Annotated in this window: 45 protein-coding genes and 2 pseudogenes; 22 read left to right on the top strand and 25 right to left on the bottom strand. The window is 55.2% G+C overall.

Annotated features, from left to right (window positions below):
- Positions 1-829, bottom strand: an 829-nt coding sequence (ytfQ, locus tag LDK53_RS14520; protein WP_225287453.1) for a galactofuranose ABC transporter, galactofuranose-binding protein YtfQ, incomplete at its 3' end; no start/stop codon positions are given.
- A 309-nt stretch (positions 830-1138) separates the two neighbouring features.
- Between ytfQ and ppa the strand changes: the two genes are divergently transcribed.
- Entirely contained in the window at positions 1139-1669 is a 531-nt protein-coding gene (gene ppa / locus LDK53_RS14515) for an inorganic diphosphatase (RefSeq protein WP_008501423.1), read from the top strand.
- Positions 1670-2135: 466 nt separating this feature from the next.
- Here the strand turns inward: ppa and LDK53_RS14510 are convergent, their stop codons facing one another.
- The 3 genes from LDK53_RS14510 to tamA are packed head-to-tail and all read right to left on the bottom strand — an operon-like array spanning position 2136 to position 7989.
- Complete coding sequence (locus LDK53_RS14510; protein ID WP_025759063.1) at positions 2136-2480, bottom strand: gamma-glutamylcyclotransferase; 345 nt, start codon at positions 2478-2480, stop codon at positions 2136-2138.
- A gap of 2 nt (positions 2481-2482) precedes the next feature.
- Positions 2483-6259 (bottom strand): autotransporter assembly complex protein TamB, encoded by a 3777-nt coding sequence (gene tamB / locus LDK53_RS14505; protein WP_225287452.1) that lies wholly within the window; start codon positions 6257-6259, stop codon positions 2483-2485.
- On the bottom strand, positions 6256-7989 hold the full coding sequence (gene tamA / locus LDK53_RS14500; RefSeq protein ID WP_025759061.1) for an autotransporter assembly complex protein TamA: 1734 nt from the start codon (positions 7987-7989) through the stop codon (positions 6256-6258). The genes tamB and tamA overlap by 4 nt, the downstream gene beginning before the upstream one ends.
- A gap of 224 nt (positions 7990-8213) precedes the next feature.
- On the opposite strand from tamA, the gene msrA reads away from it, so the two are divergent.
- Complete coding sequence (msrA, locus tag LDK53_RS14495; RefSeq protein ID WP_025759060.1) at positions 8214-8855, top strand: peptide-methionine (S)-S-oxide reductase MsrA; 642 nt, start codon at positions 8214-8216, stop codon at positions 8853-8855.
- Here the strand turns inward: msrA and LDK53_RS14490 are convergent, their stop codons facing one another.
- Positions 8856-9914, bottom strand: a complete 1059-nt coding sequence (locus LDK53_RS14490; RefSeq protein ID WP_025759059.1) for a LacI family DNA-binding transcriptional regulator — start codon at positions 9912-9914, stop codon at positions 8856-8858.
- 192 nt (positions 9915-10106) lie between these two features.
- Between LDK53_RS14490 and LDK53_RS14485 the strand changes: the two genes are divergently transcribed.
- The 5 genes and pseudogenes from LDK53_RS14485 (at position 10107) to LDK53_RS14465 (ending at position 16184) form a co-directional block, all read left to right on the top strand.
- Positions 10107-11258, top strand: a complete 1152-nt coding sequence (locus tag LDK53_RS14485; protein ID WP_025759058.1) for a Gfo/Idh/MocA family protein — start codon at positions 10107-10109, stop codon at positions 11256-11258.
- Between the two features lie 16 nt (positions 11259-11274).
- Positions 11275-12453 carry a Gfo/Idh/MocA family protein gene (locus tag LDK53_RS14480; protein ID WP_225287451.1) on the top strand — a complete coding sequence of 393 codons (1179 nt, stop codon included), beginning with the start codon at positions 11275-11277 and terminating at the stop codon, positions 12451-12453.
- A gap of 2 nt (positions 12454-12455) precedes the next feature.
- The gene (locus tag LDK53_RS14475) at positions 12456-13523 is read left to right on the top strand and encodes a Gfo/Idh/MocA family protein (RefSeq protein ID WP_104556461.1); all 1068 of its coding nucleotides are present in this window, start codon (positions 12456-12458) and stop codon (positions 13521-13523) included.
- 12 nt (positions 13524-13535) lie between these two features.
- Positions 13536-14559 (top strand): annotated as a pseudogene (locus LDK53_RS14470) (Gfo/Idh/MocA family protein).
- Positions 14560-14636: 77 nt separating this feature from the next.
- Positions 14637-16184, top strand: a complete 1548-nt coding sequence (locus LDK53_RS14465) for an MFS transporter (protein ID WP_059385665.1) — start codon at positions 14637-14639, stop codon at positions 16182-16184.
- 178 nt (positions 16185-16362) lie between these two features.
- Here the strand turns inward: LDK53_RS14465 and LDK53_RS14460 are convergent, their stop codons facing one another.
- Positions 16363-16857, bottom strand: coding sequence for a YrhA family protein (locus LDK53_RS14460; protein ID WP_045284434.1), 495 nt, complete (start codon positions 16855-16857; stop codon positions 16363-16365).
- A gap of 18 nt (positions 16858-16875) precedes the next feature.
- A pseudogene (locus tag LDK53_RS14455) lies at positions 16876-17520 on the bottom strand (HNH endonuclease signature motif containing protein); the annotation flags it as partial.
- A gap of 528 nt (positions 17521-18048) precedes the next feature.
- Between LDK53_RS14455 and LDK53_RS14450 the strand changes: the two are divergent.
- Complete coding sequence (locus LDK53_RS14450; RefSeq protein WP_025758299.1) at positions 18049-19386, top strand: hemolysin family protein; 1338 nt, start codon at positions 18049-18051, stop codon at positions 19384-19386.
- Between the two features lie 71 nt (positions 19387-19457).
- Here LDK53_RS14450 and LDK53_RS14445 read toward each other — a convergent pair whose 3' ends face one another.
- Positions 19458-19664 carry a DUF1107 domain-containing protein gene (locus tag LDK53_RS14445; protein ID WP_008501430.1) on the bottom strand — a complete coding sequence of 69 codons (207 nt, stop codon included), beginning with the start codon at positions 19662-19664 and terminating at the stop codon, positions 19458-19460.
- Positions 19665-19988: 324 nt separating this feature from the next.
- Here LDK53_RS14445 and LDK53_RS14440 point away from each other — a divergent pair, with 324 nt between their 5' ends.
- Positions 19989-20546: a YtfJ family protein gene (locus LDK53_RS14440; RefSeq protein WP_025758297.1), complete on the top strand. Its 558-nt coding sequence runs from the start codon at positions 19989-19991 to the stop codon at positions 20544-20546.
- Here the strand turns inward: LDK53_RS14440 and cysQ are convergent.
- Positions 20540-21280, bottom strand: a complete 741-nt coding sequence (gene cysQ, locus LDK53_RS14435) for a 3'(2'),5'-bisphosphate nucleotidase CysQ (RefSeq protein WP_025758296.1) — start codon at positions 21278-21280, stop codon at positions 20540-20542. The genes LDK53_RS14440 and cysQ overlap by 7 nt on opposite strands.
- A gap of 190 nt (positions 21281-21470) precedes the next feature.
- Between cysQ and LDK53_RS14430 the strand changes: the two genes are divergently transcribed.
- Complete coding sequence (locus LDK53_RS14430) at positions 21471-23414, top strand: bifunctional 2',3'-cyclic-nucleotide 2'-phosphodiesterase/3'-nucleotidase (protein WP_225287450.1); 1944 nt, start codon at positions 21471-21473, stop codon at positions 23412-23414.
- Positions 23415-23482: 68 nt separating this feature from the next.
- On the opposite strand, the gene LDK53_RS14425 is transcribed toward LDK53_RS14430, so the two are convergent.
- Entirely contained in the window at positions 23483-23869 is a 387-nt protein-coding gene (locus LDK53_RS14425) for a winged helix-turn-helix transcriptional regulator (RefSeq protein WP_025758293.1), read from the bottom strand.
- 84 nt (positions 23870-23953) lie between these two features.
- On the opposite strand from LDK53_RS14425, the gene LDK53_RS14420 reads away from it, so the two are divergent.
- The 3 genes from LDK53_RS14420 to LDK53_RS14410 all read left to right on the top strand — a co-directional run bounded on the left by LDK53_RS14420 (position 23954) and on the right by LDK53_RS14410 (position 26749).
- Complete coding sequence (locus LDK53_RS14420; protein WP_225287449.1) at positions 23954-24802, top strand: SDR family oxidoreductase; 849 nt, start codon at positions 23954-23956, stop codon at positions 24800-24802.
- Between the two features lie 81 nt (positions 24803-24883).
- The gene (locus tag LDK53_RS14415) at positions 24884-25708 is read left to right on the top strand and encodes an AraC family transcriptional regulator (RefSeq protein WP_025758291.1); all 825 of its coding nucleotides are present in this window, start codon (positions 24884-24886) and stop codon (positions 25706-25708) included.
- A gap of 75 nt (positions 25709-25783) precedes the next feature.
- On the top strand, positions 25784-26749 hold the full coding sequence (locus LDK53_RS14410) for a DMT family transporter (protein WP_225287448.1): 966 nt from the start codon (positions 25784-25786) through the stop codon (positions 26747-26749).
- Between the two features lie 39 nt (positions 26750-26788).
- Here the strand turns inward: LDK53_RS14410 and LDK53_RS14405 are convergent, their stop codons facing one another.
- Entirely contained in the window at positions 26789-28438 is a 1650-nt protein-coding gene (locus LDK53_RS14405) for a methyl-accepting chemotaxis protein (protein ID WP_047957605.1), read from the bottom strand.
- A 244-nt stretch (positions 28439-28682) separates the two neighbouring features.
- Between LDK53_RS14405 and ytfE the strand changes: the two genes are divergently transcribed.
- Positions 28683-29345 (top strand): iron-sulfur cluster repair protein YtfE, encoded by a 663-nt coding sequence (gene ytfE / locus LDK53_RS14400; RefSeq protein WP_225287447.1) that lies wholly within the window; start codon positions 28683-28685, stop codon positions 29343-29345.
- 86 nt (positions 29346-29431) lie between these two features.
- Here the strand turns inward: ytfE and cycA are convergent, their stop codons facing one another.
- Positions 29432-30841 (bottom strand): D-serine/D-alanine/glycine transporter, encoded by a 1410-nt coding sequence (gene cycA / locus LDK53_RS14395; protein ID WP_008502891.1) that lies wholly within the window; start codon positions 30839-30841, stop codon positions 29432-29434.
- Positions 30842-31153: 312 nt separating this feature from the next.
- Complete coding sequence (gene fklB, locus LDK53_RS14390) at positions 31154-31774, bottom strand: FKBP-type peptidyl-prolyl cis-trans isomerase (protein WP_225287446.1); 621 nt, start codon at positions 31772-31774, stop codon at positions 31154-31156.
- Positions 31775-32007: 233 nt separating this feature from the next.
- On the opposite strand from fklB, the gene LDK53_RS14385 reads away from it, so the two are divergent.
- Positions 32008-32652, top strand: coding sequence for an OapA family protein (locus tag LDK53_RS14385; protein ID WP_045284427.1), 645 nt, complete (start codon positions 32008-32010; stop codon positions 32650-32652).
- Positions 32653-32720: 68 nt separating this feature from the next.
- On the opposite strand, the gene rplI is transcribed toward LDK53_RS14385, so the two are convergent.
- From rplI to rpsF, 4 genes are read right to left on the bottom strand one after another with little or no spacing between them, the layout of a single operon-like run.
- Positions 32721-33170, bottom strand: a complete 450-nt coding sequence (gene rplI, locus LDK53_RS14380) for a 50S ribosomal protein L9 (protein ID WP_003856039.1) — start codon at positions 33168-33170, stop codon at positions 32721-32723.
- Between the two features lie 41 nt (positions 33171-33211).
- Positions 33212-33439 carry a 30S ribosomal protein S18 gene (rpsR, locus tag LDK53_RS14375; RefSeq protein ID WP_000135199.1) on the bottom strand — a complete coding sequence of 76 codons (228 nt, stop codon included), beginning with the start codon at positions 33437-33439 and terminating at the stop codon, positions 33212-33214.
- A gap of 4 nt (positions 33440-33443) precedes the next feature.
- The gene (gene priB / locus LDK53_RS14370) at positions 33444-33758 is read right to left on the bottom strand and encodes a primosomal replication protein N (protein ID WP_025758284.1); all 315 of its coding nucleotides are present in this window, start codon (positions 33756-33758) and stop codon (positions 33444-33446) included.
- Between the two features lie 6 nt (positions 33759-33764).
- On the bottom strand, positions 33765-34160 hold the full coding sequence (gene rpsF, locus LDK53_RS14365; protein ID WP_025758283.1) for a 30S ribosomal protein S6: 396 nt from the start codon (positions 34158-34160) through the stop codon (positions 33765-33767).
- 340 nt (positions 34161-34500) lie between these two features.
- Here rpsF and yjfY point away from each other — a divergent pair, with 340 nt between their 5' ends.
- The gene (gene yjfY, locus LDK53_RS14360) at positions 34501-34776 is read left to right on the top strand and encodes a DUF1471 family protein YjfY (protein ID WP_025758282.1); all 276 of its coding nucleotides are present in this window, start codon (positions 34501-34503) and stop codon (positions 34774-34776) included.
- Positions 34777-34916: 140 nt separating this feature from the next.
- Here yjfY and LDK53_RS14355 read toward each other — a convergent pair whose 3' ends face one another.
- From LDK53_RS14355 to ulaA, 6 genes are read right to left on the bottom strand one after another with little or no spacing between them, the layout of a single operon-like run.
- Positions 34917-35603, bottom strand: coding sequence for an L-ribulose-5-phosphate 4-epimerase (locus tag LDK53_RS14355; RefSeq protein WP_059385657.1), 687 nt, complete (start codon positions 35601-35603; stop codon positions 34917-34919).
- Positions 35596-36456: an L-ribulose-5-phosphate 3-epimerase gene (locus LDK53_RS14350; RefSeq protein ID WP_225287445.1), complete on the bottom strand. Its 861-nt coding sequence runs from the start codon at positions 36454-36456 to the stop codon at positions 35596-35598. Before LDK53_RS14350 ends, LDK53_RS14355 begins: the two co-directional genes overlap by 8 nt.
- Positions 36457-36465: 9 nt before the next feature.
- Positions 36466-37116 (bottom strand): 3-keto-L-gulonate-6-phosphate decarboxylase UlaD, encoded by a 651-nt coding sequence (ulaD, locus tag LDK53_RS14345; protein WP_025758278.1) that lies wholly within the window; start codon positions 37114-37116, stop codon positions 36466-36468.
- 12 nt (positions 37117-37128) lie between these two features.
- Positions 37129-37596, bottom strand: coding sequence for a PTS ascorbate transporter subunit IIA (gene ulaC / locus LDK53_RS14340; RefSeq protein ID WP_225287444.1), 468 nt, complete (start codon positions 37594-37596; stop codon positions 37129-37131).
- Between the two features lie 9 nt (positions 37597-37605).
- Entirely contained in the window at positions 37606-37911 is a 306-nt protein-coding gene (gene ulaB / locus LDK53_RS14335; RefSeq protein ID WP_025758276.1) for a PTS ascorbate transporter subunit IIB, read from the bottom strand.
- 12 nt (positions 37912-37923) lie between these two features.
- Complete coding sequence (ulaA, locus tag LDK53_RS14330; protein WP_095441960.1) at positions 37924-39324, bottom strand: PTS ascorbate transporter subunit IIC; 1401 nt, start codon at positions 39322-39324, stop codon at positions 37924-37926.
- Between the two features lie 358 nt (positions 39325-39682).
- Between ulaA and ulaG the strand changes: the two genes are divergently transcribed.
- Both ulaG and ulaR read left to right on the top strand, forming a co-directional pair.
- Entirely contained in the window at positions 39683-40747 is a 1065-nt protein-coding gene (ulaG, locus tag LDK53_RS14325; protein ID WP_047957597.1) for an L-ascorbate 6-phosphate lactonase, read from the top strand.
- A 109-nt stretch (positions 40748-40856) separates the two neighbouring features.
- The gene (gene ulaR, locus LDK53_RS14320; RefSeq protein WP_225287443.1) at positions 40857-41612 is read left to right on the top strand and encodes an HTH-type transcriptional regulator UlaR; all 756 of its coding nucleotides are present in this window, start codon (positions 40857-40859) and stop codon (positions 41610-41612) included.
- On the opposite strand, the gene yjfP is transcribed toward ulaR, so the two are convergent.
- Entirely contained in the window at positions 41609-42331 is a 723-nt protein-coding gene (gene yjfP, locus LDK53_RS14315; RefSeq protein ID WP_059385654.1) for an esterase, read from the bottom strand. The two genes, ulaR and yjfP, sit on opposite strands and share 4 nt — an antisense overlap.
- 138 nt (positions 42332-42469) lie before the next feature.
- Between yjfP and bsmA the strand changes: the two genes are divergently transcribed.
- The 3 genes from bsmA to LDK53_RS14300 all read left to right on the top strand — a co-directional run bounded on the left by bsmA (position 42470) and on the right by LDK53_RS14300 (position 45326).
- The gene (bsmA, locus tag LDK53_RS14310) at positions 42470-42799 is read left to right on the top strand and encodes a biofilm peroxide resistance protein BsmA (protein WP_025758271.1); all 330 of its coding nucleotides are present in this window, start codon (positions 42470-42472) and stop codon (positions 42797-42799) included.
- A gap of 136 nt (positions 42800-42935) precedes the next feature.
- On the top strand, positions 42936-43223 hold the full coding sequence (gene yjfN / locus LDK53_RS14305) for a DUF1471 family protease activator YjfN (protein ID WP_021240708.1): 288 nt from the start codon (positions 42936-42938) through the stop codon (positions 43221-43223).
- Positions 43224-43394: 171 nt separating this feature from the next.
- On the top strand, positions 43395-45326 hold the full coding sequence (locus LDK53_RS14300) for a methyl-accepting chemotaxis protein (protein WP_225287442.1): 1932 nt from the start codon (positions 43395-43397) through the stop codon (positions 45324-45326).
- Here the strand turns inward: LDK53_RS14300 and LDK53_RS14295 are convergent.
- Complete coding sequence (locus tag LDK53_RS14295; RefSeq protein ID WP_225287441.1) at positions 45323-46945, bottom strand: isovaleryl-CoA dehydrogenase; 1623 nt, start codon at positions 46943-46945, stop codon at positions 45323-45325. The genes LDK53_RS14300 and LDK53_RS14295 overlap by 4 nt on opposite strands.
- A gap of 191 nt (positions 46946-47136) precedes the next feature.
- On the opposite strand from LDK53_RS14295, the gene LDK53_RS14290 reads away from it, so the two are divergent.
- The gene (locus LDK53_RS14290; protein ID WP_225287440.1) at positions 47137-48411 is read left to right on the top strand and encodes an MFS transporter; all 1275 of its coding nucleotides are present in this window, start codon (positions 47137-47139) and stop codon (positions 48409-48411) included.
- Positions 48412-48432 lie beyond the last annotated feature (21 nt).

Raw genomic sequence — 48432 nt, 5'->3', positions numbered from 1 at the left:
ATGCCGGGCCGGCCATGTTTGGCGTGAGTTCCACGCTGGCGTTGGCTTCGCCGTCGATCATCGCTTTATAGATGTCCGGCACGCCGTCGATCGAACCGGTGAGGATATCTTTGCCCGGCTTCAGGCCCGCTTCTTTAATGGCCTGAATCGCCCCGATCACCATGTCATCGTTATGGGCATAAACCATGCAGATGTTCTTGCCGTTGTTTTCGGCCTTAATGAAGCTCTCCATGACCTCTTTCCCTTTACTGCGGGTAAAGTCGCCGGACTGGGAGCGGATAATCTTGATGTTTGGCGCTTTGGCAATCGCCTCAGCAAAGCCTTTCTTACGGTCAATGGCCACGCTCGCGCCGACCGTGCCCTGCAGCTCCACGACGTTACACGGCTTGCCATCCACCTGCTTCACCAGCCAGTCGCCAATTAATTGCCCTTCAAGCACGTTGTTGGCGGTCACGGTGGTCATATAGAGAGATTTGTCTTTTACATCGATGGAACGATCGAGCAGGAAGACCGGAATTTCAGCATCTTTCGCTTCTTTCAGGACGGGTTCCCAGCCGGTTGCCACCACAGGCGCAATGAAGATGGCATCCACGCCCTGAGCGATGAATGAACGCACGGCTTTAATCTGGTTCTCCTGCTTTTGCTGACCATCGGCGATTTTCAGCGTAATGCCGCGTTTCTGGGCCTCGCTTTTCGCCACGTTGGTTTCTGCTGCACGCCAGCCCGATTCAGAGCCGACCTGCGAAAATCCTACGGTTAAGGGTGCGGCCATCGCCATAGACGACATGGCTGCCGAAACTGCTGTGACAAGAAGTAAGCGCTTCCACATATGAGCGTCCTCGTAGGGTGGGTTATTGTTGGTTAAAAGATGTTCTGCGAAATGACTATAGCCAATGAAATATGTAACGAATTGCGTTACATCACACTTCAGAAAAGTGAATAAAACGTTAATCACAAGTTTGTAATCGCTTTCATTTCTCCATGAAAAATGCGGCTGAGTTTATGGATTTTTCTGTCATGGAATCGGTCTGAAAAGTGGGAAGGAGAGGGAGAGAAGGCGAAAACAGGCAGAGACATTCAGTGCGAGTTGGCTATAATACCTGCCACTTGTTTACCATCCATTTTAAAGGACACCGACATGAGCTTACTCAACGTCCCTGCGGGTAAAGAACTGCCAGAAGACATCTACGTAGTTATCGAAATCCCGGCTAACGCAGATCCTATCAAATACGAAGTGGACAAAGAGAGCGGCGCCCTGTTCGTAGACCGTTTCATGTCTACCGCGATGTTCTATCCGTGCAACTACGGTTACATCAACCACACCCTGTCTCTGGACGGTGACCCGGTTGACGTGCTGGTCCCAACGCCATATCCGCTGCAGCCAGGCGCCGTCATTCGCTGCCGTCCAGTGGGCGTGCTGAAAATGACCGACGAATCCGGTGAAGATGCGAAGCTGGTTGCGGTACCACACACCAAACTGAGCAAAGAGTACGATCACATTAAAGATGTGAACGACCTGCCAGAGCTGCTGAAAGCGCAGATCACTCACTTCTTCGAGCACTACAAAGACCTCGAAAAAGGCAAGTGGGTTAAAGTTGACGGCTGGGACAATGCAGAAGCGGCGAAAGCAGAAATCATCGCCTCTTTCGAACGCGCGGCTAAGAAGTAATTCTTACAGCCTGCCGATAAAGCCCCGCTGGTCGGGGCTTTTTTTTGCCATTGAATAACAAGAACACTCCTGACCGTCGCGATCGTGAGCGCTATACATGCTAAGTTTCTTTCTTCAAAGCATAAAAATGGGCTACATAAAGGCGTTTGACTGTTACGGCAAAGACAGCAAATGGCAGTATCTCTGCATCATGGCATTCCAGCTTGCCTGGTTTTTGTTTTACTTATGGATCCCTTATCGAAGCGATTATGCGATTCTGCTGTTTTTACTGTTTTTCCTGCCCGTCATTTCAAGTAATACACGGTGCATAAACTACTATGGCCGTTCACGCGCTTTGTGTTTGTTATGGCTCATTGCCCCCTACATCATGCTGTTCGTTCCTCTGTTTTTAACCCGGCGCCGGGATACAGAAGAGAATTGAAAGAGTAAAAAAAACAACGCCACCTCACGGTGGCGTTGTCGTTTTTCAGTACTGGTCTCTGTCTAACCAGTTACCGCTTACAATCCGCGTTAACCCTTCGACCGGACGCTGGTAGACGTACATCCACGCGCTTCCGTACGGCGTCTGGATCAACTGGCGCGCGTATTCACCGCCCCTGGTGCGCAAGGCATCAAGTTCGGCAAGTGTCGCGTTATCAATACGATAAACCTCACCCTGTACCGTTCCCTCCCCGGGAACCGCGCCTGGATAGTGGCCCAGGCTGTACAACTGGTAGTTCTCGATATTGTAATTCCCCAGTAGCTGGGCATTGGTCATCCAGTGACTGTTGCCTTGCCTGGTTCTTAAACTGCCGTAGACAAATATTCGCATTGCTAAAACTCAAACTGATAGAGCAGATCAAGTGCCTGGTCTACGCCGGACACTGCTTCCAGATATAGCTTAGGCATCAGGCGATAGCGTAGCGTGAGTGTTGCCAGTGAGTCAAAGATCCCCACACCATATTTTACCTGCAGACCCGGCAGTACATAGCCGCTGACCACCACCTGCGAGGAGTCACCCACGCCCTGGGTGTCCAGCGCCAGATTGCTTACGCCGAACGTCTCACCGATTTTACCCACAACCTGCCCACTTTGTGCAACCCCCAGGCCCACTAACATCGAGGTCATCGCCGCACTGTCGCTCTGACCGCTGTCCAGACCTTGTCCACGCAGCAGGTATGAGAGAGCTTCCTGCTGCGACATCGCCGGGTCAGAGAAGATCTCCGCCTTCGGTTCGTCAGCGGAACCCGTAACGCGTACGCCTGCAATAACGTCGTTTTCCGTTGCTTCCGGGTTACGAATCGCTTCGATGTTAAGCAGAGGCTGATCCGGTGGACCGGAGAACAGCAGCTCACCTTTGCGGACAATCAGATCCTGGCCATAGGCATGGAAACGTCCTTCAGGAATATTGATTTGTCCGTTCAGGCCAAGCCCTTGTTTATCCTGCGCCACTTTCAGGTCGCCCGTCAGTCGCGCCTTCAGCCCAAACGCATCCAGCCGCACGTTATTCCCCACGTGCACGATAAGGTTACTGTTGATGGGTATGCCCGCGCTCTTCTGTTCGACAGGTTTCAGATTGTCATCGAGCATCACTTCATCACTTGAGACGCCGACCGCGCTTTCCGGCACGTCGTGGACCACGATGCGTGCCCAAGGCACGTCGACGCGTCCGTCAAGCGTGAAGAGGCTTGGCGTGGCTTCAAAGACCACATCAGGCGAGACGTCCAGTCGCACCATAGGCGGTACGGTGATGCGCACCTTGCTGCCTTTCGCCGCAATACGGGCCCGCCAGTTATCGAGCTGGCTCCAGTCCGCGTCGCCGCTGAGGTTGATTTGCCCCTGCTGGGTTAACACCGAGCCGCTCAGCGTCGAGCTCATGCCGTTGAAGTTCATCGCGAGCTGGCTGGGCTGCATGTCAAACGGCATAAAGTTACCGTCGATATCCACCCCGCTGAGCCGCATCTGCCCGAACAGCTGCGGGCTTTGCGCGTTGCCGGCCAGACGCAGGTTGGCATTGAGCATCCCTTCTGCTTTTTCCCCGCGGGCGAAAATCGGGTTCACCATCGCCAGGTTGAAGTTGCGGATAGTGACGTTGCCGCCCAGATTGCGCCGTCCCTGTGGGTCGGTGATTTCAACTTTCCCGTCAAACTGGCCGTTGTTGGTAAGACGAATCAGCCACCCCAGCTCCGCACGGTTGTTATGCAGGTCCGCGCTCAGGTTCAGGGTGTCGAAAGCCACCGGCAGCGGCGCATCGTTGACCTCCTGCGTCACCTTCACGTTACGTCCGGAAAGCGTGACGCTGCCCTGCGGCAGCCCCTCTTTGGTGGTGTCCCAGGCGACATCGGCTTTCCCGCTGAAGACGCCGCTCGCCTGGGTGGTATCCGGCATAAACGGTTTCAGCATCGCCAGATCGAAGCGATTGAGGTTGATCTGTGCGCGACCTTCCGCCCCCGCATCGATGGTCTGCGGTACGCACAGTTCCGCATTCGGGTTGGTCCAGCAGTGTGGCCCAATGCTGATCTTCTGCTCGGCGTTGCGGTAGTCCAGCGCGATGGCGCGCGACAGCGCCAGCGGCCCTACCGGGGTGTTGAAGCGGGTGTTGTCCAGCGTCCCTTTCCAGCGCTCTTCCTTGCGGTCGAAGCTGCCGGTCAGGTGAAGCTGACCGGAGACCGGCTCGCCCTGCACCCGCAGCTGGAGGTCGTGCTGCTTCTCGTTCCCTTTGGCGTCCAGGGTGACAAGGTTAATGTTGACGTCCGGCTGAGAAATGCGCTCCACGCGCAGGTTCAGGTTACCGCCGATCTGATCGGTGGATTTCACATCCCCTTCCACGCGGACGCGGGCGACGCTCAGTTCCTGCCAGCGCAGGTTACTGGCGGTGATATCCGCCAGCAGCTGCGGCGCGTCGACCGTGCCGCGCACTTTCACTAGCCCTTTCGCCGTACCGCCGAGACCCGGCAGCGCGTTATCCAGATTCGGCGCGTCGATGGTGGCATCCAGATTGAGATCTTTCACCCCCAGCTCGCCTTTGATATCCGCCGTGTTGCGACCCAGCGCCACGTGCAGACCCGGGATAATCCACTGCAGATAGCTGTTGCCTTTGACCGAGCCCTCAACGTTAACCTTGTTCTGCTTCACGTTACCGGTGAGCTTAATCTCCGGCACGTCCATCTGCCACGTTCCACCGTACAGGCTGCCGCGGGTTTTAATCAGACCATCCAGTTTCGACGGCCAGTCCGGCACCTCTTTGGCGGTGTTAATGCCCGTCAGCTTCAGCTCGCCGCGCCAGCTGATCGCCTGCTGCCAGTCAAGCAGCGCGGTCAGCTCGGTTTTACCTTCCAGCGCCGCGACGATCAGCTTATCGAGGTTGACCTGCTGTTCGTTGCCCTTCGCATCCAGCGTGATGTTTGCAGGCGGTACACCCTGCCCCTTCACCGCGGTACGGAACGACAACGTATAATCGGTCATCTTGCCGCTCAGCTTCAGCTTCAGGTCATCGGCCTGGAACTGCTTTTCGCCGGTGAACGGCCAGGAAAGCTGCTTGCTGACGACCTCAAGATTCAGCGGCAGCCCGGCTTCCGCCAGCTGGGTTTGCGCACGCAGAACCATGTCCACCGGGCCGGAGAGATTCACGCCGACGTCCAGCTTGTCGCGCAGCGCCCCGCCCACTTTGACCTTCACCTTTTCGCCTTTCAGCGGATCGATATTGAGCGAGCTGTTCAGCGTGATATCCACCGGCCAGTTGTCGCGCAGCAGGGCATTCCCTGACGCGTTCACCGAGCCCTGGTTGGTGTCGATATCCAGCGCGTCGAGTTTCATGTTGCCGTCAATGCTGCTGACCTTCAGCAGCATGTTAAAGACCGTCAGGTCGGTATCGCCGGTCAGACGCAGCTGCTCGCCTTTGAACTCTTCAATGTTGAGGTTCAGCGGCAGATGAACGTCGGTCATCTCCGGCAGGACTGGCTTAGAGAAAAGATCTTTCAGCGTTTCGCCCAGCGGCTTCTCTTCCGGTTGCGGGTTCTGGATCTTCGGCTCGACGATCTCTTCCTGCGCCACGTCTGCCACTTTCGGCAGCGCGATCAGTAAACCCTGCAGGGAGGTGGGCGTCAGGGTCAGGTTTTTCTCCTGCCAGCGCAGGCCGGAGGTGAAATCCATCACCGACACGGTGGTGTCGTCGATTTTGATATTGACGTTATCCAGCGCCACCCGATAGAGCGCAATCGGGTACGGCGTGGAGAGATTCAGCGGACCGCTCTCCTCTTCTTCCACCGGCGCAGACTTCGGCATTTTTTTCGAATCTATCGCCACGTTGACATCTTTTAGCGACAGATCGTTGACGCAGAGCTTGCTGTCGCGCAGACAGCCCAGCTTCACTGCGAGGTGGAATTCACCGGCGTTCACCGCCACGCCCGGCTGTTCATAGCGGATGTTTTTCAGACGCAGGTCGCGCCAGCCGCCCGTCACCTGGCCGATTTCCAGCCCGGGCACCCAGCGGTTCGCGGCGTTAAACAGCAGATGCAGCCCGCTCGTCGTGCCCACCAGAAATACCACCGTACCGAGCAGCAGCACGATAAAAATCAGTACCCCGAGGCTTATCTTCTTCCATAAACTCATAATTCAGGCCCCAGACCGATGTAAAACTGTAATCCGTGTTCTTCTTTGTCGCCCACCGGAACGGCGAAATCGAGCTTGATGGGCCCGACGGGTGACTGCCAGCGCACACCTACGCCCGCGCCGGTTTTAAAATCGCTGCGGCGGATATCGCTCACCGCTTCGCCGCCGTCGACGAACATCGCCCCCCACCATTTTCCGCTGACGTTGTATTGATACTCCAGCGAGCCGGTGGCCAGCTTGGAAGCACCAATCAGCTTGCCGTCATCATCTTTTGGCGCGATAGACTTGTATTTGTAGCCGCGGATACTGCGGTCCCCCCCGGCGAAGAAGCGCAGGTCCGGCGGGACTTTCTCGAAGTCGCCGGTTTCGATCCAGCCGAGGTTGCCGCGCATCACAAAGCGGTGTTTATCATACAGCGTGCGGATCCAGACGTTTTGCGCCTGAATTACCGAGAAATCCACATCGGAACCCCACATGGTGTTGGAGTAATCGATAGAGTAGCGCTGGGAATCGCCCCAGGTGGGCATCAGGCCGCCGCGCGAGCGGGTACGGCTGATCATCACCCCAGGATAAAGCAGCATGGTGGTGTTGGTGACGTTGGCCTGAGTAAAGTGGTCCAGACTCCAGCGCAGGTTAATGGCGCGCTGCCAGCCGCTGGAGAGATCCCAGTAACGTGACACGGCAAGTGTGGTGGAATCTGACTCGGTATCGTTCAGGTCGGTTCGCTTAAAGCCCCCCTGAACCAGGTAGTACTGCTCGAGCGGGTTTTTCAGCAAGGGCATTTTGTAGCTGAAATCGAGCTGCTGTTCCGGGGCAGAGATACTGGCGCTGGTGGTCAGGCTGTGGCCCCAGGAGTTCATCCACGGCTTTTTCCAGGTGGCCTTCACGCGTGGGCCGACGTCCGTCGAATAGCCCACACCGGTTTCAATGGTGTTCTCGGTGCGCGGCGAGACAACGCCATGCAGCGGCAACACCTTGGTTTTGCGAGACTTATCAAATTCCGGCGCGACAATCACGGAGTTAAACCAGCCAGTGGCAGAGAGGCGTCGGTTCAGCTCTCCCAGATCGCTCGACTGGTAGTAATCCCCTTTTTTGAAAGGCACGAGGTTTTGCAGGTACTCTTCACGAATTTGCGAACCTTCGAACGTCACATCGCCAAAGCGATAACGTTCCCCGCTGTCGTAGTCGATATCCCAGAAGGCCTGACGTCGCGCCAGCGCAATACCGAGCTGGCTTTTGTTGAACTGGCTGTCAAAGTAGCCCTTACGCAAGGACACGCTCGTCAGCTCTTTTTTGAAATGGTCGTAGTCACCGTGGTTGAGCACGGTGCCGATTTTCGGCCGCGTGCTGAGCAGATCCAGATAGTCCCGGTCAGTACGCGCCCCGCCGCGCAGGATAACGTTGGTGCCGCCAATCAATACGGGCTCACCCGGCGAAACGCGGGCAATAAGCACCTGACGCCCCTTCTTTGGCGGCGGACGGAGGTCAAAATCAATGGTGGGCTCGTAATACCCCAGCGCTTTCAGCCCTTCACGGATGGCATCATCCACGCGCGCGCGAAAACGCCGGTCCGGCGTCACCTCATCACTCTGGATGGTCGATAACTGCGCACGCACGTTTTTTTGTAGCGCCCCGGATAACCCCTCAACCTGCAAACGGACATTCGCCGCGCTGGCAATCCCGCTTGTCAGCAACATACTGACCAAACATAACTGGCGGATTTTTGTCACGTTCTCTCCTGAATATCCCTGTTTCCACCCTGGAAGCAAATGAAGTGCCGCTCCGCGGCAAAATACGGCCTGTTGGCCAAAAACCCACATCGCGGGTTGAAAATGGGTATAACACCCAAATATTTCTTATGATTAAATCTAGACTCATTCAGCGCATTTATTGTGTTCAATTAAACGCTTCGTGACAACCTTAACCGAAACATCGCACCCCGGGAGGCCCCATCGTGAGTTTATTCGACAAAAAGCATCTGGTTTCACAAGCTGATGCATTACCGGGACGCAACACCCCTATGCCTGTGGCGACCTTACACGCCGTCAATGGCCATTCCATGACCAATGTTCCTGAAGGTATGGAAATCGCCCTGTTTGCCATGGGCTGCTTCTGGGGCGTTGAACGCCTCTTCTGGCAACTGCCTGGCGTTTACAGTACGGCTGCCGGCTATACGGGCGGTTACACGCCAAACCCAACCTACCGCGAAGTCTGCTCCGGCGAAACCGGCCATGCGGAAGCGGTGCGCGTGGTGTATGACCCCGCGGTGATTAGCTACGAGCAGCTCCTGCAGGTCTTCTGGGAAAACCACGACCCGGCGCAGGGCATGCGTCAGGGCAATGATCACGGTACCCAGTACCGCTCGGCCATTTATCCGCTCACCCCGGAGCAGGACGCCGCGGCGCGCGCCAGCCTTGAACGCTTCCAGCAGGCCATGCGTGAAGCGGGGGATACGCGCGAGGTGACCACGGAAATCGCGACGGCAAAACCGTTCTACTATGCCGAGGACGATCACCAGCAGTATCTGCATAAAAACCCCTATGGCTACTGCGGTATCGGGGGCATCGGCGTCTGCCTGCCGCCACAGCTGGCCTGATTATTGATCCAGCGCCACGCGAGCCGCGTGGCGCGTAGCATTGCTGACCGAACCGTAATCCATCACTTTGCCCTGCAGCAGCAGGTTAAAGACCGGCGCCTGCGGTCGGTTCAGCCGCGTCTGCAGCAGGTGCACAGCCTCAATCCCCAATTCCCGGCAGGGCACCGTGACGCCCGTGACCGGCCTTTCCAGACGGTGCGCCAGATTCCAGGCAAAATCGGTGGTAATGAGCGAAATATCTTCCGGGATACGCAGCCCGTGGCGCGTTAACGCCCTGACCACCCCTTCGGTCATGCTGGTACTGTTGGGGAAAATGACCTCCGGCCACTGGGATCGGTCATGGCTTAACAGCCACGCATCGAGCGCCTGCTCGGCCTCGTCTGCCGTAAACCACTCCGTGACTAACAAATCGCGCTGGGGATCAAAGGCAACGTGAAAATGGCGGTATGCCTCTTTAATGCCGTCCAGACGCGCATACAGCGTATCCCGTCGCAGGCAGGTGAGCGTAAGCACGCGGCGGTGCCCCTGCTCAAAGAGATATTGCATGGCGGTAAAGCCGATCGCCCGATGGTCGGGTGACACGGAATCCAGGACCCGATCCCGGTCAACAGAGTTGATTAAAACGCAGGGTTTATTGAGCGTGCTGGCCAGTTTAAATATGGTGGCATCATCCGTGCCGATGATAATTATCGCATTGATATTTTTATGGCTGGCCTTTTCCATAAATAATTTCACATCCGCGTGTTGCTCTTCTAATGCACAACAGCTGACCCACACATTGTGTCGCGAGCAGGCTTCGGCAATGCCTTTGGTCACTTCCAGATAAAAAATATCACCGCGTCCCTGAAACGTTCTTTCCGGTGCAAAAACCGCGATGCCGTTAATTAACAGCCGGCCGCTCGCCATTGACTCCAGAACACCTAATTCTCGCGCGGTGCGAACGATCGCGTCCCTGGCTTTATCGCTGGTATAAGACTTGCCGCTTAATACCCGCGAAACCGTGCTAACGGAATAGCCCGTCAGGGACGCGATCTCCTCCATTTTTAACCTGCCCGGCATAGTGTGACCTCGCTCTCAATCAGTTTTTGCAAATATTTGCAGAAACAGCACGTTGATTTTAAAACCAAATTTCAGAGAGCCTGGAGATTACTTAATCACCTTGCGAGTATTCTCACAAAAACACATTGTCGCTGTGGCTCCCCTTTCCTATTTTCCGGTCATCACTCATTTCAACTGAAATTAAGGTGTGACATGGAGAAGGTACGTTTTGGCATTATTGGAATAGGTAATATCGGTACGGTCCACGCGCGTTATTTACTGGCGGGTACGGTCAGTGACGCCTGCCTGACGGCGGTTTGCGATAATGCGCCGGAAAAGCACCCGGCCATTCGTCAGCTGGTCGGCTCCATCCCTCTCTTCAGCGACGCGCAGGAGATGCTCCAGAGCGGGCTTATCGACGCGGTGATTGTCGCGACGCCCCATTATGACCATCCTCGCCTGTCGATGCTGGCGATGCGCCACGGCATCCATACCTTGTGTGAAAAACCGGCGGGCGTGTATACCGCCCAAGTTCAGGAGATGAACGCCTGCGCTCGGGAGTGCGATGTGGTGTTTGGCATCATGTACAACCAGCGCCCGAACCCGCTCTACCAGAAGGTGAAGGATCTGATCGACAGCGGCGAGCTGGGTGAGATCCGCCGGTCGAACTGGATCATCACCAACTGGTATCGCTCGCAGAGCTACTACAACTCCGGCGGCTGGCGCGCCACCTGGAAAGGCGAAGGCGGCGGCGTACTGCTCAATCAGGACCCGCATCAGCTCGATCTCTGGCAGTGGCTGGTCGGCATGCCTGTTCGTCTGCGCGCGTTTTGCCAGTTCGGCAAACATCGCGATATTGAAGTGGAAGATGAGGTCACCGCTTATGCCGAGTACGCCAACGGCGCGACCGGCGTGTTTATTACTACCGTCGCGGAAACGCCGGGGACCAACCGGCTGGAAATCACAGGCGATCGCGGCAAGGTAGTCGTCGAAGAAGGCAAGCTGCGCTACTGGCGACTGCGAGAATCCGAAACCGCCTTCAACGCCCGCTGGCAAAACGGCTTTGGCGAACCCGAATGCTGGGAGGTCACCCTTCCCGTCGCCCCGGAGTGCAGCGAACACCACGTCATTACCGCCAATTTCTGTGCCGCCATCCTGCGCGGCGAGCCGCTTATTGCACCGGGTCTGGAAGGGATCCGTGGGCTGACGCTCTCCAACGCCATGCACCTCTCCACCTGGACCGACGACTGGGTCGACCTGCCGCTCAACGAGAAACAGTATCTGCGCCTGCTGCAGCAACGTATCAGCACCTCAGTGGCTAAAGAGACAGCCAGCGTCACGCTGGATGCTTCCGGCACCTGGTAACTCCGGAGAAGAAACGATGTTAAATGTCGCTATCGTGGGAACAGGGAATATCTCGCATAACCATATTCAGGGCTATTTGCAGTTTGGCCAGCGCTGTCGGATCGTCGCGCTGGTGGATATCTACCCGGAAAAAGCCCACGAGAAAAAAACGCGCTACGGCCTGACGGACGCCCGCGTGTATGAAAACCACCAGCAGATGCTGGCGTCAGAGCCGGAGATCGACATCGTGGATGTCTGCACCCCGCCCTACGTCCATGCAGAGATCAGCATTGATGCCCTCAATGCCGGTTGCCATGTACTGTGCGAAAAACCGATGGCCGCCTCGCTGGAGGAGTGCGACGCGATGATCGCCGCACAAAAGGCCAGCGGCAAAATCCTCTCCATCATTGCCCAGAACCGCTTTACCGACGCCTTCTGGCGTTTAAAAGCGGCGCTGGATTCCGGTCTTGCCGGCAAGATCTGTCATGCCCAGGTGGATTCGTTCTGGTGGCGCGGACACTGCTACTACGACCTTTGGTGGCGCGGTACCTGGGAAAAAGAGGGGGGCGGCTGCACCCTTAACCACGCGGTTCACCACATCGACGCCATTCAGTGGATGCTGGGCTTCCCGTCCGAGGTGGTGGCGATGATGACCAACGTGGCGCACGACAATGCCGAAGTGGAGGACCTCAGCGCCGCGATATTTAAATACCCCAGCGGCGCGCTCACCCAGCTGATCGCCTCCGTCGTGCACCACGGGGAAGATCAGAAAATCATTATCCAGGGTGAAAAGGCGCGCATCTCCGCGCCATGGCAGGCCTTTGCCAGCGTCAGTGCGGACAACGGTTTCCCGCAGGAAACCCACGACCAGCAGCGAGAAGCGCAGCTCGACGCCGTGTTTCAGGAGACGCCGAAGCTCGACTGGACGCTGCACACCGGGCAGATTAACGATCTGCTTGACGCCATCGGGCACGGCACGGCGCCGTTAGTCGATGGTCTGCAGGGCAAACGCTCCCTGGAGCTGATTACCGCGATTTATAAATCCGCCATTACCCGCACTGTGGTCTCGTTGCCGATTCAGCGCGACGACCCGTTTTACCGCACCGGTGGGACGAACAGCCTCGCCCCCCGTTTTTATGAAAAATCCGCAAGCGTCGCCAACTTCAGTGAGGTCGACGCCATCCCTCTGGGCAAAGATCTGGATCGAGGACTCTAACCATGAACAAAAATGACGGAATGAACTACGCGCCGGTCGGTAAGCCACAGCCGGTGGTGAAGGAAGGCGAATTTGTCTTTGCCGCCGCCGCGCTCGACCACGGCCATATCTACGGCATGAGTAACGGACTGATTGAAGCCGGGGCCACGCTGAAGTGGGTGTACGATCCTGACCCGGCCAAAGTGGATAAATTCATCCAGCAGTATCCGCAGGCACGCGTCGCCGCGTCGCTGGAGCAGATCCTCGCCGACGATGAGGTACGCCTGGTGGCAGGCGCCGCCATTCCCTCCGAGCGCTGCGCGCTGGGGCTGAAAACGATGGCCGCCGGCAAGGACTACTTCACGGATAAAGCGCCGCTCACCACCCTTGAGCAACTGGAAGACGCCAAAGCCATGGTGGAAAAAACGGGCCGCAAATACGCGGTGTATTACAGCGAACGCCTGCATGTGGAGAGCGCGGTCTTTGCCGGACAGCTGGTGCAGCAAGGGGCCATTGGCCGCGTCGTACAAACGCTGGGGACAGGCCCGCACCGGGAAGGCACCGGGCGCCCGGACTGGTTCTACGATCGTCGTTATTTCGGCGGGATTCTGTGCGATATCGGCAGCCATCAGATTGAACAGTTTCTTTTTTACACCGGCAACCGCGACGCCTCCGTGGTGGCAAGCCAGGTCCGCAACGTCAAACACCCACAGTATCCCGCCTTCGAAGATTTTGGTGATGCCATGTTGAAAGGGGAAAACGGCGCCAGCGGCTATTTCCGCTGCGACTGGTTTACCCCTGACGGGCTTTCTACGTGGGGCGATGGCCGCCTGACGCTGCTCGGCACCGACGGGTATATCGAGATCCGCAAATATGTCGATCTCACCCGCGGCGAGCAGGACGTGGTGTACCTCGTCAATAAAGAGGGAGAGTTCCGCTATCCGGTCGCCGGCCAGGTCGGCTTCCCGTTCTTTGGCGAACTGATCCTCGACTGTTTGCATCGTACTGAAAACGCCATGACCCAGGCCCACGCCTTCAAGGCAGCGGAGCTTTGCGTGAAGGCACAGATGCTGGCCAACGCGACGGAATAACGGGAGGCGACGATGACGATCCTGAACACGGCGGTGATCGGTGCCGGGGCGATCCACATTTGCCATATCAATGCATTGCGCCAGATCCCCGGGGTCGCGCTGCGCGCGCTGGTCGATACCGAAAGCGTGAAAGGGCTGAAGCTGGCAATGGGCTATCAGTGCCGCTTTTATCAGGATTACCGGGAAATGCTGCTGGATGACGCCATCGACGTGGTGCATATCTGCACGCCGCATGTCGAGCATAAGCCCATGATCCTGGCGGCGCTCGCCGCCGGGAAGCATGTGTTCTGCGAAAAACCGGTAGGCATGAACCGCAGCGAACTGGTGGATATCACCCGCGCCGCTGAACAGGCATCGGGTCTGCTCGGCGTGTGTTATCAGAACCGCTATAACCCCACCAGCCTGCGCATTCGCCAGGCGCTGGACGATAGCGAACTGGGGAAAATGCTCAGCATCAAAGCGGTGCTGACATGGTCACGCTCGGGGACGTATTACACCGAAAGTCCCTGGCGCGGGCGGCTGGCAACGGAAGGTGGCAGCCTGCTGATCAACCAGGCCATTCATACCCTCGACCTGATGCAGTGGTTCGCCGGCGGGGTGACGCGTGTGAAAGGCGTGGTGGATAGCGGTGAGCTGGCGGCGGTTAGCCGAAGGCGAAGACAGCGCGATGGCCACCCTGCACTTTGCCAACGGCGCGCGTGGCCTGTTTTACGCCAGCAACTGCAATACCACCGATTCCCCGCTCCTGATGGAGATCCACTGTGAGCGGGGCTCGCTGCTGCTGAACGACAACACGCTCTGGCGCGTGACGTCGGGGGAGCGCGTTACCCTCGCGAGCGACGACTCCCCGGATGGCTCGGTCAAAAGTTACTGGGGGCTCGGGCATCAGCAGGCGATCCGCCGTTTTTATCACGCGATTACCCACCCGGGCTACGCGGACTACACCGACATCCGTGAGGCCGGAAAATCACTCACCCTTGTGGAGGCTATTTACCGCTCATCTCAATTAAGGCAATGGATAGAGATCAACAACTAGAACGTAATTTGTATTCCAGCAGTAAATAAAAAACGACCCAAATATGGGTTTATAGCTACCCTACACTGGATATTATTATGGTCAAACCAACTGAACGTAGAGTGGGTTATGGCGTGGCGCTCGGCTACGGCATAACCGATCTGTTTGGCGGCGGCGCTTTCGCCATTATCGGCACCTGGCTGTTATTTTTTTACACCACCTATTGCGGCCTCTCGGTGATTGAAGCGGGGTCTATATTCGCGATTGCCCGCGTTATCGATGCGTTATTAAGTCCGATTATGGGGTATATCACCGATAATTTCGGCGACACCTGGCTCGGGCGTAAATTTGGTCGTCGCCGCTTCTTTTTATTACTCAGTTCACCGTTAATGTTTTTATATGCTCTGCTGTGGTTAACGGACATGGGTTACTGGTATTACCTGGGCACATACCTCTCGATTGAGCTGCTGTCGGCGATGGTGCTGGTGCCCTGGGAAACCCTGGCGGCAGAGATGACAAACCGGTATGAGGAGCGTAGCCGCCTCTCCGGCGTGCGGATGATCTGTTCCCAGCTGGGTGGTTTTCTTGCGGTTTCCGTTCCCGGCGTGATTATGCAGTTCACAGGGAAAGATAATCCGTTTACCTATACCCTCACCGGGCTGATCTTCTCCTGTGTATTCTGCATCGCGGTATTTATTACCTGGTACATCACCTGGGAAGCGAAGGATGTGCAACAGGAATCCACGTTTAAAGTGGAGAATCATCGCAGCAGCGGGATACTCAATCACCTGAAATATCTGGTACTGGATCTCTTTTCCTCTTTCCGGATCCGCGCGTTTCGCCTGCACATTATTATTTATATCTTTTCCTTTACGGCGATGGACGTGTTCGGGTCGGTCTTTACCTATTATGTCGTATATTGCCTGAGCCAGGATGCGGCGGCGGTGTCGGGCTGGCTGAGCATTGCGGCATTCGCCTCGGTACCCGGCACGTATGGATTTATGTTGCTGCTGAACAGGCTGAATATCACCCCTTCCGCTGCGTTGCGCCTCTCCTACAGCTGCATTTTCCTGGTGCTGGCTTTCCTGTTTGCGATCTACCTGACCAAAACCCAGGTGCCGACGCTGCTGTTCTCGGCGGTCTTTATCCTGCTCGGTGCCGCCCGCTCAGGCCTCTATTACATACCGTGGAACATCTACAGCTTCATTCCGGATATCGACGAGATAGTGACGCAGCAGCGCCGCGAAGGCATTTTTGCCGGCGTCATGGTCCTGACCCGCAAAAGCACCGTGGCGATGGCCATCATGATTATTGGCCTGGTGCTGCAGGAGGCCGGTTTTGTGAAAGGCAGCGGCGTGCAGCCTGAAAGCGCGCTGGGGGCGATAATGGGTCTGATGATTTTCGCGACGTCAGCCCTGCTGGCGGTCAGCTTCTTCACTACCTACATGTTTAAGCTCACCCGCGAGACGCATAAGCTGCTCCTGAAAGAGATTGCGCGCCGTAAGCTCGGCGGAGATTACCGCGACTGCGACGCCAGGACGCGCGTGGTGATCAAACAGCTCACCGGCTATGAGTATGATCAGGTCTGGGGCGGCGATGCGACACGCCGTGCCGTGGGCAACGTCGGGTTATCTCCCGCAAAATAGTGCTTCTCGCCGGGCAGGCGCTCCCCGTCAGCCCGGCCCCGTTTTACTCAAAATGTGACCTCTGGCAGATTTAGATCTCTTTATGCTATAAAAGGAAAACTCTGGCATATTACTGCGGATAATAAAGACCCCCTATGATATTTATACTACAGGGGGGCATAATTTGCAGAAAGAATACTTACTTAACTGTTTCAAGTATTTCACTTAAAAAGTCATTGAAATTATCAAATGAACCATATATCGATTCTGTAGAGGCATTATCCCTAATTTCAAACAAATTGGATTTAGTATCATAGGTGAATAATGATATGCTATTTTCACCAATGACTAATCTTTCTGCAAGATCAGGATCTATAAAATCATCATTGTCTCTATAGAAATCATTCATCACAAATAGATTTTTAACTAATGGTTCAGGGATAGACAAACTGAATAGAGTAAGACCGTCATATTCAAATCCGTCCATATACTCTAAGAATGTGATGTAGTCGGGTTGGTTGGAAAATAAAACACAAAGTTCATCTGCTAAATTTTCTAACATTGGTGTCGTACTTGAATCAGGTTTTCTGTTCAAAATACTGTTAAGAAATGATTTCCCAATTGGGTCTTGAACTGGATACTCCCACTTAATCATTTCACTTTTCAGTTCTGCAAGAATGTTTTCTATTTTCATTTTCATGATTCCATAAACTTATTTAAGTGGGTAAATTGAACCAGTAGGTATTGCCCACGGTGTTACTCTACTTTCCCCTGGTACTAAATTTTTAGCTGCTGACCTCTGCATGTTTGTAAAAATCTTATGATATGGTTCCTTTTCGATTAACACTAAGTTATTAAAAGAATTAGTACCACCATCATCTAATGGAAGTTTGTGGTGAACATCCCATCCATCTGGAGACTTCCCACTATTCATCCTAAGTAACTGTGATGGTGAAAATATATTAGCCGCATCAGGAGTGGCAGCAATTTCTTTAACAAATTCCTTTCTTACTGTGCTATCGAATTCTTTTCTTAATAATGCTGCTTCTGCTGGATTTCTTTTAGTATAATTAATATCGGTAATTGTAATTCCATTAACTAATCTGGATTCACCTCTGAGTTTCCCCAGATAGCTTGTCATTTCATCATATAGTTGTGGGTTAGGTCGTTTCGCTAACAGAATTGAAGCCGCCGAAATAGCTGTACCTGCTGTTTGTTCATTCAGTACTTGATCATATCCCTTAACCGCATCTCCACCTAACTGTTCCGCCGTTTTCCTGAAGCCCTCAACGTTACCATTGTAAACACCGCCAGCAGCCAGTAAACGTCCTGCGGACTTGCTGTTAATCGTCTTGTATGTCGGTTCAGAAACTGGGGTCGATGTACCACCGAAGGAAGATAATGCAAATGAAGTGGGGCGAGGTCTTAGCCCTTCAACATGATAATGATCGCGATATCTGTCATCAAACTCGAACTCCTGCCGGATGTAATCCCATGTGACAGAAGGGCGAGTGATCAATTCATACTTTTCTGGTTCAAGGTTATCCCTTGAGAGATAGAACTGGTTAAATCCCGGTAAGCTAAAACTCATAACCAATTCCTTTTGGAAACGAACTGTGCATTTTATAACCGCATCGCCTTGAAAACAAATGATTGTTATGACCTGTGTTCGTAGGCTTATCTGTAGAAGGTTCCCGGCAAACTCCAAACCCAACACGCAGCGGTGCAAAAACGCCAAAATGTGACCTCTGGCAGATTTACATCTCTTTACGCTATACTACCCGCTGAAATAATCGGCTCAACGCTACGAGCTGGTGTTCAATGTGTTTTCACACAAATGGTATCAACTCCCCTTCTGAGGATCTGGCGAGAAGCCGGATAAACTATGTTAAACAGTATTTTAGTAATACTTTGTCTTATTGCCGTTAGTGCATTTTTCTCGATATCGGAGATCTCGCTGGCCGCGTCCCGTAAAATCAAACTGAAGCTGCTTGCTGACGAAGGCAATATCAACGCCTCCCGCATTCTCAAAATGCAGGAGAACCCCGGTACGTTCTTCACCGTGGTGCAAATTGGCCTGAACGCGGTCGCCATCCTGGGCGGTATCGTGGGCGATGCGGCGTTTTCCCCGGCATTTTATAGCCTCTTTGTGCAGTACATGTCCGCCGAACTGGCCGAGCAGCTGAGCTTTATTCTCTCCTTCTCGCTGGTGACCGGGCTGTTCATCCTCTTCGCTGACCTGACCCCGAAACGCATCGGTATGATTGCGCCAGAAGCTGTAGCTTTGCGTATCATCAACCCGATGCGCTTCTGTCTGTACGTGTTTCGTCCGCTGGTGTGGTTCTTCAACGGCCTGGCGAACGTGATTTTCCGCATCTTTAAACTGCCGATGGTGCGTAAAGACGACATCACCTCTGACGACATTTATGCGGTCGTGGAAGCCGGTGCGCTGGCCGGGGTGCTGCGTAAGCAGGAACACGAGCTGATTGAGAACGTATTCGAACTGGAATCCCGTACCGTTCCCTCTTCCATGACGGGCCGTGAAAGCATTATCTGGTTCGATTTACATGAAGATGAGCAGAGCCTGAAGAACAAAGTGGCGCAGCATCCGCACTCTAAGTTCCTGGTCTGTAATGAAGATATCGACCACATCATCGGTTACGTCGACTCGAAAGATCTGCTGAACCGCGTGCTGGCGAACCAGAGCCTGGCGCTCAACAGCGGCGTGCAGATCCGCAATACCCTGATTGTGCCGGACACCCTGACGCTTTCAGAAGCGCTGGAAAGCTTTAAAACCGCCGGGGAAGACTTCGCGGTGATCATGAACGAATACGCTCTGGTGGTGGGTATCATTACCCTCAATGACGTCATGACCACCCTGATGGGCGACCTGGTTGGTCAGGGGCTGGAAGAGCAGATTGTTCAGCGTGACGATAACTCATGGCTGATTGATGGCGGCACACCGATTGAAGACGTGATGCGCGTGCTGGATATCGACGAGTTCCCGCAGTCCGGAAATTACGAGACCATCGGCGGCTTTATGATGTTTATGCTGCGTAAAATCCCAAAACGTACCGACTCGGTGAAGTTCTCCGGCTACAAGTTTGAGGTGGTGGATATTGATAACTACCGCATCGACCAGCTGCTGGTGACGCGTATCGATAACAAGCCGACCGTGCTGGTACCGAAGTTGCCAGATGCGGAAGAGAAGGTGTCGGCGTAAGGTTCCTGCCCCCACAAACATCAACGGCTCCCATCGGGAGCCGTTTGTTTAACTACTGCATAGCACGTTGGTTAAGCCATCTCAGTTTGCAGACGCATAACCTGACGGTTGACTTCGGACATCACAGACAGGTGCTGTTTGTCCTTCACTTTTGGGACAAGGATCTTGCCCTTATCAAACTCAAAAGCGCCAACATCCTTGATATACAACCGTCCACGGAACAGGATCTTCACGTACTTCGCCACCTGAAGCGGGTTGTAGCGTTGGAAAATTTTCATTCTTGTATCTCCTGCGAATCATACGCTCTTGCGGTGCCACAATCGGCCCGACTGTCCTGAGCGCAAATTTTAATGCCCAATGACTATAGACCAGAACTACGTTGTTACCCAGTGTGCATAAGTTTATTTACCGTTTGATTACAATTATTCAGAATAATCTTTGCAAACCGCCATTGAGGGCAGTATAAGCCGTCGTTTTTTCGTGGATATGTGCGTTGACCCGCAAACTGGCATCGCGATTGCGGGAAAACCACATTGATCGCACTTATCATTAAAAGCGCATGACCAAGTGGTCGGATCACCTGCAAACAATAAGGAAACGCCATGACCCTACGTACTATCCTTGCCGCAGCTTGCCTGCTGCTGCCTCTGTGGGCTTGCGCTCACAACATTGAAAAAGGACAACGTGTACCGCCAGTCGGCATTGCTGACCGGGGAGAATTGATTCTCGACAATGATAAGTTTAGCTATAAACCCTGGAATAGCGCGCAGCTCGCGGGCAAAGTGAGAGTTGTACAACATATTGCCGGTCGTACATCTGCAAAAGAGAAAAATGCCAACCTCGTGGAAGCGATCAAAGCCGCAAAATTCCCTCATGACCGCTACCAGACCACCACCATTGTGAATACCGATGACGCCATTCCAGGCTCCGGTATGTTTGTGCGCTCAAGCCTTGAGAGTAATAAAAAGCTCTACCCGTGGTCGCAGTTTATCGTCGACAGCAACGGCGTGACGCGTAAGGCATGGCAGCTTGAGGAAGAGAGCTCTGCGATTATCGTGCTGGATAAAGAGGGCCGCGTAGAGTGGGTAAAAGACGGGGCATTGACTCAGGAAGAGGTGCAGCAGGTTGTCGACCTGCTGCATAAGCTGCTGGCTCAATAAATAGAGACGCGGAAGCCGGGGTTGAGGAACGATTCGCGCGGGGTGTAGTCCAGCGGTTTGCCCTGCCAGTCATGAACATGCGCCCCGGCAGCCGCGGCCACGGCATGCCCGGCCGCGGTATCCCAGATGTTGGTTGGCCCAAAGCGTGGGTACAGCTGCGCATGCCCCTCCGCCACCAGGCAGAATTTCAGCGATGAGCCAATCGAGGTGGTCTGGTGTTCACCCAGCTGTTGCAGATACTCCTGCAGCTCGCTGTCGCTGTGCGAGCGGCTAATCACCACCAGCGGTGGACGCGCATCGCGCACCTGGATCTGCTTACGTACGCCGCACTCTTCCTTCCAGGCCTTCCCGTCTGCGGCGCTGTACATCACTTTTAACACCGGCGCGTAGACCACGCCCAGCACCGCTTTGCCTTTCTCAATCAGGGCAATGTTGACGGTGAACTCACCGTTGCGCTTGATGAACTCTTTCGTCCCGTCCAGTGGGTCTACCAGCCAGTAACGCTGCCAGTGCTGACGCTCTTCCCAGCTTTGCGGCGCTTCTTCAGAGAGCACAGGGATGTCCGGCGTTAAGGCCTGTAAACCCTGCAGGATCACCTTATGCGCCGCGATATCCGCTGCCGTGACCGGAGAGTCATCTGCTTTACTGACAACCTCCATGGGTTTACTACCGTCATACACCTGCATGATGGCTTCCCCCGCATCCCGTGCGAGCTGACAAATCTTATCTAGCATTTTCCACCTCTTTGTTAACGCAGTGAGGTTAACTCTTTGTTTTAGTTATATCGTAATGTGAACAATTCCGCTATCTGTGAAGCAATTCCGGTTTCAGGTTACTTTTTTCTGTCAGGATTCACATTTCTGTAAGCAACACGTTATAGATACATACTCTTTTGTGGCCTGGATCGAAAAAAGGACTCCTCTGATGATTAAGTTTAGCGCAACGCTCCTGGCGACGCTGATTGCAGCGAGCGTGCAGGCGGCGACGGTTGATCTGCGTATTCTGGAAACAACCGACCTGCACAGCAACATGATGGACTTCGATTACTACAAAGATACCCCGACGGAAAAATTCGGTCTGGTACGTACGGCAAGTTTGATCAACGCCGCGCGCGGTGAAGTGAAAAACAGCGTGCTGGTCGACAACGGCGATCTCATTCAGGGCAGCCCGCTCGGCGATTACATGGCGGCGAAGGGACTGAAAAAAGGCGAGATCCACCCTGTGTATAAAGCGATGAACACGCTGGACTACACCGTCGGCAACCTCGGCAACCACGAATTCAACTACGGCCTGAAATACCTGCATGATGCGCTGGCAGGGGCCAAATTCCCGTACGTTAACGCCAATATCATTGACGTTAAGACCCAAAAGCCGCTCTTTACCCCTTACCTGATTAAAGAGACAGAGGTGGTCGACCAGGACGGTAACAAGCAGACACTGAAAATCGGCTACATCGGTTTTGTGCCGCCGCAAATCATGACGTGGGATAAGGCAAACCTCAGCGGCAAAGTCACCGTTAACGACATTACCGAGACCGCGCGTAAATACGTGCCGGAGATGCGCGAGAAAGGGGCGGATTTGGTTGTCGTGGTCGCCCATTCCGGCCTCTCGGCCGATCCGTACCAGGCCATGGCAGAAAACTCCGTGTACTACCTGAGTGAAGTTCCGGGCGTCGACGCGATCCTCTTCGGTCACGCTCACGCGGTCTTCCCGGGCAACGATTTTGCCAGCATTAAAGGAGCGGACATCGAGAAAGGGACGCTCAACGGCGTGCCATCGGTGATGCCAGGCATGTGGGGCGACCATCTCGGCGTGGTGGATCTGGTGCTGAATAACGACGGCGGCAGCTGGAAGGTCACGCACTCAAAAGCTGAAGCGCGCCCGATTTACGACGCGGCAGCGAAAAAGTCACTGGCGGCGGAAGATAAAAAGCTGGTCGACGTGCTGAAGCACGATCACGACGCCACCCGTGAATTCGTCAGCAAACCGATCGGCAAATCCGCCGACAATATGTACAGCTTCCTGGCGCTGGTGCAGGATGACCCGACCGTCCAGGTGGTCAACATGGCGCAGAAAGCCTATGCCGAACACTTTATTCAGGGCGATCCGGATCTGGCAAAACTGCCGGTCCTCTCCGCCGCGGCACCGTTCAAAGTGGGCGGGCGTAAGAACGATCCGGCAAGCTATGTGGAGGTTGAAAAGGGCCAGTTGACCTTCCGTAACGCCGCCGATCTCTATCTCTACCCGAACACCCTGGTGGTGGTAAAAGCGACCGGTCAGGAGGTAAAAGAGTGGCTGGAGTGCTCCGCCGGGCAGTTTAACCAGATTGATCCGCACAGCAGTAAGCCGCAGTCGCTGATTAACTGGGACGGTTTCCGCACCTACAACTTTGATGTGATCGACGGCGTGAACTACCAGATTGACGTGACCCAGCCGGCAAAATATGACGGCGAGTGTCAGGCGATTAACCCGCAGGCAGAGCGCATCAAAAACCTGACCTTCAACGGTAAAGCGATTGATCCCAAAGCCACCTTCCTGGTGGTGACCAATAACTATCGCGCCTACGGCGGGAAGTTTGCCGGTACGGGGGACAGCCACATCGCCTTTGCCTCGCCGGACGAAAACCGCGCGGTGCTGGCCGCCTGGATCGGCGCGGAGTCGAAAAAGCGTGGAGAAATTCACCCGGCGGTGGATAACAACTGGCGTCTGGCGCCGATCCACAGCGCGACGCCGCTGGACATCCGCGTTGAAACCTCACCGTCCGATAAGGCAGCCGCGTTTATTAAGGATAAAGCGCAGTATCCGATGAAACAGGTGGCGACGGATGATATTGGGTTCGCCATTTATCAGCTTGACCTGAGCAAGTAAAAGAAAAACTTCCCTCTCCCTGTGGGAGAGGGTCAGGGTGAGGGCATCAGGCCGCACATTCCCGCCTTTTACGCCGCACGCTCGTCCCGATTCGCCATCACCTTCGGCGTATTCACCTCGATCCAGTCCGCCAGCGCGGCGACTTTCTCGCTCACCTCTACGCCAAGCGGCGTCAGGCTATACTCTACGTGCGGCGGCACAACCGGATACGACACGCGATCGACAAACCCGTCCATCTCCAGCGCCTGGAGTGACTGGGACAGCATCTTTTCACTTACGCCGCCCATTTTACGGCGCAGATCGCTAAAGCGGTGCGTTCCCTCACGCAGGGCCAGCAGAATCAGTACCCCCCAGCGGCTGGTCACGTGTTTGAGTACCTCCCGCGAAGGACACTGTTCCGCGAAAAGATTGCCATCGCGCATTTGTTCGCTGAGCGTCGGGATCGTTGTTTTCATACTTACCTTTTTGTACGTACTTACTAAAAGTTAGCTATGGTGCTAGTGTGCCACAACACCAGACAAACACGAAGGAGATTCATCATGATCGCGATTACCGGCGCTACCGGCCAGCTTGGCCATCTTGTTATCGAACAGCTGCTAAAAACCGTCCCGGCCGGCCAGATTGTAGCCATCGTACGTAACCCGGCGAAAGCGCAAGCCTTGAGCCAGCAGGGGATTGTGGTGCGTCAGGCTGACTACACCGACGAAGCCGCCTTCACCGCTGCGCTGAATGGCGTGGATAAGCTGCTGCTGATCTCGTCCAGCGAAGTCGGCCAGCGCGCGACACAGCACCAGAACGTGATTAACGCCGCCAAAGCCGCTGGCGTGAAATTTATCGCCTACACCAGCCTGCTGCATGCGGACACCTCTCCGCTGGGTCTGCACGTTGAGCACGTTGCCACGGAAAACGCGCTGGCGGCGTCCGGCATTCCTTATGCCCTGCTGCGCAACGGCTGGTATACCGAAAACTATCTGGCAAGCGCGCCGCCTGCGCTGGAGCATGGCGTCTTTATTGGTGCAGCCGGTGACGGCAAGATTGCCTCTGCCACCCGTGCAGACTATGCCGCGGCGGCGGCCAAAGTGATTGCTGAAGAGGGTCATGCGGGCAAGGTCTACGAACTGGCGGGCGACCACGGCTGGACGCTGAGCGAACTGGCGGCTGAGCTCAGCAAACAGAGCGGGAAGCCAGTCACCTATCAGAACCTCAGTGAGGCGGATTTTGCCGCCGCGCTGAAGGGGGTTGGTCTGCCGGCAGGGCTGGCGGATATGCTGGCGGACTCCGATGTGGGCGCGTCGAAAGGCGGCCTGTTCGACGACAGCCGTACCCTGAGTAAACTGATCGGCCGCCCGACCACGCCGCTGGCGGAGAGCGTCAAAGCCATCCTGTAATTGTTAAGAACTGGTTATTTTTTGTGGCATCCCCTCGGGTCATCTTTGATAATGGAGAGATGACCCATGAGGAGGCTCCCCGTGCAAGGCGTACCGGAACAGTTCATTGATGAGAGAGACCACGCGCGCTTTCGCCATCTGGCGCAGGTGCCGGGCATCGAACTCTATCACGCGCATATTTCCCGCTATGCCTTTGAGCCTCATACCCATGAAGCCTTCGGAATCGGCACCATTGAAACCGGTGCCGAGCGTTTTCGCTATCGCGGCACCCAGCACCTCGCCCCTGAAAAATCCGTTGTGACCATGAACCCGGACGAGATCCATACCGGTGAATCCGCCACCGAAGACGGCTGGCGCTACCGGATGGTGTACATCGAACCCGATCTGCTGGAAGAGGTTACCGGCCTCCGGCACTGGTGGTTTAGCGATGTGACCCGTTATGACCCGCTGCGCTCGCAGCAAATCGGCAGACTCATTTATGGTTTGTGGCACACGGACGACCCGCTGGCGCAAAAAGGGCTGCTGCTGGATCTGATTGAGACCTTCCAGCCGTTAGCCCACCACGCGCCGGTAATTCACGAAGGGGCACATCGGTTCGAACGGGTGCGTGAGTATCTGCACGATAACTATATGCACGCCCTGACGCTGGACGAGCTGGCCAGCGTCGTCTCGCTGAGCCCGTACCATTTCCAGCGCCAGTTCAAAGCCCATTTTCATGTGACGCCGCATCAGATGCTGATGGCCATCCGCCTGTGGCGCGCCAAGGCGTTCCTCACGCACGGCATGCCTGCAGCAGAAGTCGCCGCCGCAACCGGGCTGACCGACCAGTCGCATTTAACCCGCGCGTTTACCCGCCGCTACGGCATTACCCCCGTGCGCTATCAGAAGCAGGTCGCCCGGCGCTAATGCGCAATCTCATACAATACGCCCCCCTTTGCCCCGCCTACACTGATCGCAACGTGAATCAATGTGGATGGAAAAATGATTAGTGGTGTGTTGTATGCCCTGCTGGCCGGGATGATGTGGGGGCTGATTTTTGTCGGTCCGCTGATCGTGCCCGAATACCCGGCACTGCTGCAGTCGACAGGACGTTATCTGGCGCTGGGGCTAATTGCCCTCCCCCTGGCGTGGCTGGGACGCGCGCGCTTGCGTCAGCTTAGCCGTCAGGACTGGGGCACCGCGCTGGCGCTGACCATGATGGGTAATCTTGTCTATTACGTGTGCCTCGCCAGCGCCATTCAGCGTACCGGCGCGCCGGTGTCGACCATGATTATCGGCACGCTGCCGGTCGTCATCCCCGTCTTTGCGAACCTGCTCTACAGCCAGCGAGATGGCAAACTGGCGTGGTCAAAAATGGCGCCAGCGCTGATCTGCACCGCCGTGGGTCTGGTATGCGTCAATATTGCCGAACTGCGTCATGGGCGGGTGGACTTCAGCCTCTGGCGGTACGGCTCGGGGATCGGCCTGGCGTTTATTTCTGTCGCATGCTGGGCCTGGTATGCCCTGCGCAATGCGCGCTGGCTGCGGGAGAACCCGGAAAAACATCCAATGATGTGGGCAACGGCGCAGGCGCTGGTGACGCTGCCGATCTCACTGGCGGGATATGTTGGGGCGTGTATCTGGTTAAGCCATCAACAGCCGGACTTCGCACAGCCCTTCGGACCGCGACCATGGGTCTTTGTCGGGCTGATGATCGCCATTGCCGTGCTCTGCTCCTGGGTGGGCGCGCTGTGCTGGAACATTGCCAGCCAGAAGCTGCCGACGGTGATCTTAGGTCCGCTGATCGTCTTCGAAACCCTGGCCGGGCTGCTGTATACCTTCCTGATGCGCCAGAGCGTGCCGCCGCTGTTAACGGCCTGCGGGATCGCGTTGCTGGTGGTAGGGGTGGTGATGGCCGTTAAAGCAAAGCCGGAAAAACCGAGGGTCGTTCCGGCGTCGGAGATGTGATTTTTGCCGGGTGGCGGCTACGCCTTACCCGGCATGATATTAAAACGTTTCCCAGTTCGCTTCAGACGCAGCCGCGACGGGCTGCGCTTTAGGCACGTAGGTTTTTACCGGTGCCGTTTTGACCGCCTGGTTGCGGATGATTTTAAACACCGCCACCGCATCGTTCAGACGAGCAGCCTGGTCTTCAAGCGCGGCAGCCGCGGCCGCAGACTCTTCCACCAGCGAGGCGTTCTGCTGGGTCACGCGGTCCATCTCGGCTACCGCCTGGCCCACCTGGTCGATACCGCGGCTCTGCTCGTCAGAAGCCGAGGCAATTTCACCCATGATGTCGGTCACGCGGGTAACCGCATTAACGATCTCAGCCATCGTGGCTCCGGCTTCATTAACCAGCTGCGAGCCGGCGTTTACGCGCTCGCCGGAATCATCGATCAGCGCTTTGATCTCTTTCGCCGCCTGAGCGCTGCGCTGAGCCAGGGTACGCACTTCACCGGCCACCACCGCAAAGCCACGCCCCTGCTCACCTGCGCGTGCCGCTTCCACCGCCGCGTTCAACGCCAGGATATTAGTCTGGAAGGCAATACCGTCGATCACGTTAGTAATTTGCGCGATTTTACTGGAGCTGGTGGCGATCTCTTCCATGGTACGTACAACGCCTTCGACCACGTTTCCGCCCTTCTTCGCTGTTGAAGAGGCATCCAGCGCCAGACGGGAAGCCTGACGCGCGTTATCGGCGTTCTGCTTCACGGTTGCCGTCAGCTGTTCCATGCTGGCTGCCGTCTCTTCCAGGGAAGCAGCCTGCTGTTCGGTACGGGAAGAGAGATCGTTACTGCCGGCAGAAATTTCACCGGCACCAGTGTAAATGGTATCGGCCCCTTCTCGCACCACGCCCACGGTGTTCGCCAGTGAGGTTTGCATCTCCTGCACGTTGCGCGCCAGAATCGCCATTTCATTGTTACCGTCTGCCTGAATCGGCTGGGTCAAATCCCCTGCCGCAATGGCACGGATATGGTTGATGACCTCTTCCAGCGGCAGCAGCAGCACGCGGCGCATGGCTACCCAGCTGGAAATAATCACCACAATCACCAGCAACATCACCGCAGAGAGGATCCACAGGATGCGCTTGTAATCACTTTCATTATCCTGAATGCCTTTATCTGTCAGCGCAGCCTGCGCTTCACGCCATTCACGATAAACCGTCTGCATCGCGTTTTGTTTTTGCTCCGCATTCTGCTTAAACATATCTTCCAGATTGCCCTGGCTCAGCAGAACGTTCATTTGCGTCAGCGTCGCGGAGTATATGCGGTACTGCTCTTCAAGCCTGTTCGCCAGGTTTTCATCCAGCCCCGGGGTATTCGGCAAGGCATAATATTTATCGTAATGGACCTGCGCTTCCGCCAGCAGGTTTTTCGCCGTGTTCACCAGCTCATTTAACTGCCCGCCGTTAATCTGCGAGGCCATGCTGCTTTGCAGGCGCAGCATCCCGCGGTTCAGGGTGACGCGCGCCTGGTTCAGGCTGATCCACGCGTCGGTAAACTCCGCCACATTTTTGCTGGAAAGCTGCGACACGGTGAAGTTGTCTTTATCGTTATTCAGCGCGTTGATAAAGATACCGGCAGAAATCACTTGCATGATGCCGAGCACAAGCAGCACCGAAATGAGAAGGGTAATGACTTTTATACGTTTAAACATGCGTAGCCTTTGTTATATGCAGGTTTGTCTGACGTGGATCTATCGGCAGGCGCGGCGGGTTGTTTACTGTTTCTCCACTTTTAAAAAGTTTCTAAAGGATTTTCCCGAGCCCATTCAGGGAGTTAAAAGAGCTATTTTTTTGTGATCTGCATCGCATTTTCACCCTTCCCTCCTAAGGGTTATAGCGCCACCATAAAGATGCATTTAAAATGCAATTTATATTATTGATGACGAGGTAACTCCTATGGCCTTTCGCGACCAACCCCTTGGCGAGCTGGCGCTCTCCATTCCTCGCGCTTCTGCGCTGTTCCGTAAATACGATATGGATTACTGCTGCGGCGGTAAACAAACCCTGGCGCGTGCGGCTTCGCGCAAGGCGCTGGACGTTGAGGTGATTGAAGCAGAGCTGGCACAGCTGGCCGAGCAGCCTGTCGACAAGGACTGGCGCGCCGCCCCGCTTGCGGAAATCATTGACCATATCATCAAACGTTACCATGACCGTCATCGCGAACAACTGCCGGAACTGATCCTGCAGGCGACCAAAGTGGAACGCGTTCATGCCGACAAACCTTCCGTACCCCGCGGCCTGGCGAAATACCTGACCCTGCTGCACGAAGAGCTCTCCAGCCACATGATGAAAGAGGAGCAGATCCTCTTCCCGATGATAAAACAGGGAATGGGCAGTCAGGCGATGGGGCCCATCAGCGTGATGGAAAGCGAACATGATGAGGCGGGCGAACTGCTGGAGGTGATCAAGCACACCACCCACAACGTCACCCCGCCACCGGAAGCATGCACCACATGGAAAGCGATGTATAACGGCATTAACGAGATGATCGATGACCTGATGGACCACATCAGTCTGGAGAATAACGTTCTGTTCCCGCGGGCATTAGCGGGGGAATAAAAAAGCCCGGTGCCGCTAGCGCTTACCGGGCCTACAACGTCCTCGAACGTAGGCCGGGTAAGCGTCAGCGCCACCCGGCAACATGCTTACCGCATGCCTGCCATCCGTTTCTTACCGATAAACATCCAGCCCAGCCCCAGCGCGATAAACCACAGCGGCGTGACGATCAGTGCCTGACGGGTATCATCTTCCAGCGTCAGCAGAACCAGTACGAACACGAAGAACGCCATGCACACCCAGCACATCAGCTTGCCCAGCGGCATTTTGTAGATTGATTTTTCATGCAGGTGTGGACGCTGCTTGCGGTACACCAGGTATGAACACAGGATGATGGTCCAGACGAACATGAACAGGATCGCAGAGACCGTCGTGATCATGGTAAACGCGCCAATCACGCTTGGGTTCACGTAGAGCATTACCACGCCGCCCAGCAGGCACATGCAGGAGAAGGTCAGCCCTTTCGCCGGTACCGCACGTTTAGACAGCTTAGCAAACGCGCTCGGCGCCACGCCTTCCTGCGCCAGACCAAACAGCATACGGCTGGTAGAGAACACGCCGCTGTTGGCCGACGAGGCCGCAGAAGTCAGCACCACGAAGTTAATCAGGCTCGCGGCAGCAGGCAGACCCACCAGCACGAACAGCTCAACGAACGGGCTCTTGCTTGGCACCACTGAACTCCACGGCGTCACAGACATAATGATGATCAGCGCGAAGACATAGAACATGATGATACGCACCGGAATGGAGTTGATTGCGCGCGGCAGTGATTTCTCCGGATCTTTGGTTTCCGCAGCGGTCGTACCGACAAGCTCAATCCCCACAAAGGCGAACACCGCGATCTGGAAGCCCGCAAAGAAGCCACTGATGCCTTTCGGGAACCAGCCCCCATCATTCCACAGATGGGTGAACGATGCCTGAACACCGGTTGGGGACTGGAAGTGCGTCAGCACCATCACCAGACCCACCACGATGAGTCCGACAATCGCCACGATCTTGATCATCGCGAACCAGAACTCCATCTCACCGAACATTTTAACGGTGGCCAGGTTGAGGCTCAGCAGCAGCACAATGACTGCCAGCGAGGCCACCCAGTCCGACAGTCCCGGGAACCAGAACTGCGCGTAAGCCGTGATCGCCACGACATCCGCCATACCGGTCACAACCCAGCAGAACCAGTAGGTCCAGCCGGTGAAATAGCCTGCCCACGGCCCGAGCAGGTCAGAAGCAAAGTCGCTGAAGGATTTGTATTCGAGGTTCGAGAGCAGCAATTCACCCATTGCACGCATCACGAAGAACAGCATAAAACCGATAATCATATACACAAATATGATTGACGGTCCGGCGAGACTGATGGTTTTGCCTGACCCCATAAACAGCCCGGTACCGATGGCACCCCCAATGGCAATAAGCTGAATATGACGGTTTGTGAGATTGCGCCGTAGCGACTGTTCAGACGACGCCTCTTCGTCGGCGACGACTTTGACCTGATCTACCATGTGATATTTTCCTGTTTATGCCTGTCTGTGTTGTTAAGGCTCTTCTGGCCTTTAAATACGTCAAAAGATGACGTTCCCCGTGTAAGGGCTAATCGATATTAGGTAAGAATCGGCGGGATGAACACTATGATTTAGATATTATGTTAACAATATGTTGAAAGTGAGTGTCATATCACTCATACAGCGCGAAACAGCTCACAAAAATACACGCAACAGTTTCGTTTGCAAGATAAAATATTGATTACGTCGTAACTATAGGTTTTAACACTATTTTCCCCTCCCCAACCGGGGAGAGGAAATAAGAAAAGTCGATTACAGAATTTCCAGCAGCTCGACTTCAAATACCAGGGTGCTGAATGGCGGGATGGACGCGCCAGCGCCACGTTCACCGTAAGCCAGGTTATGCGGGATAGTCAGTTCCCATTTGGAACCGACTGGCATCAGGGTCAGCGCTTCGATCCAGCCCGCGATAACGCCGTTCACCGGGAACTCAGCCGGTTCGCCGCGCGCGACGGAGCTGTCGAAAACGGTACCGTCGATCAGTTTACCGGTGTAGTGGACGCGAACGTGGTCGGTACGCGCCGGGATTGCGCCGTCGCCCTGATTGATCACGCGGAACTGCAGACCGGACTCGGTGCTGTTCACGCCTTCACGCTCACGGTTCTCTTCGAGATATTTCACACCTTCGGCTGCCATCTCTTCAAAGCGCGCACGACGCACGGCGTCAGCACGTTCGTGGATTTCACGCAGCGCACGGTGTACGACATCGACCGGAACGGCAGGCTGTTTGCCTTCCAGCGCGTCAGCGATACCCGCCACCAGCGCTTCTGGTAACAGACCTTCCAGGCCGGATTCGCTCAGTTGCTGTCCTACCTGCAAGCCGATACCGTAACTTGCCTGCGCTTCGATAGTGTCAAAAGTCGGGGTGGACATGGGTTTTCCTTCCATCACATTTAAAGTAGCGGGCAGCATATCAGCCATGCCCTTATGGGTAAAACTTTGTCTGAAGTTAAGGTGACAAACCGCGACGAAACAGAAACAATAGAGAGAACCAGGATTAATCCCGAACTGATGTCACGGATGTCGGGTTTGCTACGTCGTTCAGGCAGTTAGCAAACTATACTTCGGAGCACAGGATAAAAAAGACGCGGAGCAGGAGGAGTGCCATGCCCGGGCGATTTGAACTGAAACCTACCCTGGCGAAAATCTGGCAAGCGCCGGACAATTTTCGCATCATGGATCCGCTGCCGCCTCTGCATCGCAGAGGGATCATCATTGGCGCGTTGATGGTGATCGTGGGCTTCCTGCTTCCTTCCGGTGGCGATGATGTCGATACCGCGCCCGTCACCCGCAACGCTCAGTTGGACATTCAGTCGCAAACGCGACCGCAGCCTGACGCACAACCCATGCAGACGCAACTCGTCACCCCGTCGAACGATCCGGGTCAGGTCGCACCGGTTGAGCCAGAGCCCATTCAGGATGAACAGCCGCAGGAGCAGGCCGCCACCCCGTCTGCGCCACCGGCACAACAACCCACCGGTATTGAACAGCAGTGGCGTTCCTATCGCGTAGAGCCGGGCAAAACCCTGGCACAGCTGTTCCGCGACCACAACCTGCCGCCGACCGACGTCTATGCCATGGCGCAAGTGGAAGGCGCGGGTAAGCCGCTCAGTAACCTGCAGAACGGGCAGATGGTGCAGATTCGCCAGAATGCCAGCGGTGTGGTGACAGGATTAACGATTGATACCGGCAATGGTCAGCAGGTGCTGTTTACTCGCCAGCCTGACGGCAGTTTTATCCGGGCGCGTTAAAAACCGGTTTCTTTAAAAAGCAAAACGCCGGCGCAAGGCCGGCGTTTCAACGTGAGCAGAGTAAAAAATTACTCAGCTACAACGTTAACAACCAGTTTAGCGAACACTTCGCTGTGAACCTGGAAGTCAACTTCGTGCTCACCAGTGGTACGCAGAACGCCGTTCGGCAGACGAACTTCGCTCTTAGCCACTTTAACGCCTGCTGCAGTAACTGCATCAGCGATATCGCGGGTACCGATGGAACCGAACAGTTTACCTTCGTCGCCAGCTTTGGAAGCGATGGTAACAGTGCCCAGTGCGTTGATTGCTTCAGCGCGAGCATTAGCAGCCGCCAGAACGTCAGCCAGTTTGGCTTCCAGTTCAGCGCGACGTGCTTCGAAAAACTCTACGTTTTTCTTGGTAGCTGGAACAGCTTTACCCTGTGGAACCAGGAAGTTACGAGCGTAGCCCGCTTTAACGTTTACCTGATCACCCAGGCTGCCCAGGTTTGCTACTTTATCAAGCAGAATAACTTGCATTACCTTATCCTCTTAAAGTCGTATTAATGGACCGTGCCCGATTACTGATGACGATCAGTGTACGGCAGCAGGGACAGGTAGCGAGCGCGTTTGATAGCGCGAGCCAGCTGACGCTGATATTTTGCACGAGTACCGGTGATACGGCTTGGGACAATCTTACCGCTTTCGGTGATGTAGTTTTTCAGCGTTGCGATATCTTTATAGTCGATCTCTTGAACGCCTTCCGCGGTGAAACGGCAGAACTTGCGACGACGGAAATAACGTGCCATATGGCTAGTCTCCAGAATCTATCAAATCAATCTGCTCGGCATGCAGAACCATTTTGCTCAGACCGTTCTTTGCCTTGTGGCAAGAAATGAACCCCTGAACGATTACTGCACTACCGACCGTTAAACTGTGAGTAATGGCCTGGTTTTCGTGTCCGCTAACAATAACGGGCATTTGGCACCACGCCTGCCGGTGAAACCCGGCTTCCTCTTGCACAGAACGATGCTCAAGCACGAACTGGCAATGCGGAATTCCTGATGGACTGACCTTTCGAAGGGGAGCCCTGCATACGATGCCGGACAACGCCAGACGGTTGGTCATCAGAAATTACTCTTCAGAATCCCCAGCATCAGAATCATCTGCGGTTTCGTTTGCGAAATCATCGCGACGCTCACGGCGCTCGTCTTTCGCTTTAACCATCGGAGATGCTTCGGTAACTGCGTGTTTAGTACGCATAACCATGCTGCGGATAACGGCATCGTTGAAGCGGAAGTTAGTTTCCAGCTCATCGATCACTTCCTGCGGCGCTTCAACGTTCATCAGAACGTAGTGAGCTTTGTGCAGTTTGTTGATCGGGTAAGCCAGCTGACGGCGGCCCCAGTCTTCCAGACGGTGGATCGTGCCCGCTGCTGCAGTGATTGCACCAGTGTAGCGCTCGATCATACCCGGAACCTGTTCGCTCTGGTCAGGATGGACCATAAAAACGATTTCGTAATGACGCATCGAATTGCTCCTTACGGATTATTCAGCCTCCTGTCTGGGTCAGCCGAGGCCCGGGGAGGCAAGGAACGTGTTAAAGGTCGGCTGAAAAATTGACGCGTTATAATACTTGCGCGCCCCCGGAAACTCAAGCTGATTGCACAAATAATTCGCACAAAGCGTAAAGCTGGTCTAAGTGGGTGATTTAAAATTAATCGCATCAGGAAGCGGTGTTTTTTTGAACAACTGCATCAGAAATGGTCACGCATCCCCGCCGGATGAGTGATTACACTTTAATCAGAGATCACCTGAATTAAAGAAGGAGCATTCCCCTCTCACAGCACGCAGTCGTGGAGCGCAAATCATGAAAAAAATCGCATTAGCCATTATGGCGGCGCTTTTGCTCAGTGCAAACGCGATGGCAGCCATCAAAATAGACGGCCGGCAGGCCAGGAACATGGATGATGTGCAAAGCTTGGGCGTAATCTACATTAATCATAATTTCGCCACTGAAAGTGAAGCAGATCAGGCGCTTAATGAAGAAACCGATGCACAGGGCGCAACCTACTATCACGTCGTTCTGACGCGTGAGCCCGGCAGCAACGGCAATATGCACGCCAGTGCAGATATTTACCGATAACGCTTTAACGCTAGCACCAGGAAAGCCAACAACGAGAACATAGCCATAGTTTACGTTGCCCCCTGCCCGGGGGCTTTTTTTTGTGAATGGCTCTGAAATACCACCGGTTACAACTGTTTTCGGTATTCCAGAGCGCTTATTCACTTCTGCCCGTAATAGGCATTCGGGCCGTGCTTGCGCATGAAATGCTTGTTCATCAGGTAATCATCAATGCCCTGAAGCTGTGGGTTGATGCCGCGGGCAATCCACGCCATGCGTGCCACCTCCTCCATCACGACAGCATTATGTACCGCGTCGTGAGCATCTTTTCCCCAGGCGAACGGACCGTGCTGATAGACCACAATACCTGGCGTATGCAACGGTTCAGTTTCACCCAGCGTATCGATAATCACCTTCCCGGTATTGAGTTCGTACTCCCCTTCCACTTCAGCCTGCGTTAACGCGCGGGTGCAGGGAATGTCGCCAAAGAAGTAGTCCGCATGAGTCGTGCCCAGCGCCGGAATGGCCAGCCCCGCCTGCGCCCAGGCCGTGGCATGGGTCGAGTGGGTATGCACGACGCCGCCCAGTGATGGATAGCGTCGGTACAGCGCCAGATGCGTGGCCGTATCTGAAGAGGGACGCCATTTTCCCTCCACAACCTGTCCGTTGAGATCCACCACCACCATATCGTCAACGGTCATGGTGTCATACGCCACGCCGCTCGGTTTGATCACCACCCGCCCCTGCTCGCGATCGATAGCGCTGACGTTGCCCCAGGTGAACGTAACCAGTCCGTAACGCGGGAGATCCATATTGGCCTCAAAGACCTGCTGTTTGAGCTTAAGCATATTCAGCCTCCAGTAACCCCGCCTGCGCCATGCGCTCGCGCACCCAGTCCCGGGCTTTTGCCACTTCCGCGGCCGGGTCGTCCGACGTTTCACTCCACATCTCAATCAGGTACGGCCCGCAGTAGCCTGTCTGTTTGAGCGTCTGGAAGCACCGTTCAAAATCCACCACCCCGGTGCCGAACGGAACATTTTTGAATACGCCGGGACGGGTATCTTTGACGTGAACCGCCACGATATGCCCGATCCCCGCCTGCAGCTCCATTTGTACGTCGTTATCCCACGCCGACAGATTGCCGATATCAGGATAGAGCTGGAACCACGGGTTGTTCAGGTAATGTGCGTAGCCCAGCGCCTTACTGATGGAGTTCATCAACGGATAATCCATGATCTCCATCGCCAGCGTCACCTGCGCGCGGCTGGCCATCTCGACGCTCTCTTTCAGGCCGTCACGAAAACGACGGCGCGTTTCATCATTGGCTTCCTGGTAGTAAACGTCATACCCGGCGAGCTGAATCACGCGAATGCCAACATCCTGCGCAAAGCGAATGGCTTTACGCATGATCGCCAGCCCCTGCGCACGCACGGCATCATCTTCGCTGCCAAGCGGAAAACGACGGTGGGCGCTGAGGCACATGGAAGGCACGCGCACGCCCGTTTCCGCGATAGCGCTCACCAGCGCCAGACGTTGTACGCGGCTCCAGTCGAGGCGAGAGAGACGCGCGTCCGTCTCATCCACTGACATTTCGACAAAATCGAAATCCAGCTGTTTTGCCAGCTGCAACCGCTCCAGCCAGCACTCCCCCGCAGGGAGTGCCTTTTCATAGATGCCAAGCGGGACCTGTTTTGACAACATACCCGCTCCTTAGCCCCAAAGCTGAGCGATTGAGCGTTTGAACTGACGCGCGGCTTCCACCGGAGAGGCCGCATCACGAATGCTACGCCCCGCAATAAAGACGTGAATCGGGATGCCCTTGAACAGCGGCAGATCTTCCAGCGCCAGACCACCGGTAACGGTCACTTTAAAGCCCATATCCGCCAGGCGTTTAATCGCGCTGATATCCGCATCGCTCCACGCCACGCCTGCGGCCTGGGCATCACGGCTGCGGTGATAAACCACCTGCTGAATGCCAGCCTCGCGCCACGCCTGTGCCTGCTCCCAGGTCCAGAAACCGGTCAGTTCGATCTGCACATCGCCGTTGAACTCTTTTGCCACATCTAGCGCACCTTTCGCGGTGTTGATATCCGCACAGCAGATCACGGTGACCCAGTCAGCGTTAGCTTCGAAGCACATGCGGGAGAGAATTTTTCCGGCGTCAGCAATTTTGGCATCCGCCAGCACGATTTTGTGTGGATAGAGCGCTTTCAGGTCGCGAACGGCGCGAACGCCCTCGCCTACGCACAGAATGGTGCCCACCTCGATGATGTCCACTTCTTCGGCGATCAGACGGGTCGTTTCGTAAGCGTGGGACAACGTCTGGTTATCCAGCGCAACCTGCAACATCGGTAATGACATTTTCAATTCCTCTTAAACGGCCGCCGCTGTGGCGTTATCAATTAAATTCAGAACGTCCTGCGCAGTGCGGCAGGCGCGTAAACGGTCAAAATTCGCTTCGTCATCAAATAGATTAACGATCTGCATGATGCCGACCTCCTGATGGGTGTTGGCATCCACGGCCGCCATGGTGATCAGAATGTCGACCGGGTCGTTATCTTCATGGTTAAACACCAGCGGGGTTTTCAGCGTCACCAGCGCGAAGCCGGTTTTCTTCACACCCTCTTCCGGACGGCCATGCGGCATGGCCAGGCCTGGCGCAATGACAAAGTAAGGGCCGTGCTGGGCCACGCCATCAAGAATGGCCTGGTAATAACGCGGCTCGACTACGTCAGCCTTAACCAGTAAATCCACGCTCAGCTTGACCGCTTCCTGCCAGGTGCTGGCCTCAGCCTGTAAAAGGATGGAGTTATTCTCCGCCAGCGAATCACGTAGTTTCATTGGGCGTCCTTACTTCACGTCTTGGGGGAAGTGTTCTTTGATCACGTCCAGCAGCTTGGGGCCAAAATCCGCTGGCGACAGCATGTTGCGGACGCCCACCACATATTTATTGCCTGACACACTAATTTCACCGGCGATATGGGTAGAGGCGATGATGATATCCGCGCCGTTCAGCTCGCTTTTGTATTCGCCCACTGCACAGCTGTTTACCGTGTGGTCAATGTTGGACTGGGTTAAAAACTGGTCCACTTTCATCTTCATGATCATGGAGCTACCTTGCCCATTGCCACAGACAGCCAGAATACGTACGGTCATAATCGAAACTCCTTAATGAGCAGAAACTTCTGCTGTTTGTTTTTCCGCATCTTCTTCAGCGCGCAGCGCGCGACCCGCGAAGAACATATAAGCCAGAGCAATCAGGATAATGACGGCCATAAAGACCAGTCCGACGGAGGCGAAGCCCTGCATCATCGGTGGGGCCAGAATTGACCAGTCCGCCATGCCCATCCAGGCGCTCATACCGGTGAGCTTGACCGCCCACACGCAACCGAAGATTTCCACCATGCCCATCACCAGGCAGATCTTGAGCGCTGCGCGCCAGCCGCCAAAGTGGTTCGCAAAGACGCCAATGGTGGCGTTGGAGAAGAACATCGGGATAAAGCCAGGAATGATCAGAATGGACGAGCCGCAGCCCACCAGGATGCCCACCGCAATCAGCTGGCCGATGGTGCCCCACATAAAGCCCCAGACCACCGCGTTCGGCGCGAAGCTGTAGATAGCGGCGCAGTCGATGGCCAGCACCGCGCCGGGAATCAGGCGCTGGGAGATCCCGTTGAAGGCTTCCGAGAGCTCAGCAACGAACATACGGACGCCCTGAGTAATGATGAAAATCGCCACCGCGAAGGAGAAACCGGTCTGCAGGATATAGACCGTCCAGTGGGTTTTCCCCGCCATCGCCTGCACCACGTCAATACCGAAGGAGAGCAGAATGGCCCCGAAGAAAATGGTCATCACAATGGCGGTTGAGACGATGTTGTCGTGGAAGATATTCAGCCAGCCCGGCAGCTTAAGATCTTCAACGCTGTCCTCTTTTTTACCCAGGTACGGAGCAACTTTGTAAGCAATCCAGGAGGCAAACTGCTGCTGATGGCCGATGGAGAAGCCACAGCCGTCAGTGACGTCTTGCGTCGGCTTGTACATCATGTTGGAGGTGATCCCCCAGTAGAGCGATACCAGCACGGCCGTGCAGATAATCGTGGTCCACATGGGGTAACCGAAGATATAGAGAGACACCGCGATCAGCCCCGCCTGCTGGAACATGATGTGCCCCGTCAGCATGATGGTGCGAATACCGGTAATACGGCGCAGCAGAACGTAAAGGATGTTCAGCGCCAGCGCGAGCAGAACCGCGTAACCCACCCAGCTGTAGGCATCCCCCATGCGATCGATGGTGGCCATCATTGAGGCGTAGGTATCAGAGATCGCGCCGTTGATACCATACACTTCCGACATTTTCGCCACGACCGGTTTAAAGGTGCTGGTCAGGATGCCAGACCCTGCCTGCAACAGCATGAAGCCGATAATGGTCTTAATCGTGCCTTTGATAATCACGCTCACGCTTTTACGCAGCAGGATATAACCCAGGCACGTCACAATCCCCAGCAGCAGCGGGGCGTTAGTCATTACCTGATTAAAGAAAACGGTAAAGACGTTGTAGAGGATCTCCATAACTCTCTCCAGCAATGAGAACACAAGGGGCAATCCCTGTGAGGTTGGTGTCATCACTCTATTAATCAAAAATAATCACCACAAGATTGCATTTGATTATTTGTGACGTATCCCGCAAATTATTTCCATGCAGTTAGTAATGGCTTTTTCATTCGCATCGAAAAATCAAATTAACCCATATAATTCAATCGATTAATTTTTATCACGAACTCGTTTAACAAGGTGAAAGCGGCAAAACCGTGAAGTAGAACAGATAAAGTTCCGCATTTTCACCATTGCAAAGTGCGTAAAAGGATGCCAGCATTAATCACAACAAATCACAATATGATTACTTTTGATTGAAGCAGGAGTGAAAACGATGAGTAAAGTGAACACCATCACCCGTGAATCATGGATTCTGAGCACCTTCCCGGAATGGGGTAGCTGGCTGAATGAAGAGATCGAGCAGGAAAACGTGGCTCCTGGTACCTTTGCAATGTGGTGGTTGGGTTGCACCGGCATCTGGCTGAAATCAGAGGGTGGCGCGAATATCTGTGTCGATTTCTGGTGCGGCACGGGCAAACAGAGCCACGGCAACCCGCTGATGAAAAAAGGGCATCAGATGCAGCGCATGGCGGGTGTCGAAAAACTACAGCCGAACCTGCGTACGACACCGTTTGTGCTTGATCCCTTTGCGATTCGCCAGATCGATGCCGTGCTCTCCACTCACGATCATAACGATCATATCGACGTGAACGTGGCGGCGGCTGTGATGCAAAACTGCCCTGACAACGTGCCGTTTATCGGGCCGCAGACCTGCGTGGATTTATGGGTCGGCTGGGGAGTGCCAAAAGAGCGTTGCATCGTGATGAAGCCAGGCGACGTGGTGAAAATCAAAGACATTGAAATCCATGCGCTGGATGCCTTTGACCGTACCGCATTGATTACCCTGCCAGCCGATCAAAAGGCCGCGGGCGTTTTGCCAGACGGTATGGATGAGCGTGCAGTCAACTATCTGTTTAAAACCCCTGGCGGTTCCCTCTACCACAGCGGTGACTCTCACTACTCTAATTACTATGCGAAGCACGGTAACGAACATCAGATTGATGTGGCGCTGGGCTCCTACGGCGAGAACCCGCGCGGTATTACTGACAAGATGACCAGCGCCGATATGCTGCGCATGGCGGAAGCACTGAACACCAAAGTGGTGATCCCGTTCCACCATGATATCTGGTCGAATTTCCAGGCCGATCCGCAGGAAATCCGCGTATTGTGGGAGATGAAGAAAGATCGCCTGAAGTATGGCTTCAAGCCGTTCATCTGGCAGGTCGGCGGCAAATTCACCTGGCCGCTGGACAAAGATAATCTCGAATATCACTACCCGCGTGGTTTCGATGATTGCTTCACCATTGAGCCTGACCTGCCATTCAAGTCCTTCCTCTGATTGTGCAGCCGCCTCGCCAGACAGGATGCCTGGCGAGGCCATTTTCTTTTAGTATTTTCAGGCTATTTCAAATATTATCTTTTCAAATCAATTATTATCGGAATAGCTCATGACGGAAGCGCAACGGCATCAAATTCTCCTGGAACTCCTGGCGCAAACAGGGTTCGTCACCGTCGAGAAAGTGATCGAACGTTTAGGGATCTCCCCGGCAACGGCGCGGCGGGATATCAACAAGCTGGACGAAAGCGGCAAACTGAAAAAAGTCCGCAACGGGGCAGAGGCCATCAGCCAGCAGCGCCCTCGCTGGACCCCGATGAATATCCATCAGGCACAAAATCATGATGAAAAAGTGCGAATTGCCAGAGCCGCGTCACAGCTGGTGAATCCCGGCGAGAGTGTGGTCATCAACTGCGGCTCCACGGCGTTTCTGCTGGGTCGCGAAATGTGCGGCAAACCGGTGCAAATCATCACTAATTACTTACCGCTCGCTAACTATCTGATCGATCAGGAGCACGAGAGCGTGGTGATCATGGGCGGCCAGTACAACAAGAGTCAGTCCATTACGCTCAGCCCGCAGGACAGCGAAAACAGTCTCTATGCCGGACACTGGATGTTTACCAGCGGCAAAGGCCTGACCGCGGATGGCCTGTATAAAACCGATATGTTGACCGCCATGGCGGAACAAAACATGCTCAACGTCGTGGGCAAGCTCGTGGTGCTGGTCGACAGCAGCAAAGTGGGCGAGCGCGCAGGAATGTTATTCAGCCGCGCCGAACAGATCGACATGGTGATCACCGGCAAAAGTGCCAACCCGGAAATCCTCCAGAAGCTGGAGGATCAGGGCGTAAAAATCCTGCGCGTTTAAAGGTGCTGGCGGAAAAACGCTACCGTGGCGTCCAGCGCCGTTGGCGTGATGCGGTGGCGGACGCCCGCTTCCCACAGGCACGTCAGATTACCGTCCCGTCCTTCATGCTTTAACGCCTGCTGTAGACGGAAAGTGCCTTCGGGTGGTACCACATCATCCGCATCACCGTGCCACAGCAGCAGCGGGCGATCGGCCAGACGTGGCAATGCCCGGGTCACCTCCCACTCTGCCAGCGTCGCCGTCACTTCCGCGACATCCTGAGGGGGGAAAAGCGTCTTCGCCAGCGACGTAAAATAGCCCGAGCCCATCAGACAGGCGACGGACGTCACGTCAGGATGATGCGTCATAATCCCCAGCGCGGCCATCCCCCCCATCGACGCCCCGGCCACGGCCAGTCGATTGTCGGCCACCAGCCCGGCCGCATAAAGCGCATCACGCAACCCGGCAAACTCGGTCAAACTGCCGTGCAGAATGTGCCAGAACCGCCCAAGCCGCGCCTGTTCATCGCCCGTGAAGCGTGCGCCGTGGTCGGGGGCATCCGGCATCACTACCCGAAACCCCGCCTGCGCCAGCGCCACTGCAAAATAACTGTAAACCAGCTTTGATGACGTAAACCCGTGATAGAAAACGACAACCGGTAGCGGTTTATCACGTTTGCCCGCGGGCGTCGCGTGTAAAATCTCGTGGTCGCCGAGGTGGCGTATTTCAATTTCAATCATTGTCGACCCTCTGCGAATGTATGATTCATAATGTTGAGAACTGGGTTACGCTTTCACGTCATTTTCATTCGAAATATACGTCCCAGCTAACACTTCGGGAACATTCCCCCGCAAACTCAATTCACAGACAACTACACTATGGCTATCAGGAAACGAGATATGGTTATGCGCAGGTTTGCTGCTTTATTGCTGGTGTTTCTGCTCAGTGGCTGTAGCGCGCTGCAGGGTACGCCGCAACCCGCTCCACCGGTCGCCGATCATCCACAGGAGATTCGTCGTAATCAGACGGAAGGATTACAACGAATGGGCACCGTCTCCGCGCTGGTTCGCGGTTCTCCGGATGACGCAGAAGAGGCAATAAAAGCACAAGCCGTCGCCGCCAAAGCAGATTACTACGTCATCATTATGATCGACGAAACCATCATAACGGGACAGTGGTACTCACAGGCAATTTTGTACCGTAAATAATGGTTTTCCTTTGAACGACATTTACACTGCTTTGCGTCCATAGACATTTTCCTGTCCACAATAAACTCCACGACCGCGTCAATGGAAGGGAGTTTATTCGCGAAGGATTGCCCGGCGGATACCGGAGATATGTGAAATGGAGCTGACGATGAAACGAACTCTTGCTTTGACCTCTCTGTTGCTCTCAGCAGGCCTGGTGAGCACAACCGCGCAGTCGGCAGAATTCGCCAGTGCTGATTGTGTGACTGGCCTGAATGAAATTGGCCAGATCTCCGTGAATAATATCTCGGGGAGCCCGCAGGACGTTGAACGTGTCGTGGCATTAAAGGCCGATGAGCAGGGTGCTTCCTGGTATCGCATCATCCAGATGCAGGAAGATAACCATATTGACCACTGGCGGGTACAGGCCATTCTCTACGTATAATCCCCTCCTGATAAAAGCCACTTATTTTTAGTGGCTTTTCGTTTTTGCAAATTTTTTATCTCCGATAAAACCAATTAACAACAATAAAATAACATTTTGTTACACTAATTTAGTAAACGTAATCTCTGCTCTGCCGTTGAAGAACCATACTTTTTCAATAATGAGCAATTTATGATCACTGTTTTTCGCCGTGCAGGCCTGGGGGCGAAGCTATCGCTACTTACAGGCGTCAGTGTCGCCACGCTATTTCTGCTGTTCACTTTTCTGCTCAGCCAAAAAGCCAGCCAGCAGCTTGAAGCCCTTGCGGTAGAGGATCTGCATAATCAGTCCACCGGTATGGTCGACATGGTGCAGATGTTTAACACCAGCCTGAGTGAAGAAGTGGAGAGCTATACCCGGCTGTTTACCACCTTTTTACCGCAGCCTCTGAGCATTGATGCTTCTCAACCCCAGATAATTAATGGGCTCAGCGTTCCACTGCTGAAAGGGGGAGAAACCGGACTGCATGAAAACAACACCCTGTCGGACGATTTCCTGAACCGTACAGGCGCCATTTCCACGCTATTTGTACGCAGCGGTAATGACTTTGTCCGCGTCGCCACGTCCCTGCGCAAAGAGAATGGCGATCGGGCGATGGGTACCGTTCTGGATGCCTCCAGTCCGGCCTTTGCCGCCGTTAACAAAGGTGAAGTCTACCGCGGCCTGGCCCTGTTATTTGGCAAGCGCTACATCACTCAGTACCAGCCGGTTAAAAATGCCGAAGGGCAGGTCATTGCGATTGTCTTTGTCGGGGTGGACATCTCTCACTCATGGAACGTCATGCGCGAGAAAATCCTGAACCGCCGCCTGGGCGAGAGCGGTCATTTCTTTGTGCTGGATCGCAGCAACGGCAAAACCCGCGGGCAATATCTGTTCCACACCACGGAAGAGGGGCAATTGCCCAGGTGGGACGTCGCGACGCAGCAACAGCTGCTGGGTGACAAACCTGGCACGCTGGAACGCACAAGCGACGATGGACGCACGCTGAAAATGGCGTACACCCCGCTGCCAGGCTGGAACTGGACTATCGTGGGTGAAGTGGATAAATCGGTGCTGCTCGCAAGCGTCAACGCCATGCGCGACCGTTTCCTGCTGGCTGGCGTGGTCTTATCCATTCTCTTTGCAGCTCTGTTCGTGGTGCTTATTCGCCGGATGCTGACCCGGCCGCTGCGCAACGTGATCCATCTTGCCCGGCAATATGCCGCGGGCGATCCCCGCTCCAGCCTGCCCGTGACACGCCAGGACGAGGTCGGGCAGTTGATCGATGCCATCAACGGCATCGGCGGCGGCCTGCAAAAAATTGTGCTGCAGGTTCGCGAAGCTGCAAGTGAGATCCATTTGGGCACCAACGCGCTGGCCTCCGATACCGGGGAGATTTCAGAGCAGATCAACAAGCAGGCGAGCAGCGTGGAAGAGACCTCCGCCAGCATGGAGCAACTGGCCGCGACCGTACAGCAAAATGCCGCCAATATGGAGCAAACGCAGCAGCTGGTGGGTGAAACCTCGCTCGCGGTCCATCAGGGTGGCGAAACCGTCGCCCACGCCGTGTCGACCATGGATGACATTCGCGAAGCGTCAAAACGCATTGAAGACATCACCCGCGTGATCGAGTCCATCGCTTTTCAGACCAATATTCTGGCGCTGAATGCGGCAGTGGAAGCGGCCCGCGCTGGCGAGCACGGTAAAGGGTTTGCGGTCGTCGCGCAGGAAGTTCGTGCCGTGGCGGGGCGTAGTGCGAATGCAGTGAAGGAGATTGAACAGCTGATTGGCGATACCCTCAGGAAAGTGAGCGAGGGTCACGCGCTGTCTGAACAGACGCGCCTGGCGATGGATGCCATCATCGTTCATATCGATAACATCAGCCAGCTGGTCACCGAGATTAACCATGCCTCACGCGAGCAATCCGCGGGGATCGGTCAGGTGAATCTCGCCATGACCCATATTGGCGAAGCGTCGCATATCAATGCCGATCGCATCTCACGCAGCGAACAAACCGCACAAACGCTGCGCGAGAAGGGCTCACATCTGACCGAACTGGTGAGTCTGTTCCAGCTTAAAAACTAGCCAACCCTGCCCGTGGCACGCAGCAGCAGGTCACTTTGTACCTGCTCGCTCATCAGCGTACCGCCGCGGGTATCCAGCATCATGCGGCACCACGCCTGCGCCACCGGGGGCGACGCGTGCCGCAGCATTTGGCTACCGGCGCCCAGTAAAAAGAGCTGTTGAGCAATCTCCCTGCCCTGTGCCTCCTGCGGCTTACGCAGTTTTTGCTGAAGCTGTCGCCAGCTGCGGTCGAAGTGTCTGTCCTGCCCTTTTACCTGCGCAAACTCATCGGCAAGCAGGTCGTGAATTCCCGGCTGCTTCGCCAGCACCCGCAGCACGTCCAGACACATGATATTGCCTGACCCTTCCCAGATGCTGTTCACCGGCATCTCGCGGTACAGACGGGGAAGTTCACTCTCCTCGCAATATCCGACGCCCCCCAGCACCTCCATCGCTTCCGCCACAAACGGAATGCCCGCTTTACACACGCTAAATTTCGCCGCCGGGGTAAACAGCCGCGCCCAGGCAGCCTCCTGCGGATCGGCGCTTTTATCCCACGCCCGGGCCAGACGGAACAGCAGCGCCGTTTGCCCCTCCAGCATCAGCGCCATTCGGCTCAATATCTCGCGCATTAACGGCTGGTCGATGAGGTTTTTGCCGAACGTCTGCCGCTGATGGGCGTGATACAGCGCCACCGAGAGCGCCCGACGCATCAGTCCGTGGCTCCCCAGCGCGCAGTCAAAGCGCGTCAGCCCGCCCATTTTCAGTATCTGCCGAACCCCTTCGCCCTCTTCCCCCAGTAGCCAGCCGGAGGCGTCGAGAAACTCTGCCTCGCTGCTGGCATTCGAGCGGTTGCCGAGCTTGTCCTTAAGGCGCTCCAGCCGCACGGCATTGCGCTGTCCGTCAGGCAAAAAGCGCGGAACAAAAAAGCAGGATAGCCCGCCTTTTGCCTGCGCCAGCACCAGATGGGCATCGCTTTGCGGGACGGAGAAAAACCATTTATGCCCCACCAGCCGGTAGCTGCCGTCGCTACATTTCTCCGCTTTGGTGGTGTTGCTGAGCACGTCTGAGCCGCCCTGTTTTTCCGTCATCCCCATGCCGATCAGCAGCCCGCGTTTTTGTCCCGCCGGAGCGAGATGGGGATCGTAGCGATCGCTCAGTAATGGCGTCAGCCAGTGCCGGAAAGGTTCAGGTAGCGCCTGCTGCAGCAGCGGTGTGGCGGCAAACGTCATGGTGACGGGGCACAGCGTTCCGGCTTCCACCTGCGCATGCAGGACAAATCGCGCGGCCCTGGCAACAAAGGAGCCTTTACGCGCCTCCTCTTCCCATGCGAGGTTATGTACGCGGTTGGCACACAGTCCCTGCATCAGCAAGTGCCACGCCGGGTGAAAGCGGACGTCATCCAGCCGTTCCCCGGTGGGGTCATAGCGCAATAACTCCGGCGGATTCACGTTCGCCAGCCTGCCCAGCTCCAGCGATTCCGCAGTACCTAACTGCTGGCCGATGCTGGCGAGAAGCTCGATATCCCACTCAGCACCTTCGCGGGTCACCGCGTCACGCAGGGCACAATCAGAAAGGAAAAGGTTGCTGTTTGAGAGTGGTGAAGGTTGATTAAAAACGGTATGGGTTTGCCAGTGCATGCTGTTTCCCTCCTTCAGTGGCAATGAAGGTAAGTATGGACAGACCCCGATAACGCTGCATGGGAGTGCGGTCACACAGTAGCGATCCCGCTGATATCATTCGTGAAATAGCTCACATAACATAAGAATAAACTATTTCACCACCTCTTCTTTGTTGAATAATTTATTCCCCCCTTTCAGTGAGGAAAGTTATGCAACCGAATGCGCACAAGCGAGCATTAATTGCAGGCTCCATTGGTAATTTTATCGAGTGGTATGAGTTTGCGGTCTATGGTTTTCTCGCAACCGTCATTGCGAAGAATTTCTTCCAGCTTGAAGGCGAAGCGGGGCTGACCAGCCTGATCCTCACCTACGCCTCGTTTGCCATCGCTTTCTTCTTCCGTCCGCTGGGAGCGGTGGTGTTTGGTCGCATCGGCGACCGGATTGGCCGAAAGCCGACGCTGATTATTGTGCTGGTGTTGATGACCCTCGCCACCGCCGCCATTGGTATGGTCCCGGTCTATGCCAGCATTGGCATTGCCGCGCCGCTCATTATCACGCTCCTGCGCATCCTGCAGGGGTTGTTCGCGGGCGGCGAGTACGGCGGTGCGGTCTCACTGATGACGGAGTTCGCCCCGCGCGGCAAACGCGGCCTGTACGGCGCGTGGCAGTCCTTCACCGTGGCGCTGGGCTTGTTAGCGGGCGCAGGCATTGTGGCGCTGCTCTCCGCCCTCCTCACGCCGGAAGCCCTGCATGACTGGGGCTGGCGCATTCCATTCTTCCTGGCGTTGCCTATGGGTATCGTGGCGCTGTGGCTGCGTGTCAGTATGGAAGAGACGCCAGGCTTTGTGCAGCAGCAGGGAAAACCGATTGCCGCTCAGGCGGATACCCTCGCCACGCTGAAAGCCATCATGTTGGGAATTGGCCGGGTAATGGTGTGGTCCGCAGCGGGGTACACCTATCTGGTGATTATGCCGACCTATCTGCAGTCAGCCCTGCATACCGGGTTTAACCAGGCGCTGCTGATCGCGGTAATTTCGAATATCGGTTTTGCGCTGACGATTATTCCGTCAGGGATCCTGAGCGACAGAATTGGCCGCCGCACGGTGATGATTATCGCCACTGTTTTGCTGCTGATCCTCGCCCTGCCGCTGCTGAAAATTCTGCAGGCGGAGTCCAGCACCCTGGCGGTGAAGACAGTCGTGGTCCTGATTGCAGGCGGTCTGGTAGGCATGCTGGCAGGGCCGGGGCCGGCAATGCTCTCTGAGATGTTCCCGACGCGCGTGCGCTATACCGGGCTTGGGCTGGCTTACTCCCTGTCGAATGCAATTTTCTCGGGCTGTGCGGGGCTGATTATCACCGGGCTGATTAAAGAAACGGGCAACCTGAATATTCCGGCGTATTACGTGATGGCGACGGCGGTAGTGAGTATTGTCGCGCTGATGACGCTGAGGAAGGATGACCATTTGCGGTCGTTAGAGGAGTGAGGTTGTTTTGCCGGGTGGCGG

The organism is Enterobacter sp. K16B (assembly GCF_020216105.1).
GTDB lineage: Bacteria > Pseudomonadota > Gammaproteobacteria > Enterobacterales > Enterobacteriaceae > Enterobacter > Enterobacter sichuanensis.
Note: the sequence above shows the minus strand (reverse complement) of the source record. Positions and strands in the feature narration are given on the sequence as shown.

Coding starts and splice junctions, on each gene's coding strand:
- ppa (WP_008501423.1), top strand. CDS start 1,139: ATGAGCTTACTCAACGTCCCTGCGGGTAAAGAACTGCCAGAAGACATC.
- LDK53_RS14510 (WP_025759063.1), bottom strand. CDS start 2,480: ATGCGAATATTTGTCTACGGCAGTTTAAGAACCAGGCAAGGCAACAGT.
- tamB (WP_225287452.1), bottom strand. CDS start 6,259: ATGAGTTTATGGAAGAAGATAAGCCTCGGGGTACTGATTTTTATCGTG.
- LDK53_RS14490 (WP_025759059.1), bottom strand. CDS start 9,914: ATGCCGGGCAGGTTAAAAATGGAGGAGATCGCGTCCCTGACGGGCTAT.
- LDK53_RS14485 (WP_025759058.1), top strand. CDS start 10,107: ATGGAGAAGGTACGTTTTGGCATTATTGGAATAGGTAATATCGGTACG.
- LDK53_RS14480 (WP_225287451.1), top strand. CDS start 11,275: ATGTTAAATGTCGCTATCGTGGGAACAGGGAATATCTCGCATAACCAT.
- LDK53_RS14475 (WP_104556461.1), top strand. CDS start 12,456: ATGAACAAAAATGACGGAATGAACTACGCGCCGGTCGGTAAGCCACAG.
- LDK53_RS14465 (WP_059385665.1), top strand. CDS start 14,637: ATGGTCAAACCAACTGAACGTAGAGTGGGTTATGGCGTGGCGCTCGGC.
- LDK53_RS14460 (WP_045284434.1), bottom strand. CDS start 16,857: ATGAAAATAGAAAACATTCTTGCAGAACTGAAAAGTGAAATGATTAAG.
- LDK53_RS14450 (WP_025758299.1), top strand. CDS start 18,049: ATGTTAAACAGTATTTTAGTAATACTTTGTCTTATTGCCGTTAGTGCA.
- LDK53_RS14445 (WP_008501430.1), bottom strand. CDS start 19,664: ATGAAAATTTTCCAACGCTACAACCCGCTTCAGGTGGCGAAGTACGTG.
- LDK53_RS14440 (WP_025758297.1), top strand. CDS start 19,989: ATGACCCTACGTACTATCCTTGCCGCAGCTTGCCTGCTGCTGCCTCTG.
- cysQ (WP_025758296.1), bottom strand. CDS start 21,280: ATGCTAGATAAGATTTGTCAGCTCGCACGGGATGCGGGGGAAGCCATC.
- LDK53_RS14430 (WP_225287450.1), top strand. CDS start 21,471: ATGATTAAGTTTAGCGCAACGCTCCTGGCGACGCTGATTGCAGCGAGC.
- LDK53_RS14425 (WP_025758293.1), bottom strand. CDS start 23,869: ATGAAAACAACGATCCCGACGCTCAGCGAACAAATGCGCGATGGCAAT.
- LDK53_RS14420 (WP_225287449.1), top strand. CDS start 23,954: ATGATCGCGATTACCGGCGCTACCGGCCAGCTTGGCCATCTTGTTATC.
- LDK53_RS14410 (WP_225287448.1), top strand. CDS start 25,784: ATGATTAGTGGTGTGTTGTATGCCCTGCTGGCCGGGATGATGTGGGGG.
- LDK53_RS14405 (WP_047957605.1), bottom strand. CDS start 28,438: ATGTTTAAACGTATAAAAGTCATTACCCTTCTCATTTCGGTGCTGCTT.
- ytfE (WP_225287447.1), top strand. CDS start 28,683: ATGGCCTTTCGCGACCAACCCCTTGGCGAGCTGGCGCTCTCCATTCCT.
- cycA (WP_008502891.1), bottom strand. CDS start 30,841: ATGGTAGATCAGGTCAAAGTCGTCGCCGACGAAGAGGCGTCGTCTGAA.
- fklB (WP_225287446.1), bottom strand. CDS start 31,774: ATGTCCACCCCGACTTTTGACACTATCGAAGCGCAGGCAAGTTACGGT.
- LDK53_RS14385 (WP_045284427.1), top strand. CDS start 32,008: ATGCCCGGGCGATTTGAACTGAAACCTACCCTGGCGAAAATCTGGCAA.
- rplI (WP_003856039.1), bottom strand. CDS start 33,170: ATGCAAGTTATTCTGCTTGATAAAGTAGCAAACCTGGGCAGCCTGGGT.
- rpsR (WP_000135199.1), bottom strand. CDS start 33,439: ATGGCACGTTATTTCCGTCGTCGCAAGTTCTGCCGTTTCACCGCGGAA.
- priB (WP_025758284.1), bottom strand. CDS start 33,758: ATGACCAACCGTCTGGCGTTGTCCGGCATCGTATGCAGGGCTCCCCTT.
- rpsF (WP_025758283.1), bottom strand. CDS start 34,160: ATGCGTCATTACGAAATCGTTTTTATGGTCCATCCTGACCAGAGCGAA.
- yjfY (WP_025758282.1), top strand. CDS start 34,501: ATGAAAAAAATCGCATTAGCCATTATGGCGGCGCTTTTGCTCAGTGCA.
- LDK53_RS14355 (WP_059385657.1), bottom strand. CDS start 35,603: ATGCTTAAGCTCAAACAGCAGGTCTTTGAGGCCAATATGGATCTCCCG.
- LDK53_RS14350 (WP_225287445.1), bottom strand. CDS start 36,456: ATGTTGTCAAAACAGGTCCCGCTTGGCATCTATGAAAAGGCACTCCCT.
- ulaD (WP_025758278.1), bottom strand. CDS start 37,116: ATGTCATTACCGATGTTGCAGGTTGCGCTGGATAACCAGACGTTGTCC.
- ulaC (WP_225287444.1), bottom strand. CDS start 37,596: ATGAAACTACGTGATTCGCTGGCGGAGAATAACTCCATCCTTTTACAG.
- ulaB (WP_025758276.1), bottom strand. CDS start 37,911: ATGACCGTACGTATTCTGGCTGTCTGTGGCAATGGGCAAGGTAGCTCC.
- ulaA (WP_095441960.1), bottom strand. CDS start 39,324: ATGGAGATCCTCTACAACGTCTTTACCGTTTTCTTTAATCAGGTAATG.
- ulaG (WP_047957597.1), top strand. CDS start 39,683: ATGAGTAAAGTGAACACCATCACCCGTGAATCATGGATTCTGAGCACC.
- ulaR (WP_225287443.1), top strand. CDS start 40,857: ATGACGGAAGCGCAACGGCATCAAATTCTCCTGGAACTCCTGGCGCAA.
- yjfP (WP_059385654.1), bottom strand. CDS start 42,331: ATGATTGAAATTGAAATACGCCACCTCGGCGACCACGAGATTTTACAC.
- bsmA (WP_025758271.1), top strand. CDS start 42,470: ATGGCTATCAGGAAACGAGATATGGTTATGCGCAGGTTTGCTGCTTTA.
- yjfN (WP_021240708.1), top strand. CDS start 42,936: ATGGAGCTGACGATGAAACGAACTCTTGCTTTGACCTCTCTGTTGCTC.
- LDK53_RS14300 (WP_225287442.1), top strand. CDS start 43,395: ATGATCACTGTTTTTCGCCGTGCAGGCCTGGGGGCGAAGCTATCGCTA.
- LDK53_RS14295 (WP_225287441.1), bottom strand. CDS start 46,945: ATGCACTGGCAAACCCATACCGTTTTTAATCAACCTTCACCACTCTCA.
- LDK53_RS14290 (WP_225287440.1), top strand. CDS start 47,137: ATGCAACCGAATGCGCACAAGCGAGCATTAATTGCAGGCTCCATTGGT.